58 protein-coding genes and 3 riboswitches (2 of these 61 cut by a window edge) are annotated in these 57671 nt (G+C 41.1%); of the genes, 46 read left to right on the top strand and 12 right to left on the bottom strand.

Annotation, left to right across the window (positions count from 1 at the left end; all coding sequences use genetic code 11):
• Nucleotides 1-1613: the 3' portion of an ABC transporter ATP-binding protein gene (locus tag ACZYRN_RS10295; protein ID WP_488911471.1), read on the top strand. It extends 115 nt beyond the left edge of the window; only the last 1613 of its 1728 coding nucleotides appear in the window; the start codon falls outside the window, past its left edge; it ends in the stop codon at nucleotides 1611-1613.
• A 326-nt stretch (nucleotides 1614-1939) separates the two neighbouring features.
• A complete protein-coding gene (locus tag ACZYRN_RS10290) occupies nucleotides 1940-2797 on the top strand; it encodes a CAP domain-containing protein (protein ID WP_488911470.1) in 858 nt (285 codons plus the stop codon).
• Between the two features lie 56 nt (nucleotides 2798-2853).
• Here ACZYRN_RS10290 and ACZYRN_RS10285 read toward each other — a convergent pair whose 3' ends face one another.
• The gene (locus ACZYRN_RS10285; protein ID WP_488911468.1) at nucleotides 2854-3903 is read right to left on the bottom strand and encodes a tetraprenyl-beta-curcumene synthase family protein; all 1050 of its coding nucleotides are present in this window, start codon (nucleotides 3901-3903) and stop codon (nucleotides 2854-2856) included.
• Nucleotides 3904-4448: 545 nt separating this feature from the next.
• On the opposite strand from ACZYRN_RS10285, the gene ACZYRN_RS10280 reads away from it, so the two are divergent.
• The 16 genes from ACZYRN_RS10280 (at nucleotide 4449) to ACZYRN_RS10205 (ending at nucleotide 18597) form a co-directional block, all read left to right on the top strand.
• A complete protein-coding gene (locus tag ACZYRN_RS10280; RefSeq protein ID WP_488911466.1) occupies nucleotides 4449-4889 on the top strand; it encodes a YusW family protein in 441 nt (146 codons plus the stop codon).
• A gap of 120 nt (nucleotides 4890-5009) precedes the next feature.
• Nucleotides 5010-5636, top strand: coding sequence for a class I SAM-dependent methyltransferase (locus ACZYRN_RS10275; protein WP_488911465.1), 627 nt, complete (start codon nucleotides 5010-5012; stop codon nucleotides 5634-5636).
• 62 nt (nucleotides 5637-5698) lie between these two features.
• Nucleotides 5699-6157, top strand: a complete 459-nt coding sequence (locus tag ACZYRN_RS10270) for a DinB family protein (RefSeq protein ID WP_488911464.1) — start codon at nucleotides 5699-5701, stop codon at nucleotides 6155-6157.
• A gap of 122 nt (nucleotides 6158-6279) precedes the next feature.
• Entirely contained in the window at nucleotides 6280-6807 is a 528-nt protein-coding gene (locus ACZYRN_RS10265) for a nitroreductase family protein (protein ID WP_488911463.1), read from the top strand.
• Between the two features lie 200 nt (nucleotides 6808-7007).
• Nucleotides 7008-7844: a TetR/AcrR family transcriptional regulator gene (locus ACZYRN_RS10260; protein ID WP_488911462.1), complete on the top strand. Its 837-nt coding sequence runs from the start codon at nucleotides 7008-7010 to the stop codon at nucleotides 7842-7844.
• A 93-nt stretch (nucleotides 7845-7937) separates the two neighbouring features.
• Entirely contained in the window at nucleotides 7938-8606 is a 669-nt protein-coding gene (locus tag ACZYRN_RS10255) for a response regulator transcription factor (protein WP_488911460.1), read from the top strand.
• Entirely contained in the window at nucleotides 8606-9988 is a 1383-nt protein-coding gene (locus ACZYRN_RS10250) for a sensor histidine kinase (protein ID WP_488911459.1), read from the top strand. The genes ACZYRN_RS10255 and ACZYRN_RS10250 overlap by 1 nt, the downstream gene beginning before the upstream one ends.
• A complete protein-coding gene (locus ACZYRN_RS10245; RefSeq protein WP_488911457.1) occupies nucleotides 9985-10518 on the top strand; it encodes a PepSY domain-containing protein in 534 nt (177 codons plus the stop codon). Before ACZYRN_RS10250 ends, ACZYRN_RS10245 begins: the two co-directional genes overlap by 4 nt.
• Nucleotides 10519-10611: 93 nt before the next feature.
• On the top strand, nucleotides 10612-11118 hold the full coding sequence (locus ACZYRN_RS10240; RefSeq protein WP_488911456.1) for a PepSY domain-containing protein: 507 nt from the start codon (nucleotides 10612-10614) through the stop codon (nucleotides 11116-11118).
• Between the two features lie 100 nt (nucleotides 11119-11218).
• Nucleotides 11219-11411: riboswitch (cobalamin riboswitch) on the top strand.
• A gap of 281 nt (nucleotides 11412-11692) precedes the next feature.
• Nucleotides 11693-12415: an energy-coupling factor ABC transporter permease gene (locus ACZYRN_RS10235; RefSeq protein ID WP_488911455.1), complete on the top strand. Its 723-nt coding sequence runs from the start codon at nucleotides 11693-11695 to the stop codon at nucleotides 12413-12415.
• On the top strand, nucleotides 12412-12690 hold the full coding sequence (locus tag ACZYRN_RS10230; protein WP_488911454.1) for an energy-coupling factor ABC transporter substrate-binding protein: 279 nt from the start codon (nucleotides 12412-12414) through the stop codon (nucleotides 12688-12690). The genes ACZYRN_RS10235 and ACZYRN_RS10230 overlap by 4 nt, the downstream gene beginning before the upstream one ends.
• Nucleotides 12687-13349, top strand: a complete 663-nt coding sequence (locus ACZYRN_RS10225; RefSeq protein ID WP_488911453.1) for an energy-coupling factor transporter transmembrane component T family protein — start codon at nucleotides 12687-12689, stop codon at nucleotides 13347-13349. Before ACZYRN_RS10230 ends, ACZYRN_RS10225 begins: the two co-directional genes overlap by 4 nt.
• Nucleotides 13346-14146, top strand: coding sequence for an energy-coupling factor ABC transporter ATP-binding protein (locus tag ACZYRN_RS10220; protein ID WP_488911452.1), 801 nt, complete (start codon nucleotides 13346-13348; stop codon nucleotides 14144-14146). The genes ACZYRN_RS10225 and ACZYRN_RS10220 overlap by 4 nt, the downstream gene beginning before the upstream one ends.
• A gap of 101 nt (nucleotides 14147-14247) precedes the next feature.
• A complete protein-coding gene (locus tag ACZYRN_RS10215; protein WP_488911451.1) occupies nucleotides 14248-15585 on the top strand; it encodes a polysaccharide deacetylase family protein in 1338 nt (445 codons plus the stop codon).
• A 127-nt stretch (nucleotides 15586-15712) separates the two neighbouring features.
• Nucleotides 15713-17011 (top strand): hemolysin family protein, encoded by a 1299-nt coding sequence (locus ACZYRN_RS10210; RefSeq protein ID WP_488911450.1) that lies wholly within the window; start codon nucleotides 15713-15715, stop codon nucleotides 17009-17011.
• A gap of 113 nt (nucleotides 17012-17124) precedes the next feature.
• Complete coding sequence (locus tag ACZYRN_RS10205) at nucleotides 17125-18597, top strand: nicotinate phosphoribosyltransferase (RefSeq protein WP_488911753.1); 1473 nt, start codon at nucleotides 17125-17127, stop codon at nucleotides 18595-18597.
• Nucleotides 18598-18659: 62 nt separating this feature from the next.
• Here the strand turns inward: ACZYRN_RS10205 and ACZYRN_RS10200 are convergent, their stop codons facing one another.
• Nucleotides 18660-20015 (bottom strand): arsenic transporter, encoded by a 1356-nt coding sequence (locus ACZYRN_RS10200; protein WP_488911449.1) that lies wholly within the window; start codon nucleotides 20013-20015, stop codon nucleotides 18660-18662.
• A 258-nt stretch (nucleotides 20016-20273) separates the two neighbouring features.
• On the opposite strand from ACZYRN_RS10200, the gene ACZYRN_RS10195 reads away from it, so the two are divergent.
• The 3 genes from ACZYRN_RS10195 to ACZYRN_RS10185 are packed head-to-tail and all read left to right on the top strand — an operon-like array spanning nucleotide 20274 to nucleotide 22059.
• Complete coding sequence (locus ACZYRN_RS10195) at nucleotides 20274-20846, top strand: IMEF encapsulin system ferritin-like cargo protein (protein WP_488911448.1); 573 nt, start codon at nucleotides 20274-20276, stop codon at nucleotides 20844-20846.
• Between the two features lie 15 nt (nucleotides 20847-20861).
• Complete coding sequence (locus ACZYRN_RS10190; protein WP_488911447.1) at nucleotides 20862-21716, top strand: family 1 encapsulin nanocompartment shell protein; 855 nt, start codon at nucleotides 20862-20864, stop codon at nucleotides 21714-21716.
• Nucleotides 21709-22059, top strand: a complete 351-nt coding sequence (locus tag ACZYRN_RS10185) for a 2Fe-2S iron-sulfur cluster-binding protein (protein WP_488911446.1) — start codon at nucleotides 21709-21711, stop codon at nucleotides 22057-22059. The genes ACZYRN_RS10190 and ACZYRN_RS10185 overlap by 8 nt, the downstream gene beginning before the upstream one ends.
• 117 nt (nucleotides 22060-22176) lie before the next feature.
• On the opposite strand, the gene ACZYRN_RS10180 is transcribed toward ACZYRN_RS10185, so the two are convergent.
• Nucleotides 22177-22656 carry a hypothetical protein gene (locus ACZYRN_RS10180; RefSeq protein WP_018392159.1) on the bottom strand — a complete coding sequence of 160 codons (480 nt, stop codon included), beginning with the start codon at nucleotides 22654-22656 and terminating at the stop codon, nucleotides 22177-22179.
• A gap of 395 nt (nucleotides 22657-23051) precedes the next feature.
• Between ACZYRN_RS10180 and ACZYRN_RS10175 the strand changes: the two genes are divergently transcribed.
• The 3 genes from ACZYRN_RS10175 (at nucleotide 23052) to ACZYRN_RS10165 (ending at nucleotide 25312) form a co-directional block, all read left to right on the top strand.
• Nucleotides 23052-23867: a basic amino acid ABC transporter substrate-binding protein gene (locus ACZYRN_RS10175; protein WP_488911445.1), complete on the top strand. Its 816-nt coding sequence runs from the start codon at nucleotides 23052-23054 to the stop codon at nucleotides 23865-23867.
• 70 nt (nucleotides 23868-23937) lie between these two features.
• Entirely contained in the window at nucleotides 23938-24603 is a 666-nt protein-coding gene (locus ACZYRN_RS10170; protein ID WP_488911444.1) for an amino acid ABC transporter permease, read from the top strand.
• A complete protein-coding gene (locus ACZYRN_RS10165) occupies nucleotides 24590-25312 on the top strand; it encodes an amino acid ABC transporter ATP-binding protein (protein WP_488911443.1) in 723 nt (240 codons plus the stop codon). The genes ACZYRN_RS10170 and ACZYRN_RS10165 overlap by 14 nt, the downstream gene beginning before the upstream one ends.
• 40 nt (nucleotides 25313-25352) lie before the next feature.
• Here the strand turns inward: ACZYRN_RS10165 and ACZYRN_RS10160 are convergent, their stop codons facing one another.
• Nucleotides 25353-27050 (bottom strand): AAA family ATPase, encoded by a 1698-nt coding sequence (locus tag ACZYRN_RS10160; protein WP_488911442.1) that lies wholly within the window; start codon nucleotides 27048-27050, stop codon nucleotides 25353-25355.
• A 227-nt stretch (nucleotides 27051-27277) separates the two neighbouring features.
• Between ACZYRN_RS10160 and ACZYRN_RS10155 the strand changes: the two genes are divergently transcribed.
• The 9 genes from ACZYRN_RS10155 (at nucleotide 27278) to ACZYRN_RS10115 (ending at nucleotide 34167) form a co-directional block, all read left to right on the top strand.
• Entirely contained in the window at nucleotides 27278-27715 is a 438-nt protein-coding gene (locus ACZYRN_RS10155) for a peptidylprolyl isomerase (protein ID WP_488911441.1), read from the top strand.
• A 68-nt stretch (nucleotides 27716-27783) separates the two neighbouring features.
• The gene (locus ACZYRN_RS10150) at nucleotides 27784-28098 is read left to right on the top strand and encodes a metal-sensitive transcriptional regulator (RefSeq protein ID WP_488911440.1); all 315 of its coding nucleotides are present in this window, start codon (nucleotides 27784-27786) and stop codon (nucleotides 28096-28098) included.
• Nucleotide 28099: 1 nt separating this feature from the next.
• Nucleotides 28100-28205: riboswitch (TPP riboswitch) on the top strand.
• A 53-nt stretch (nucleotides 28206-28258) separates the two neighbouring features.
• Complete coding sequence (thiW, locus tag ACZYRN_RS10145) at nucleotides 28259-28753, top strand: energy coupling factor transporter S component ThiW (protein WP_488911439.1); 495 nt, start codon at nucleotides 28259-28261, stop codon at nucleotides 28751-28753.
• Between the two features lie 5 nt (nucleotides 28754-28758).
• A complete protein-coding gene (gene thiM / locus ACZYRN_RS10140) occupies nucleotides 28759-29565 on the top strand; it encodes a hydroxyethylthiazole kinase (protein WP_488911438.1) in 807 nt (268 codons plus the stop codon).
• A complete protein-coding gene (gene thiD, locus ACZYRN_RS10135) occupies nucleotides 29562-30365 on the top strand; it encodes a bifunctional hydroxymethylpyrimidine kinase/phosphomethylpyrimidine kinase (RefSeq protein WP_488911437.1) in 804 nt (267 codons plus the stop codon). The genes thiM and thiD overlap by 4 nt, the downstream gene beginning before the upstream one ends.
• Complete coding sequence (gene thiE / locus ACZYRN_RS10130) at nucleotides 30365-31003, top strand: thiamine phosphate synthase (protein WP_488911436.1); 639 nt, start codon at nucleotides 30365-30367, stop codon at nucleotides 31001-31003. The genes thiD and thiE overlap by 1 nt, the downstream gene beginning before the upstream one ends.
• A 355-nt stretch (nucleotides 31004-31358) precedes the next feature.
• The gene (locus tag ACZYRN_RS10125; RefSeq protein WP_488911435.1) at nucleotides 31359-32228 is read left to right on the top strand and encodes a cytochrome c oxidase assembly protein; all 870 of its coding nucleotides are present in this window, start codon (nucleotides 31359-31361) and stop codon (nucleotides 32226-32228) included.
• 104 nt (nucleotides 32229-32332) lie between these two features.
• The gene (locus ACZYRN_RS10120) at nucleotides 32333-33097 is read left to right on the top strand and encodes a FixH family protein (protein ID WP_488911434.1); all 765 of its coding nucleotides are present in this window, start codon (nucleotides 32333-32335) and stop codon (nucleotides 33095-33097) included.
• Nucleotides 33098-33264: 167 nt separating this feature from the next.
• Complete coding sequence (locus ACZYRN_RS10115) at nucleotides 33265-34167, top strand: diacylglycerol/lipid kinase family protein (protein WP_488911752.1); 903 nt, start codon at nucleotides 33265-33267, stop codon at nucleotides 34165-34167.
• Between the two features lie 82 nt (nucleotides 34168-34249).
• Here the strand turns inward: ACZYRN_RS10115 and ACZYRN_RS10110 are convergent, their stop codons facing one another.
• The gene (locus ACZYRN_RS10110; protein ID WP_488911433.1) at nucleotides 34250-34531 is read right to left on the bottom strand and encodes a hypothetical protein; all 282 of its coding nucleotides are present in this window, start codon (nucleotides 34529-34531) and stop codon (nucleotides 34250-34252) included.
• Nucleotides 34532-34829: 298 nt separating this feature from the next.
• Nucleotides 34830-34936: riboswitch (SAM riboswitch) on the top strand.
• 63 nt (nucleotides 34937-34999) lie between these two features.
• Here ACZYRN_RS10110 and ACZYRN_RS10105 point away from each other — a divergent pair.
• Nucleotides 35000-36100 (top strand): methionine biosynthesis PLP-dependent protein, encoded by a 1101-nt coding sequence (locus ACZYRN_RS10105; protein ID WP_488911431.1) that lies wholly within the window; start codon nucleotides 35000-35002, stop codon nucleotides 36098-36100.
• A gap of 4 nt (nucleotides 36101-36104) precedes the next feature.
• The gene (metC, locus tag ACZYRN_RS10100) at nucleotides 36105-37256 is read left to right on the top strand and encodes a cystathionine beta-lyase (RefSeq protein ID WP_488911430.1); all 1152 of its coding nucleotides are present in this window, start codon (nucleotides 36105-36107) and stop codon (nucleotides 37254-37256) included.
• A gap of 41 nt (nucleotides 37257-37297) precedes the next feature.
• On the opposite strand, the gene ACZYRN_RS10095 is transcribed toward metC, so the two are convergent.
• Together ACZYRN_RS10095 and ACZYRN_RS10090 are read right to left on the bottom strand one after the other, a co-directional pair.
• Nucleotides 37298-37549, bottom strand: coding sequence for a GlsB/YeaQ/YmgE family stress response membrane protein (locus ACZYRN_RS10095; RefSeq protein WP_488911429.1), 252 nt, complete (start codon nucleotides 37547-37549; stop codon nucleotides 37298-37300).
• A gap of 186 nt (nucleotides 37550-37735) precedes the next feature.
• The gene (locus tag ACZYRN_RS10090; protein ID WP_488911428.1) at nucleotides 37736-38953 is read right to left on the bottom strand and encodes a NupC/NupG family nucleoside CNT transporter; all 1218 of its coding nucleotides are present in this window, start codon (nucleotides 38951-38953) and stop codon (nucleotides 37736-37738) included.
• Nucleotides 38954-39125: 172 nt separating this feature from the next.
• Between ACZYRN_RS10090 and ACZYRN_RS10085 the strand changes: the two genes are divergently transcribed.
• The 3 genes from ACZYRN_RS10085 to ACZYRN_RS10075 all read left to right on the top strand — a co-directional run bounded on the left by ACZYRN_RS10085 (nucleotide 39126) and on the right by ACZYRN_RS10075 (nucleotide 45021).
• Entirely contained in the window at nucleotides 39126-40697 is a 1572-nt protein-coding gene (locus ACZYRN_RS10085; RefSeq protein ID WP_488911427.1) for a peptide chain release factor 3, read from the top strand.
• 200 nt (nucleotides 40698-40897) lie between these two features.
• On the top strand, nucleotides 40898-43972 hold the full coding sequence (locus ACZYRN_RS10080; protein ID WP_488911426.1) for an efflux RND transporter permease subunit: 3075 nt from the start codon (nucleotides 40898-40900) through the stop codon (nucleotides 43970-43972).
• 248 nt (nucleotides 43973-44220) lie between these two features.
• Nucleotides 44221-45021, top strand: coding sequence for a TerC family protein (locus tag ACZYRN_RS10075; RefSeq protein ID WP_488911425.1), 801 nt, complete (start codon nucleotides 44221-44223; stop codon nucleotides 45019-45021).
• A 53-nt stretch (nucleotides 45022-45074) separates the two neighbouring features.
• Here ACZYRN_RS10075 and ACZYRN_RS10070 read toward each other — a convergent pair whose 3' ends face one another.
• On the bottom strand, nucleotides 45075-46835 hold the full coding sequence (locus tag ACZYRN_RS10070; protein WP_488911424.1) for a B12-binding domain-containing radical SAM protein: 1761 nt from the start codon (nucleotides 46833-46835) through the stop codon (nucleotides 45075-45077).
• A 6-nt stretch (nucleotides 46836-46841) separates the two neighbouring features.
• Nucleotides 46842-47834, bottom strand: a complete 993-nt coding sequence (locus tag ACZYRN_RS10065; protein ID WP_488911423.1) for an acyltransferase family protein — start codon at nucleotides 47832-47834, stop codon at nucleotides 46842-46844.
• A gap of 680 nt (nucleotides 47835-48514) precedes the next feature.
• On the opposite strand from ACZYRN_RS10065, the gene ACZYRN_RS10060 reads away from it, so the two are divergent.
• The 3 genes from ACZYRN_RS10060 to ACZYRN_RS10050 all read left to right on the top strand — a co-directional run bounded on the left by ACZYRN_RS10060 (nucleotide 48515) and on the right by ACZYRN_RS10050 (nucleotide 51877).
• Nucleotides 48515-48952, top strand: coding sequence for a MarR family winged helix-turn-helix transcriptional regulator (locus tag ACZYRN_RS10060; protein ID WP_488911422.1), 438 nt, complete (start codon nucleotides 48515-48517; stop codon nucleotides 48950-48952).
• Between the two features lie 65 nt (nucleotides 48953-49017).
• Nucleotides 49018-49632, top strand: coding sequence for a CPBP family intramembrane glutamic endopeptidase (locus ACZYRN_RS10055; RefSeq protein ID WP_488911421.1), 615 nt, complete (start codon nucleotides 49018-49020; stop codon nucleotides 49630-49632).
• A gap of 112 nt (nucleotides 49633-49744) precedes the next feature.
• Nucleotides 49745-51877, top strand: a complete 2133-nt coding sequence (locus tag ACZYRN_RS10050; RefSeq protein WP_488911420.1) for an ATP-dependent Clp protease ATP-binding subunit — start codon at nucleotides 49745-49747, stop codon at nucleotides 51875-51877.
• A 64-nt stretch (nucleotides 51878-51941) separates the two neighbouring features.
• Here the strand turns inward: ACZYRN_RS10050 and ACZYRN_RS10045 are convergent, their stop codons facing one another.
• Nucleotides 51942-52121, bottom strand: coding sequence for a YkvS family protein (locus ACZYRN_RS10045; protein WP_488911419.1), 180 nt, complete (start codon nucleotides 52119-52121; stop codon nucleotides 51942-51944).
• Nucleotides 52122-52297: 176 nt separating this feature from the next.
• Here ACZYRN_RS10045 and ACZYRN_RS10040 point away from each other — a divergent pair, with 176 nt between their 5' ends.
• Nucleotides 52298-52492 (top strand): hypothetical protein, encoded by a 195-nt coding sequence (locus ACZYRN_RS10040; RefSeq protein ID WP_488911417.1) that lies wholly within the window; start codon nucleotides 52298-52300, stop codon nucleotides 52490-52492.
• 46 nt (nucleotides 52493-52538) lie between these two features.
• Here ACZYRN_RS10040 and ACZYRN_RS10035 read toward each other — a convergent pair whose 3' ends face one another.
• A complete protein-coding gene (locus ACZYRN_RS10035; RefSeq protein ID WP_488911416.1) occupies nucleotides 52539-52925 on the bottom strand; it encodes a PilZ domain-containing protein in 387 nt (128 codons plus the stop codon).
• A 139-nt stretch (nucleotides 52926-53064) separates the two neighbouring features.
• Between ACZYRN_RS10035 and ACZYRN_RS10030 the strand changes: the two genes are divergently transcribed.
• The 3 genes from ACZYRN_RS10030 (at nucleotide 53065) to ACZYRN_RS10020 (ending at nucleotide 56089) form a co-directional block, all read left to right on the top strand.
• Nucleotides 53065-53331 (top strand): phosphocarrier protein HPr, encoded by a 267-nt coding sequence (locus tag ACZYRN_RS10030; protein WP_488911415.1) that lies wholly within the window; start codon nucleotides 53065-53067, stop codon nucleotides 53329-53331.
• Nucleotides 53331-55049 carry a phosphoenolpyruvate--protein phosphotransferase gene (gene ptsP, locus ACZYRN_RS10025; protein WP_488911414.1) on the top strand — a complete coding sequence of 573 codons (1719 nt, stop codon included), beginning with the start codon at nucleotides 53331-53333 and terminating at the stop codon, nucleotides 55047-55049. The genes ACZYRN_RS10030 and ptsP overlap by 1 nt, the downstream gene beginning before the upstream one ends.
• Nucleotides 55050-55213: 164 nt before the next feature.
• Nucleotides 55214-56089, top strand: a complete 876-nt coding sequence (locus tag ACZYRN_RS10020; RefSeq protein ID WP_488911751.1) for an NAD(P)-dependent oxidoreductase — start codon at nucleotides 55214-55216, stop codon at nucleotides 56087-56089.
• A 39-nt stretch (nucleotides 56090-56128) separates the two neighbouring features.
• On the opposite strand, the gene ACZYRN_RS10015 is transcribed toward ACZYRN_RS10020, so the two are convergent.
• The gene (locus ACZYRN_RS10015) at nucleotides 56129-57286 is read right to left on the bottom strand and encodes an aminotransferase A (RefSeq protein ID WP_488911413.1); all 1158 of its coding nucleotides are present in this window, start codon (nucleotides 57284-57286) and stop codon (nucleotides 56129-56131) included.
• 146 nt (nucleotides 57287-57432) lie between these two features.
• On the opposite strand from ACZYRN_RS10015, the gene ACZYRN_RS10010 reads away from it, so the two are divergent.
• Nucleotides 57433-57671, top strand: partial view of a chemotaxis protein gene (locus tag ACZYRN_RS10010; RefSeq protein WP_488911412.1) — the beginning only. The gene runs 664 nt beyond the window's last position; the window shows 239 of its 903 coding nt (coding positions 1-239); its start codon is at nucleotides 57433-57435; the stop codon falls past the right edge of the window.

The raw sequence follows: 57671 nt of genomic DNA, 5'->3' as shown, positions 1-57671 counted from the left end.
ACTTTATTGATGATCTACTGCCGGATGGCGACTGGAATGTGATTCTGGCCGTGAGCATTGGGCTTTTGCTCATTTACATTGTCAATGCGGGCCTTCAATACGTGGTGACATACTGGGGGCATATGCTCGGCATCAACATTGAAACAGACATGCGCCGGAAATTATTCGGCCACGTGCAAAAGCTATCGTTTCGATTTTTTGACAATACGAAAACAGGCCATCTTATTTCACGGATGACGAGTGACTTAATGGAAATCGGCGAAATGGCGCATCATGGTCCGGAAGATTTATTTATCGCTGTGATGACGCTGACCGGTGCGTTTGCGATGATGGCGTATATTAATTGGAAACTGGCTGTACTGACTTTTATCATTATTCCATTTATATTATGGCTTGCTATCTACTTTAATAAAAAAATGACTGGCGCCTTTCATCGGTTGTTTGGTGATATTGCGGACTTTAATGCCCGTATTGAAGACAGTATGGGGGGCATTCGTGTTGTGCAGGCGTTTGCCAATGAAAAACATGAAACAGCGCAGTTTGAAGAAAATAACAGCCGTTTCCGATTGACGAAGCTTCTATCATATAAAATTATGGCGCTCAACATGTCAATCAGCTACATGCTGATGCGGACTGTTACCCTGTTCGTCCTGATTTGCGGCACCTATTTCGTCATGCAGGGCGAGTTGACATATGGAGAGTTTGTAGGCTTTATTTTGCTGTCGAACATATTCTTCCGGCCAATTGAAAAAATCAATGCAATCATTGAAAGCTATCCGAAAGGCATCGCCGGCTTTAAACGGTATATCGAATTACTCAATACAGAACCAGATGTAGCCGATTCCTTGGATGCAATCGACATCGATAAAGTACGTGGTGATATTTGCTATCATAACGTCACGTTTGGCTATGAAGGCAAAACGCCTGTGTTGAATAATATTAGCCTGTGGATTAAAGCAGGAGAGACGGTCGCATTTGTCGGACCATCTGGTGCCGGCAAAACGACGATGTGCAGTTTGCTGCCGCGTTTTTACGACGTGGAGGAAGGGTATATCTCCATTGATGGACTGGATACGAAAAAAATGACGCTTTCCTCTCTCAGACGTCAAATCGGTATCGTGCAGCAAGATGTCTTTTTATTCTCTGGAACGATTCGTGAAAACATTTTGTATGGCGACCTTGGAGCCTCTGATGAAGCGATCATGGATGCATTGAAGCGGTCGCGTCTCGATGATTTCGTGCTTTCTTTACCAGAAGGGCTTGAAACAGTCATCGGTGAACGCGGAGTGAAACTATCTGGCGGGCAAAAACAGCGTCTGGCCATTGCACGGATCTTTTTGAAAAATCCGCCCATTTTAATTTTGGATGAAGCGACATCTGCTCTTGACACGGAAACAGAGCTTGCTATTCAGCAGGCGCTGGCAGAACTTGCTGTCGGGCGTACAACACTCGTTATCGCTCATCGGCTTGCCACCATTAAGCATGCGGACCGGATTATTGTGGTGACACCGTCCGGTATTGAAGAGCAGGGCAGTCATCACGAGCTGCTTGAGCACGGTGGTCATTACCGCCGTCTTCATGAAGCGCAGTTTGGATTTCATGAAAGCTTATAGATATTTCCTTATAAATAGATAATTTATCTAAAATAAGTAAAAAAGTGCCTTTTAGGCGCTTTTTTTTATGTAAAGAATATGACAGGACATTTACACTTTTATTACTAAGGAAAGCAGTAGAAAAATCCATTGTGTTCAATATACTACTGTATCAGGGTTTAAAAGGATGGCGATTATAGGAAACTACCATTTTCAAAAGGTGGCGAAATTTGCCACGCTAGAATCCATTGCGAGAGGGAAAGAGGTCGTGCAACAATAAGTAGGCAGCCGGGGGGCAAGCACTAATAGATTAAGAAAAACATATACTTTTAGGAGGAATTTACAATATGAAAAAGAATATCCGCATGGCGACAATCGCTGGTGCTGTAACATTAGGACTTTTCACAGCAGGTCAGGCAGAAGCCGCTTCACCAACATGCAATGTCGAGGTACCAACACAAACGGTTAAACAAGTCAACGTAGATGAATTAGTAAAGAAATATAATGTTGAACAGGTCAATTTAGAGGAATTTGCAAAGAAATATAACATTGATATTCAAAAACTAGTTGCAGAGACAACTAAATCATATGCAGCCCAACCGAAAGCACCAGTAACAGAAGAAAAAGCGCCTGAAGCTCAGCCGAAAGCGCCAGTAACAGAGGAAAAAGCACCGGCAGCTCAGCCAAAAGCGCCAGTAACAGAAGAAAAAGCGCCTGAAGCCCAGCCGAAAGCACCAGTAACAGAAGAAAAAGCACCGGCAGCCCAACCAAAAGCACCTGTAGAAGCGCCACAACAGCCGCAGCAAACTGAGCAAAAAGCAGAAGCGGGAAGCGTTAGCGCATTTGAAAAGCAAGTCTTTGAATTGGTTAATCAAGAACGTGCGAAACAAGGAGTGCAAGCTCTTCAACTAGATACGAAGTTAAGTGATGTTGCGCGTACAAAATCACAAGATATGAAAAATAAAGGCTATTTCTCTCATCAATCTCCGACATACGGATCACCATTTGATATGATGAAACAGTTTGGCATTACGTACAAATCAGCTGGTGAAAATATTGCAAAAGGACAACAAACACCAGAAGAAGTAATGGATGCTTGGATGAATAGTGATGGACACCGTAAAAATATTTTAAGTGCCGATTTCACGCACATCGGTGTTGGATATGTAGACGGCCACTGGACACAAATGTTTATTGGAAAATAAAAAGGGTCCCTTCCGAAATAATTATTCGGAAGGTTTTTTTTTTGTTTGAGACCATTTTAAGCTTGACGATATATCCAACTATTTAGATAAAAAAATAGAGTAGGCAACCCGCCGAAGCGGATAAATCGTTTAGCTGTTCGTTTTAGTTCCTTATCTTCTTGAACTTTCTTATCTGCTAGATAAATAGCGATCAGACCTTTATTAACAAGTTGATGAAATTTCCAGTCCGGCAAACTTAAGATGCTTTCCTCCGCCTTTTCTTTAAAATATTTAATTCGTTGGACCATTTTTTCTTCACTTTCATAATAGAAGACAAAATTCAAATCATTCTCTTTTCGGTCTTCTTCCTGATCAATAAAATAATCAAGCATAATATGCAAGCCTTGAATCCAAGGGAAATATCCGTTTTTTAATACGTTTACCTTTTCTTCATTCAAATGGGAGGACGCATAGGCAGCAAAACAAAAAATCCCCAATGTAGAACCTGCACAAGCAGAAAACTCATACCAAGTCATAGCAGGTACCTCATGCTTATGCTTAGCAAACCAATTTTCTAATAATTCAACACGTTTACTTTTCTCAACATGTTTGAATACTTGTAAATCACAATAGTAATCCGCTAATTGATACATGGCATTTTGGGTATTTTGAAATCCAGGCAGTTTTTTCAAAATATTTTGACAAGTTAGCACAAGAGAAGCCAAATATCCGCCATCGTCTTGCTCGTTCCGATATTGATAATAATTTTCTGGTTCTTTTCCAGGAGTTAAAGCATCGTGCATAGACCGATGAAGCATCCGAAAATCTCTTTCTTCTAAAGATGTGCTTCTGTCACAAAGATTATCTAAGTAGTCGCTGATCGTTTGATAGGCCACAATAAACCGAATGATGTTGCTGCGTTCTTTTCCAGCAAGCAATCCATACACTGCCCCGCCTTCACAGTGGAAAGCCTTCTCTTTAATGCTGGAAAGCGCTTGTTTTCGTAATTCCTCATTCGGGATCTTGTTAGCCTTCTCCCGCCATTCATTTAAATAATGATGAGCGTCGGGAATAACTTTTTGCTGTATTTTGTACAACAATGTCCATGGCTTTGTTGGCACTTTCAAGGCGCACCCTCCTAAATGAATATAAAGTGAAATGGTACATATAGCCATGTGAATGGCCTTTTATCAATGAGACACTTTCCTTGATCCAGCAATTCCTTGCACTATTTTTGAATAAATAACTTCAAATGTTCAAGCTTCTTTGTCAGTGCTAAAAGTTAGAAATGCTTGCTATTATCGCAAGTTTTGTAGACACTTATACGTATTCGACTTCTTAGAAGATACTCCTTTAAGAAGATTCTTTTCTAGTAGACAGAGAAGAGATGAGAAGTTCGTAATTTCACCTGCTTCAGTTCATCATGAATTCGCCATTTGCACGATTGAAATGGCAGGATTCGTTTGATGAGGTGAACACCTGCGCTAGAACCTTGATGGAGCGCAAGAAATCATTTTATCCGGATCGAACTTTTTATATAATGTGCGGAAAGTTGCTTGAAGACCATACGTGGCATTGATGATATCAGAAAGAGTATGAAGAGGATGTTTAATGATGACTGTTCCTGGACATCAATAAAGAGAAATCTTTAGTGATGCAAAGGAGAGATAGGATGTATAAATGCATAGCGCTTGTTTCGATGACTGTTTTATTGCTTGCAGCTTGTGGTGACAATGAAGAAGTAAACAATCCGCCGGAAAACGCACCGACAGAAGGGACAGAGCAGACAGCAGATGCAGCGTACTCTTTTACATCATTTGAACTAGATGCAGACTATGCAAACACAAATGATACGCTCGATGTTAGTTATGATAACGAAAAAAATGACATAGAAGCTTCTTATGAAGATAAGGAAAATAAAAAGAACTTGACCGGTAATGATGCAATGAAAGAGCTTGAAAGCAAGTTTTCATCATTTAGCTTTGATGAAAACACGCCAGATGAGGAAGTGCTGACAGCTGTCGCGGAAGCATTTAATATTCCCGAAGATGCCAAAAGAGTTGAAGTTGAAATCCAGTATGCAGATGGTACGGAAAAAGAATACAAAAAGTAATGATTGTAAGCCATTAATAGCGTCCTTCTAATGAAGAAGGGCGCTTTTTATGTGGAAAAACTGATAAAATAAACAGAGAGAGATGATACAGGAGTTGTTCGAGAAAAGGGGCCATTAATTATGAAGAAGACAGAGGAACGGATTTGGCCGGATGAGATGGACGTAATGAATGGAATGCTGCTTGAGCATATTGCACGTTATCAGTTTGCGATTCATTATGCAAAAGGGCGGGTGCTGGATATTGCGTGTGGAAGCGGATTTGGTACGCAGATTATTGCGAAAGCAGCAAAAAGAAGGCTGACGGAAGTGATTGGTGTTGATCTGGACGAGGAAACAATTGATTATGCAAAAGGACGCTATTACCATCCGCTTGTTACATTTAAAGCATATAATGCGGTAGATCCGAAGCTTCCTGAGAAATTAGGGGTGTTTGACTCTATCTTTAGTTTTGAAACGATCGAACATTTGCAAGAAGAAAGCCTCTATCTTGATCATTTGTATACGATGTTAAAGCCAGGGGGAACGCTAATTCTCTCAACGCCGTTTGGCCACGGACGCGGGCAGCCCACGTTGGAAAAATTTCATGTACATCAGTTGACAGAACAGGAGTTTTTCAGCACATTTAATCGTTATGAAACGGTAGAATGTTACTATCAGAGAGGTGTGTTAGTTGAACCAATACCCGGGAGGAAAGGACGGCATTACCCAATTGGAATTGTCGTTTGCAAGAAAAAGGAAGCAGAATAGTTTGCATGATAGGAAGTATGTATTATGATGGGATTGTATATTTACATAAAGGAGTGATTTTGATGGAAGCAATCAAACAATTTGGATTTTCACGTGCGGCTGCAATAGGTACGCTAGAGCAGGCATCAAAGGAAAAATGGGATGAGCAGCCGTCCGGCTACTCGAATACAATTCGCTGGAATGCAGGCCATATTTACTTTACAGCAGAAGCGCTGCTACATATGGCGGATGACAGCTATGAAATCGAACGTCCCGAATGGGGTGCTCTATTTGCGACGGGAACGCGTCCATCTGAGTGGACAGGCGATATACCGGAAGCAGAGGAGATTATAAAGGCACTTGAGCAGCAAGCAGGCCGTGTTAAAGCGCATTTTGCAGAAAAAAGAAGTGCTGAAGCATCAAAACCATTGAACATTCGCGGTTTTGAGATGACGACAGTTGAAGCGATTCTTCAGTTTGTCACATGGCATGAAGGCGTACACAGCGGAATCATTAAATCATTAACAAACACATTGAAGTAAGTAAAAACGCCCTCGCCGATTTTAGACGAAGGGCGTTTTTAGCAATAAAATCATTCAGTAAGATCTATCTAATTAAGTCGGTCAGAAAAGTTCGATAAATCAGCGTAAGAAGGGGAATAGAAATGAATGTCCATGAAGCGATTGAAGGACGCCGGGAAATAACGGCCTTTGCACCACTAGAAATTGAGAAAGACGCATTGAAGCGAATTGTTCGCGCTGGATATTTGGCGCCAGCTGGAAATAACTTGCCGTCGCGTGAACTGATTGTCGTGACCGATCGGGACAAGTTAGTTCATTTATCAAATGCCACTCCCTTTATGAAATGGCTTGCGGATGCTGGTGCCGGAATCGTTATTACCGGGCGTCCAGATGTAAGTAAATATTGGCTGCAGGATGCTTCCATTGCTTCCGGGTTTATTTGGCTGGCGGCTGAACAAGAGAATCTTGGTGCCGCCTTTGGAGCGATTTATCACTCGGAAGATGCAGAGGAGTCTGGAAAACGAGAAAGTCACGTTCAAGAGGCACTCGGTATATTAGAAGATCGACGTATTTTAGCTATTATCGGCATCGGGCACATCGGTGCAAAACCGAAACCGAAGAAGCATGTGCCATTTGAAGAGATTGTTCATTACGAAACATTTAAAAGATAGAGGGCGCAAGAAAAGAAGAAAGCTGGTCAGAAACAGAAACAAGGTCAAACTGTCCATTCGGAGCCCTTTATTTCTTCACTCACTAGACGCTTATTCCAGCAAGTATACGTGCAGTACAATAATTTTTAAAGTGTTGAAATGAGGGAGGTTCGCTAATGTATACTTAAACTATGAGTTTAAATCGAAGGAAGTGTAACGTATTGAATGAACGAAAGAAAAAAGTAATGGCGGCCGCACATGCTCTTTTTGTTGAAAAAGGATATGCTGCTACATCCGTGCAAGATATTCTAGAGAAAAGCGGTATATCAAAAGGGACGTTTTATAATTATTTCTTATCGAAGAATGAACTGTTAATAAGCATATTTGAAAAAATTAATAATGAAACAGAGGAACAGCGGACAAATATGCTGGTGGGGCGGTCGGTTCATGACAAAGAAGTATTTATTGAGCAGATTAAAGTAAAAATGGAAGTGAATAAAGAGAATAACTTGTTCGTGCTTTTTCAAGGCGTATTTATGTCCGAGGATACCGATCTGAAAAAGTTTGTAAAGCAGCATCATTTAAATGAACTGCGCTGGGTGCAAAGAAGGCTGATTGAAGTATTCGGTGAAAAGGTGCGGCCTTATTCAGTAGATTTAGCGGTTATATTGTTTGGTATTGTGCAAAATACAGCTCATTTTGTTGTGACAGTAGAAGAAAACAGGGATCTTAATGCGATGATCAGCTATGCGATGCGACGCATCGAATCAGTCGTGAAAGATGTGATAAAAGCAGATGATCAGCTTTTTGATTCACGTATTTTAGAACGGTGGATGCCGGAAAAAGCGTTGCATCATGAAAAGAGGAAAAGTGAACTGATGCAAAAAATTAATGTGATGCGGGAGAAGGGAGGCTCTGCTCAAGAAGAACTTCTGTCTTTTTTACAAGATGAATTGCAGGCGGCAGAGCCACGCCATCGTGTCATTGAATCAGTACTGGAGAATGTAAAAGAAAAGGAAGAACTAAAGACACTGATTTATGATTTTTTAAATGAATGAACGAAAGGACGGTTCCATGCGGACGGTCCTTTCTTATAGACAAAATACATAGATGCAATGATCATAAATAGTAACGAAAGGGGAGACCTGGATGTGAGTGCACAGCGTATATTAATTGTAGAAGACGAGGAACGGATCGCCCGCGTGCTTGAACTTGAACTGGAGCATGAAGGGTATGAAACGAAAAAAGCATTTGACGGGCTTGAGGGAATAATGGCTTTTCGTGAAGGGACATTTGATCTCGTACTTCTTGATGTCATGCTGCCGGGAATGGATGGCATGGGTGTTTTACGCCGCATACGTCAAGGAAGCGACGTGCCTGTTATTATGTTGACCGCGAAAGATGCAGTGGAGGATAAAGTAGAAGGTCTTGATATCGGGGCGAGTGATTATGTAACAAAGCCGTTTGATATGGACGAATTGCTTGCAAGAATTCGGGCAGCCCTTCGCAAATCGATTCAGACGACTCACCTCATAGCGGCTGATCTATCCGTGAATGAAGAGTCACGTGATGTCATACGTGCCGGTAGATCGATTGATTTGACACCGCGTGAATACGATTTGCTTCTTTATTTACTGAAAAATAAACGTCATGTTCTATCGCGTGAACAGCTTCTCGATGGTGTGTGGGGGTATGATTACTATGGGGACACGAATGTGGTCGATGTGTATATTCGCTATTTGCGGAATAAAATGGATAAGCCGTTTGATATACCGCTCATTCATACAGTGCGCGGTGTCGGCTACGTATTAAAAGATTGATGAAGTTAAAAAATAAAATTCATCTCGGCACGAGTGTACTGCTCATTGTGATCGTTATCGTCATGAATACAGCGGTTTATTTTGCCGCGGGGAGTATGCTAAAAGAAGCAGATATTGACCGGACAGCGGCAGAAGCGCGACGAATGATGACCGGCATTTCGAATCCTGCGGCTTCCGTGTCAAGTGCTGATTTGCTTCGAGCCTATGCACCAGCAGACGGGATGGTACGCATCATTTTACCGAGCGGGGCAGTAGACGGTGTATCCGTCTCATCCGGAGCTATCAAGCTGCGCGATATTAAAGCTGTATACGAAGCGGGTGAACAGCGAAGGGTGATCACGCTTGGAAGCGCGCGCTATGCACATGTGGCAACGCCCATCATTTGGCGAAGCGGCGATGTAGCATCATTAGAAATAATGGAGAATTTGCAGGCGACTGATCGCATTCTTGATATTTTGCGTATCGTGTTAATCGCCGCTTCTATTTTAGCCGTTATTCCAGCTGTCATATCAGCGCGTGTACTCGGCGCGGTCATTTCGAATCCGATTGCGAATATGACACAAACGATGCGCCGCATTCGAGAAAGCGGCCAGTATGAACAGATTGAAATAAACAGGCAACAAAATGATGAATTGAATGAAATGGCCAAAACGTTTAATGATATGATGGATCAATTGAAAAAAAACTATGTGAAACAGGAAGCATTTGTACAAAATGCGTCGCATGAATTAAAGACGCCGCTGACGGTTGTAGAATCGTATGCGAATTTGTTAAAGCGGCGCGGAAAAGACCGGCCGGATTTATTTGATGAATCTGTTGAGGCGATTTATGAAGAAGCCATTCGGATGAAAGAGTTGACACAGCAGTTATTAACACTTGCGCGGCGTGATGAATCATGGAACATTCAAAAAGAGCCTGTACACGTGGCATCATTTGTGAAAGAAGCAGCGGAGTCGTTTGAAAAGGCATATGGCCGCCGTGTTGATGTGGAAGTACATACGTCTTTTACCGTAGTAACTGATCGTGTGAAGGCACGCCAAATTTTGTATATTTTTCTCGACAATGCTCGCAAATATTCAGATGACGATATTCGCCTTCTTGCTGACAAATATGAGATTCGTGTCATCGACAAAGGGATCGGTATTCCATCTGGTGACATCGATAAAATTTTCGATCGTTTTTACCGAGTCGATAAAGCACGTTCGCGCAAAACGGGCGGGTTCGGTCTAGGTCTGTCACTTGCTAAAGAGATGGCGGCGGCAATTGGAGCGGATGTGAAAATAGAAAGTGAAGAAGGAAAAGGGACGACTGTGATCATCACTCTCAGCGATATCTCAGAAAAATTGGCTACAATGAAAGAAAAACGGAGTGAAGAAACATGAAAAAAGGTTGGATCACAATTGTTATCATAACAGCAGCGGCTGCCCTTTTCTTTCTGTATCGCACTGTGCAGACACCTGACGTGACGATGGCGGAAGCAGGTGAGCAGTTGGCCGAGCGATATAGCGGAACGTTGATAAAATCAGCCGAGGCAGGCGGGCAGTATATGTATACAATTGAAGTAGCAGAAGGCAAATACGAAATGATTGTTGACAGGGAAACGGGAGAGCTGCAGGAGATGACTCGGGTATCAGAGCCAGTGGTGGAAAATGCAGCAAAGCCGCCGATTGATGAAGAGTATGCACATAAAGAAGAAATAGCCCCGGCGAAGGAATCAAGACTGTTGACAGAAGCAGAAGCAGGAGAGATTGCGCTCGGTGAAGTACCTGGTACGATCGATGAAATTGAAGTAGGTGATGAGGAAGAAGCCGGTTCGTTTATTGTCGATATTAATCTTGCAAACGGTGACGAGGCAACCGTGCAGGTGAATGCCATTTCAGGTGAGATCATGTCTATTTCATGGGATGATTAAATCCTCTCATCAAATTCTCATTTTTCTATCCTTATTTTCTCATCTTGCGTAGCTATGATAGAAGCAAGATCGAAAAACAAGGAGGAAAACAACATGAAAAAACGTACAATGGCAGGCGGATTATTGGCATTAGGACTTATTGGTGGAGGAGCGATATGGGGCATTCAAACAGATAAAATTCAAGCGGAAGTGCCAGGCATGGATGCGAAATTGACGATGGAAGAAGCGAAAGCGATCGCAGAAAAAGAAACGAAATCGTTTGTTGAAAGCATTGAACTTGAGAGTGAATGGAACGGACCTGTGTATGAAGTAGATACCAAAGGCGATGATCTCGATATTGATGGAAATACAGGGGAAATAGTAAAATCGAAACATGATGATGATGATTTTGACGACAACAAAGAGGCAGTGAACGTAACGGTTACACAAGAAGAAGCGATTGCGGCTGCGAAGAAAAAAGTAAAAGGTGACGTAACCGAAGTGGAGCTTGACGACGGTCGTTATGAAATTGAAATTCGTGACGGTAAAAAAGAAACGGATGTGTATGTACACGGCGCAACGGGTGACGTGATGGTGGGTGAAATGGATACAGATGATTAAATTAAAAAAGCGCCCGATGAGGTGCTTTTTTACTCACTTACTCAATTTTCCCTTGTCAAAATAGCTGGTTTCCTGCTATTCTGAGGTACAATAACAAAACTAAATATGAAACACTAAAAGTGCCCGGAGTTCGAACGTCCGGGATAATAGGGAAATCGGTGTGAATCCGATGCAGCCCCCGCTACTGTAAGCGCAATGAAATTGTCCATATCCACTGGTGAAATATTACTGGGAAGGAGGACAAAAGTAAAAGGACCGCAAGCCAGGAGACCTGCTTTTAATGCCTAAACATCATTCTTCGGTGGGAAGAACGGGATGAATACGCATAAAGTATGTCTTTTTTTGCGATTTTCTGCCCCCGCTCCCACTGAAGAAGCAGGGGCTTTTTGCGTTTTTCATAAAAGGAGTGATTGGTATAGGTCAAGATAGAATTTAACCGAAATGAATCGGCACGTTCTTATTTGCAAAGGCTCGATGCCAGACCATCATGAATATGCATAAATGTATTCAACAAAGAATTTGCTGCTGCTTTTATCGCTGCAGCCCATTCATTTAATCGAAAAGAGGTTACTGTATGAATAAATTAATTATTTTATTGCTTGCTGTCTTTTTCTGGCTGAACTCATACACAGAACCGGCAGCGATGCACATTATGGAAGGGTTTCTGCCTATAGGATGGGCTGTTTTCTGGTGGATCGTGACCATACCATTTTTTATATGGGGATTAAAAACGTTAAAAACAGCTGTTGATGAAAACCCGGAAGTGAAGCTTATGATCGGTTTCGCAGGCGCCTTTGCGTTTGTTTTATCCGCATTAAAAATTCCTTCTGTGACCGGAAGTAGTTCGCATCCGGTCGGTACAGCACTTGGTACAATGATGTTTGGACCGGCAGCAATGACGGTACTTGGTATGATTGTTCTGCTGTTTCAGGCTCTTTTGCTTGCGCATGGCGGTATTACAACGCTCGGTGCGAATGCTTTTTCAATGGCGGTTGCCGGTCCATTTGCCGCGTATGCCGTGTACCGTGTGTTAAAAAAAGCTGGAGTGAAAGCGGGAACGAATGCTTTTTTCACGGCCTTTGCGGCAAATATCGTTACCTATACAGTTACGTCTTTCCAATTGGCCCTTGCCTTTCCATCTGAAGCGGGCGGGGTATATACATCATTTCTTGAATTTGCGGGTATTTTCGCTGTAACACAAGTATCGCTTGCTGTGTGTGAAGGATTGCTGACAGCCGCTGCCGTTAATTGGTTAGAGAAGCACCGTACATCGCTGAAAGGGGTTCATTTTTCATGAAAAAAAACATCATCTTACTTCTGTTAGCCGCAGCAATTGCCATCATTCCGCTATTTATGTGGCAGGACAGTGAATTTGGCGGGGCAGACGGTCTTGCAGAAGAAAAAATCACAGCTATTCAAACCGATTATAAACCGTGGGTCGCTCCCATTTTTGAACCGCCAGGCGGTGAAACGGAGAGTCTTCTTTTTTCATTGCAGGCTGCCATTGGCGCTGGTGTAATCGGATACGTAATTGGGACGATCCGTACGCGTTCGAAAAGAGAGAAATCATGAATGTACTCAACCGTGCGGCATACAACAGTCGTTTCGCCCGCATTCATCCTGCTGAAAAGGCGGCTGTCTGTTTACCAATGCTGCTCCTCTCTTTAATATGGCGAGAACCTGCCGCAACATTTTTTGTTGTGATCATGGCTTCCATGTTTGTTTTTTTGGGCGGTGTATCACTCATTTTATATATTCGACTTTTACTGGCGCCGGCTGCGTTTATTTTAGCCGGCGTTTTGCCAATTGCTTTTTCTTTTGATGGCTGGTTATCTATATACGCAAATAAAGAGTCCATACAAGAAGCTATGACGACAGCTTGCGCGGCGTTTGCTTCTGCGGCCTCTCTCTACGCATTTATTTTGACAACGCCTTTTACACAAATCGTCTGGTTGATGAATGTGTGTAAACTGCCGTCATTATTTATTGAAATTGTGGCACTCGTCTATCGCTTTATTTTTCAATTATGGGAAAAAAAGAGTGAGGTCATCATGGCACAGACGCTGCGATCTGGACGCCCAGGGATTCAAATGGCTGCGAGAGCCGCCGTTCATATTTTTACATCAACATTAATGGAAATGAATGAGAGGCAGCACGCTGTCGATTTACGTGGCGGCTTGGACTATATTCCATCGTCTGAATGGCAATCATTTTGGAGGAAAAAGAAATGATCGAATTAAAAAGTATTTGTTCCGTTTATCCAGATGGAACAGAGGCATTAAAACAAATCAATACAACGATCAAAAGCGGTGTGAAAATAGCGGTCCTCGGTGAAAGCGGGTCAGGAAAATCGACTCTTTTTCATCATTTAACCGGATTAATGAAACCAACTGCCGGTACCATTTCATGGGATGGGAAAGAGCTTACCTACAAAAGGCAGCATTTGCAAAAATGGAGAAGAAGAATCGGCTTTGTGATGCAAAATCCGGATATGCAGTTGTTTGAGCCGACAATAGAGGAAGATGTGATGTATGGACCGCTTCAGCTCGGCTGGACGAAAGAAGCAGCGAAAATAGCTGCAACGGAAGCGATGAAGGCGTGTGGAATAGATCACCTTCGTCATAAGCCGCCTCATGCACTTAGCGCAGGAGAAAAAAAACGTGCCGCTATTGCCGGGATAGCAGCGATGAATCCGGATGTATTCATTCTGGACGAACCAGAAGCGGGACTGGACCCTGCGAATGTGCGAAAACTTGTCGCTTTAATTAATGCATTCCATCGGCGTGGAAAAACCGTCATCGTATCGACGCATCATGTTGATTTTGCCTATGAATGGGCGGATGAATATATGATTTTAAACAAAGGCAATCTAGTGAAGCATGATCGGCCATCCGTTGTTTTCAGTGAGCCTCTCCCCTCTGCTTTAGACATTCCATGGGCATTCGAAATTGGACGCATATGTGGAGAAACTCCGTTGACAAAAAAAGATGCACTTCGCACACTTCGAAAAAAGATGACAAAAATGTAACAATTATTTCAAAGAAAGACTTGTGTTCCGTTCATAGATTAATTAAAATTAGGAAATGGAAGTGATAACCAAAATATGCGCGGAATAGTAGGAGATGCAAGATGAAGAAAAAAAAATTAATTCTTGTAGTGCTGGGCAGTATAACACTGTTTGTTCTGATGATCGCAGCTAACCTTCTGATGACAGGAACAGACAGCGAGAATGATGCGATCGTATGGGCAACAGAAATAAAAAAATCAAACTATGACGGTGTCGATATTAAAACGAAAGTGGCAGAAGAAAAACTGTATAATATGGCTGTCCATTATCCAGTTTTTTCCGAAACAGCTTTGAATCCAAAGGTAGAACAATATGTCCAGTCAAAAGAAACACAATTTCTTGAGGAGTTGGATATGACTGGTAATGTTAGATTACCTAAAAAGAAGGCATCTTTTACGCTTACATTCCGTCTTAATCAAACAAGTGAAGGGTTTTATTCTATTCTATTCACGATAGATACATATAATGGAACAGGCAAAAACATTGTTTTAAGCGATACAATGATAGCGGATGTGGCAGCTGAAAAGTGGATTACATCACGAGAGTTATTTATTAATCCGGAGAAAGCTGCTCGTGCATTGCGCACGCCTGTGCAAGAAGCTCTTCCGGAAAAAGAAAGACAAAGTGATGAGGTTGTTCAACAATTCGTAGGTGAGCAGGCACTGTCAAATGTGTATCTAGAAGAGCAGGAGGTAGTCTTCACTTTTAATAAAGATGAATTAATAGAAGCGAGATTGCCATTTAAAAAGATTTATCCGTTTTTGAAAAAAGAATGGCGCGAATGCTTTGCCAAAAATATAGAAGCAGAACAGAAAGCCCGAGAAACAATAGCTGCATCCAGCGATGGTCATAAGAAAAAAGTAGCCCTTACATTTGATGATGGTCCAAATCCAGACAGCACAACCGCTATTTTAAATGTGTTAAAAAAGTATGATGTGAAAGCAACTTTTTTTGTTCTTGGCAGCCGGGTTGATTTTTATCCGGAACTTGTAGACCGGATGGTTCAGGAAGGCCATGAAATTGGCAATCATACATGGAGCCATAAAGATTTAACAAAAATTACAGCAGAGGCAGTAAAGAAAGAGCTGGGTATGACGGCTGAAGCTGTTGAACAAGCGGCTGGTTTCTCGCCGATTGTGGTCCGTCCGCCTTATGGAGCGACGAATGAACGTGTGAATCAGATTATTGGCGCACCGCCTGTTCTTTGGTCGGTTGATACGCTTGACTGGAAATCACACGATCCGAAAGCTATTTACGATATTGTCAAACGGGATACGAGAGATGGCACGATTATATTAATGCATGATATTCACAAAACGACAGCTGATGCCCTTGAAGAAGTGATCGTTTATCTTCAAAAGCAGGGGTATGAACTCGTCACTGTAGAGGAACTTTACTAATAGCCCGGTCAGCAATACTGACCGGGTTTTGTTTTAAATAGAAATGCAACGTGGTATACTATGATAAAATAATCGTTTATTTTTTACCTTATAGGAGGTGTACGCCTCGTTTATTCGGGGCTTGTCATTGGAGATAATCAATTTAATCGGAGTCGCTTTATTAATCGCACTGACGGCGTTTTTCGTTGCAGCAGAATTCGCGGTTGTTAAAATGCGCTCATCGCGTGTCGAACAACTCGTCGCAGAAGGAAAACCAGGTGCGGCGGCAGTAGCGCGCATCACGACGCATCTGGACGAATATTTATCTGCATGTCAGCTCGGCATTACCGTCACAGCGCTCGGGCTCGGCTGGATAGGTGAACCGACTGTTGAGGCACTGTTGCATCCGTTGTTTGATCAATTCGAACTAGTGCCCTCTGTAGCGACGGTTTTGTCATTTATAATCGCGTTTTCGATTATCACATTTTTGCATGTCGTCGTCGGGGAATTGGCACCAAAAACAGTCGCAATCCAAAAAGCAGAAGCCGTTATGTTAGCGTTAGCTGTTCCATTAACCTGGTTTTATCGCATCATGTACCCGTTTATTTGGGTATTAAACGGATCTGCTCGTCTCATTGTCGGTTTTTTTGGATTGAAACCGGCATCAGAACATGAGTCTGTTCATACGGAAGAAGAATGGCGGCTGCTGCTATCTGAAAGTTATGAAAGCGGCGAAATCAATCAAAATGAACTAAAGTATGTGAATAACATTTTTGAATTTGATGAGCGCATGGCAAAAGAAATAATGGTGCCGCGGACGGAAATGGTCAGTTTAGCGATTGAAGACACGATGAATGATGTGATTGAGGTTGTCAAAGAAGAAAAATATACACGTTATCCAGTCATTGTCGGGGATAAAGACAATGTGATCGGTATAGTGAATTTTAAAGAAATTTTAACGGTTGCTGTGAAAGAAGAACCACTTCCAAAAGCTGAACAGCTGCGTCCTTTTATCAAACCGGTTATTCGCGTATTTGAAAATATACTTATTCATGATTTGCTTGTGAAGATGCAAAAAGAACGGACGCATATGGCCATTTTAATTGATGAATACGGCGGTACAGCCGGTCTTGTGACCGTTGAAGATATTTTAGAAGAAATTGTCGGGGAAATCCGTGATGAATTTGATACCGATGAAATTGCCGAAGTACGCAAAGTAAAAGAGGATCATTATTTATTTAACTCTAAGGTGTTGATTAGAGAAGTAAACGATCTTCTTGGCACGGAATTGGATGATGAAGCTGTAGATACACTCGGCGGCTGGTTTTTAACAGGTAAAATAGACACTAAACTACACGATAGTATTGAAGAGGATCAATGGATATTTGAAGTGACGGAAATGGATGGGCATCACATTATGTATATTGAAGCAAAAAAACTCGCCTAAGGCGGGTTTTTCTTTATTGGAGACGATAAATGACCCATGAATGGTTGCCCCCACGTGCAAAAAGGTGTAAGATGACAAGAATGAAACACGATGGAAAAGCAAAGGGAGTAGTAATGATGTCACGATATGAAGACGACAGTCTTGCCTTGCATACGGACCTTTATCAAATTAATATGGCTGAAACGTACTGGTACGACGGCATACATACAAAAAAAGCAGTATTTGAATTATATTTTCGGGAAATCCCATTTGGAAATGGCTACGGTGTTTTTGCTGGACTTGAAAAAATTATTGATTATTTAGAGAATTTTCGTTTTACAGACAGCGATATTGCCTATTTGCGCGTTCTCGGATATGAGGATGATTTTTTGTCGTTTTTAAAAGAAATGCACTTTACAGGAACATTAAAAAGTATGAAAGAAGGCGAGCTTGTTTTTGCAAACGAGCCGATTTTGCGCATCGAAGCCCCACTGGCAGAAGCACAAATTATTGAAACAGCACTGCTTAACATTGTGAATTATCAAACATTAATTGCGACAAAAGCATCGCGTATCAAGCAAGTGTTGGGGGACGAATCGGCGATAGAGTTTGGTTCACGCCGTGCACATGAAATGGATGCAGCGGTATGGGGGACGCGAGCTGCCTACATTGGCGGATTTGATGCGACGAGCAACGTCCGTGCCGGAAAGTTATTTGGCATACCTGTATCTGGCACGCATGCACATGCCCTCGTACAAACGTACAAAGATGAATATACAGCCTTTCATAAATATGCACAGCGCCACCGTGACTGCGTCTTTTTAGTCGACACGTACGATACACTGAAATCCGGAGTGCCAGCAGCTATTCAAGTAGCAAAAGAACTTGGCGATCAAATTCATTTTATCGGAATTCGTCTCGATAGTGGCGATATGGCGTATTTATCAAAAGAAGCGCGTGAAATGTTAGATGAAGCTGGTTTTCCTGACGCCCAAATTATCGCCTCTAATAACCTTGACGAGTATACTATTATGAATTTAAAAGCAGAAGGTGCGAAAATCGACATATGGGGAATCGGTACAAAAGTAATCACTGCATATGATCAGGCGGCACTTGGAGCAGTATATAAACTCGTATCTATTGAGGATAAGGCAGGAAAAATGAGTGACACAATTAAACTGTCCGCTAATCCTGAAAAAGTAACGACACCCGGCTTGAAAAGGGTATACCGAATCGTGAATACATTGAATGGTAAAGCAGAAGGCGACTATATAGCACTCGAAGGAGAAATGCCGCAAAATGAAGAAAAGCTGAAAATGTTTCACCCCGTCCATACGTTTGTAAGCAAGTTTGTTACAAATTTTGAAGCGCGTGAACTGCATGATCTTATTTTCTTTAATGGTGTACGCGTATATGATCTGCCCGCTATTGAATCGATTCGCCAGCTGACGAATGATAATCTTACGCTGCTCTGGGGTGAATACAAACGGGCACTCAATCCGGAAGAATATCCGGTTGATCTGAGCCAAAACTGCTGGGATAATAAAATGAAAAATATTCAAGCAGTAAAAGATAAAGCAATGGCTTATTCTATTCAAAAAGGATAAGGAGTTTAAAAAACGTCCAAAAGAGGCATTCTCTTTTGGACGTTTTTTATGATCCGAACCGATCAGGCAAAAACCATCTGAACCCAATAAAATAGTAAGAACAAGGTTATCACCGTTGTAATTGGGATGACAATTAACGATACACTTAAATAATCTTTCCATGTTACATTAATGTTATTACGTCTTAAAATGTCCATCCAAATAAGAGAGGCAAGCGTTCCAATCGGTAATAATAAAGAGCCCATATCACTGCCGATAATATTTGCGAGATAAATGGTTTTTAATGTGATCGGATCCAGTCCCATCTCTGTTAACGTAATCGTTCCGATCATTAAAGCCGGATGATTATTAAAAAAGTTAGATAATAGAGACACTAGTCCTCCCATAATGAAGCTCGCTTGAAGTAATCCTTGCTTTACAATGGGCTCACATACATTTACAAGAATCTCTGTCAAACCCGCATTGTGAAGTCCATAAATAATTACATACATGGAAAAGGCGAAAATAAGAATGTGCCACGGTGTCTTTTTCAAAATATCAATGGGATTTGTCCGCAAATGATACCATCTCCATGCCAGAAGGGCAAATGAGCCAAGAACAGCTACCACTTCAATGGGAATAGAAATGTAGGAGGCTACAAATAGCAAACACCGCATGATAAAGACAAATAATAAAATTCTTAGCATAAAGGTTGTGCGTTTACGTTTCGTATCAACGGAAAGGGTGCCTTTTAATGGGTGAAAGTGCTGCATGAAAAACATGTCTTCTATATCATACGTTATACCTGGCAAGGTTTTAGGTAATTTTTTCTTGATGACGATAAACATGAACCAAGACATAAACAACAATCCTAAAGTAGCAGGTACGAACATCATGGCTGTATGCATATAAAGAGTCATATGGACAATTTTTAAGGCAATTAAGTTGACGATATTACTAACGCCAATAGGTGCGCTCGAAGCTGTTGCAATCAAAGCCCCACTTAAAAGATAGGGAAGCTGTTCGTGCGGTTTTAGCCGTAGGTTTTTTAGGAGTAAAATTAAAATTGGAGTTGTAATGAGAATGCTGCCATCATTGTTAAATAGAAGAGTCATTAAAAAACATAATAACTGAATGTACCAATAGAGGCGGTAACCAGAACCTCTTGCTAAGACTGCAAGTCTTGCAGCCGCCCAATGGAAAAAACCGAAACTTTCCAAAATGACAGCCATGACAATCGTGGCCATAATGGTAATCGATGCGCCGCCGATTTTATTGATAATATCTGTAATATCCTCATAAGAGACTATTCCCGTCAGCAAAATAATCATTGCTCCAATAGATGCGGGCCATGCTTCATTTATTCCCCCTGGCCGTAAAAAGATAACAACCATCGTCATAATAAACACCAAAATCGTCATTCCAATATCGAAACTCATGTCACTTTCTCCTTTTTGTAAAGGGTACTAAGCCAAATGCCCCCTTCTTGTCCGAATTATTATTATATGTATATTCAGCTCTATTAAAATGAACTGGATAACGGACCTATTCTTTTAAATTAATGTGTGTATTTAATATAAATGAAGAGTGAAAAGCCTAGTGGGCTAACTCCTTTTGTCCTTTTCTGCTGTAATTTTTGCCACCTGGGTACTTCACAGATTATAATAGGGATAGCAATTAATTAGGAGGTGTACGTGTTGAAGGATGAATTAACTGAATTTTACAACATTTTCACTGACACGAAAAAAGACATTGAGAGCTTTATGGCAATGCTTGATCCGGTTATTAATCATGCGAATGACGACCATGAACGGCTTTATTACCATCATATTTATGAAGAAGAAGAGCAACGGCTTTCGCGTCTTGCTGAAATGATCCCGCTTATTGAAACATTTCAGGCAGGGAAAGGCGGAGATTTCGTCCCATCAAACAATACGTTTAACCGTTTGCTGCAGGAACTGAATTTAGAAAAATTTGGTTTACACAACTTTGTTGAACATCTTGATCTAGCCTTGTTTCAGTTCAAAGATGCAGAAAGACAGGCAAAGTTATCTGAAATGCGTAGTGCGAACCACAAGAGCTATCAATTCGTAAAAGAAAAGCTTGCTGGCATTAATGCCCGTTTTGATACCGGTTATACAGACCCTCATGCACATCACGATGAACATGGTGACCATTTAGATCATCATGCTCATGCCGAACCGGCCGCTAAAGCTCCTATTCAAAAAACGAAACGTTCATTTACCGTTGGATCATTGATCTCAAAATAAGGAGGAGAGACTTTTATGAATAAAGCTCATTTGTATCCGGACGCACCACTTTCAGCAAGCGATTTCGATGAACTGGACCGCATCATTATTGAAGCGGCGAAAAAACAATTAACAGGACGCCGGTTCATTGAATTGTATGGCCCGCTTGGACGTGGTGTACAAAGCATTCACACGGACGTTTTCGCTGAAAAAAGCGCAGCTCATATGGATTTTCAAGGTTCATTTGATACAGAGATTGAATCAGCACGCCGTGTAAATTACACGATTCCACTATTATACAAAGATTTTGTTTTATACTGGCGTGATATTGAGCAGGCGAAAACGCTTGATATACCAATAGATTTTTCATCCGCATCTAATGCCGCCCGCGATGTGGCATTGCTGGAAGATGGAATGATTTTCCATGGGGCGAAGCAATTTGGTATACCAGGATTAATGAATGTTAAAGGACGCCAGACGCATTTAATTAGCAATTGGTACGAATCGGGAACTGCCTTTCAGGATGTTGTAGATGCACGTGGGAAATTAATGGAGATGAACCATAACGGTCCTTATGCCCTCGTTTTGTCACCGGAATTATATGCACTCTTGCACCGTGTTCACCGCGACACAAATGTGCTTGAAATTGAGCATGTGCGTGAGCTTGTGACAGACGGCGTATTCCAGTCGTCTGTACTAAAAGGGAAGACAGGTGTGCTTGTGAATACAGGGCGTAACATTCTGGATCTTGCTATTTCAGAAGACTTTGAAACAGCATATCTCGGCGAAGAAGGGATGAATCATCCGTTCCGTGTATTTGAGACGGCTGTACTTCGCATTAAACGTCCGTCTGCCATATGTACATTCGCTGATCCAAAAGACGATGAATAAGAAGAAGTGGACAGTCGGTTCGCTCATTCCAGGAATGGAAACCGTACGGGAAGTGCCTGTCCAGGTTGTAGAAGAAAAAAAAGTGGACAAGACAGCACCGGTCGTTGAGATTCGGCAGGACAGTGTTTCTTGCTCGGTCCCGGTTAAATCAGGCGTCATTTTACTTGACGGTGCACTCGAGCAAGGTTGTGGCATTAAATATAAATGCCGGAAAGGGACATGCGGCGTCTGTACAGTTGATATATTGTCGGACAGCGATCATCTGTCATCGCGAAATGAAGCCGAACAAAAAAAGCTTGGACAGTCAGCGAAACGGCTTGCTTGCCAGGCCGTGATGAAATAACAAAAATCCGCCCTAGATATAATGGGTGGATTTTTGTTAAGTTAAGTCTAAATATTGGAAAGGAAGCTGTGGAGTATTACAGGATGCAATGATCAAAAGCCCCCGAATCGTTAGCTGTCAAGCGTAGCGGCGTTTGTCTATCAGGACAAGATTATTCTCGACCGTAAACGGCAATACGACATCCCGTTTTTCGATTTCATCAACACTCACATCACGAACGATTTTAAGCGCTTCTTTTTTAAACGAATTCGTTACAAATCCTTCATTCACTTCACAAAGTTTACGTAAGTAGCGGAGTGTTTCTTCTGTCATCATTTCACGGACTGACACATTTTTAAGCTGGCAAATGAGCTTGTGACGAAGTCCTCTCATCACACCAATTTGATCAACATGTGCTGTGACATTTTCACCGTTCTCTGCAATGAAGCTAAATGAAATATATTTTCCCTGTGACAAATCGACATTTGTAAAGACCGGATTCATGTATGTTTCACCGGATGCAAGTGTAATAGACTCAGCTTCCGCAGCACCGCCAAGTTTACGGCTGTTCGCAATGACCATATGGATATCTTTGAGTCCATGCAGCATTCCATTCATCGAGCGTCCCTCATTCCATCGTCGTTGTTGTTACCTCATTTTAAAGGGAATGATAATCATTGTCAATAAAAAACAGGCTTGAGTTATCTTATTCTTCAATAGTATCATTTAGAACCTTTAATGCTTCTTGTATACGTAGAAAACCGTTATATCGAGTGGATCCCTCATTTGTCAAAATGATTCACAATGCATCCCCGCATGCTTACGACTGTTTATAAATCTGAAAATTCTTTATTTATGCAAAATTTATTCATCCAATCAAGGAAATTAACGGGAATATATCGATTTTAATGAATATCAATGCATAAAAATAAGTTTTTCGGCGAAAAATGATTGAAATACAATCGATAACGCGTTATTATTTTAGTATACAAAAAAAGAGAGGGGTTATCATCATGACATTCACATTTAAAAAAGCAACAATCGCGATAGCTGCTAGTTGTTCACTGCTCTTGTCTGCATGTGGAAGCGGCGGCGAACAACAAAGCGGTTCAGAAGATAAAAAAGTATTAAATGTTGGAACGGAAGCAACTTTTGCCCCGTTTGAATTTATGGATAAAGGCGAAGTATCCGGTTTTGACGTGGATCTTCTTAATGCAGCGGCAGAAGAAGCGGGATATGAAGTCGATATTAAAAATACAGGCTGGGATGCGATGCTTGCAGGGTTGCAAAGTGATCAGCTTGATATCGGAATGTCTGGTGTCACCATCACAGACGAGCGAAAAGAAACGTATGATTTCTCAACCCCTTATTTTGAATCTGTCAGCATGATTGTCTTTAAAGAGGGTACGAATATTACGAAGGCAGAAGATTTAAAAGGAAAGAAGATTGGTGTTCAAAACGGGACAACAGGTCAAATTGCAGCAGAAGCGATTGTCGGTAAGAATGACAGCTCTATTTCAAAATATGAAGCAGCAGCTCTGACATTTCAGGCGCTTCAAAGCGGTGACGTAGAAGCGGTCGTGACGGATATTGCAGTTGCACTTGAATATGTGAAAAACAATCCAGATGCAGGCGTTAAAACAGTCAGTGACGAGCAATTTACGCCAGAATACTATGGAATTGTTTTCCCGAAAGGCAGCGAATTGAAAGCAGAGTTTGACGAAGCGTTAAACACACTTTATGAAAATGGAACGTATACGGAAATTTATAAAAAATGGTTTGACGAAGAGCCAAACCTCGATGTATTAAAAGAAGCAGCAGTGCAATAAATAAAAATCAAAAACGGCTGTCCCTTTTTTATGGACAGCCGTTTTTGGCGGAAGAAAGGAGAAAAATAGTATGGATTTTCGTTTTGAAATCGTTCAGGATTACATGCCGTTTTTCTTGAAAGGAATGGCCGTAACAATTGGCGTATCGCTTGCTGGCGTATTAATAGGTCTTATTCTAGGCTTGTTTATTGCTCTTGGTAACATGTCTTCGAATAAACTTATTCGGCTGCCATTTAATATTTATATTAATATTTTTCGGGGGACGCCGCTGCTTGTTCAATTGTTAATTATTCATTTTGGGATTGTACCGATGTTTATGTCCCCTTCGAATCCACTCGTCTCACTCATTATAGGACTCTCATTAAATTCTGCAGCATACATTGCTGAAATTTTTCGAGCAGGTATTCAATCGATTGATAAAGGCCAGATGGAAGCAGCCCGTTCTCTTGGTATGACGCGTGTGCAAGCAATGAAACTTGTTATTTTGCCTCAGGCAGTGAAACGCGTTATTCCACCGCTTGGCAATGAATTTATCGTTCTGTTGAAAGAATCTTCTCTCGGATCCGTTCTTGCGGCACCGGAGCTCATGTATTGGGGGCGTGCAGCAGCGGGGCAGTATATTCGTATTTGGGAGCCGTATTTAACTGTTGCTCTTATTTACTTAGTGTTGACACTATCTCTTACGTACTTGATGAACTACGTTGAAAGGAGAATGAAAACTGATGATCTCCGTTAAAAACTTAAAAAAATCGTTTGGGAATAATGAAGTTTTAAAAGATATTTCACTGGATGTTGATTCGCAGGAAGTCGTTGTTGTGATTGGGCCATCCGGTTCCGGGAAATCAACGTTTATTCGTTGTTTAAATATGCTTGAGACGATTAACGGGGGTCAAGTCCTCATTGATGGGAAAGATTTAACCGATAAAAACACAAACATTAATGCTATTCGCACGGAAGTCGGTATGGTATTTCAACACTTTAATTTATTTCCCCATAAAACGATTCTTGACAATATTACGCTTGCACCGATAAATGTACGGAGAATGAAGAAAAAAGAAGCCGAGGAAAAAGCAATAGAGCTGCTGACGAAAGTTGGTCTTCAAGAAAAAGCATCGGCTTATCCTGAGTCCCTTTCCGGGGGACAAAAGCAGCGCGTGGCGATTGCCCGAGCGCTTGCAATGGAGCCGAAAATTATGTTGTTTGATGAACCAACTTCGGCACTCGATCCAGAAATGGTGGGTGAAGTGCTTGAAGTCATGAAACAGCTGGCGAAAGATGGAATGACAATGATCGTTGTCACACATGAAATGGGTTTTGCTCGTGAAGTGGGGGATCGTGTTGTTTTCATGGATAACGGCTACATTATCGAGCAAAATGAACCGACAGCGCTGTTTGATAAGCCGCAGCATGAACGAACGAAAGCATTTTTAAGCAAAGTGCTTTAACGAAAAAAAGGAGGTCTCCGGCACCCGGAGACCTCCTTTTTTAAAATTGGTGAATAAGCGCTTCGATTTCAATTCCTTCAAGTGTTTCCTGCGTCATCAGTGCTTCAACGAGCCGGTCAAACGCCGTTCGGTGTTCTTCAATAAGGGTTTCGGAACGTGCTAATGCCAGTTCAAACAATTCAATCATTTTTGTTTCTTTGTCGGATTGTCGGAATGTAATGGTAAACCGATCTTGAAAAATACCGGTATCCACCATCCGTGCTAAAATTTGTTTCGCTTGCTGCACGTCACCGCTGACACCGATGGAGTGTTCACCGAGATAAAGCCGTTCTGCTACACCACCGGATAAAATCATTGCCACTTGGTCAATAAGTTCACTTGCCGTTGATAAGTGAAGCTCTTTCGGAACAGGTGCTACATAGCCAAGGGCATGTCCACGCGGAATGATCGTCGCTTTTCGGACGGACCCTGGCTTTGTGAGTGCGGCAACAAGAGCATGTCCCGCTTCATGAATCGCCACGCGCCGTTTTGTAGCTGGATCGGCGAGCGGACGTGTTGACGTGCCGAGAATGGTCCGGTCAAGCGCATAGTCAAAATCTTTCTTTTCAATTGTGTCACGGCCGCTCCGGATCGCGCTTCTGCTAGCTGTTTCAAATAAAGCAGACAGTTCAGCGCCGGAAAAGCCGACGGTTGCTTCAGCTAAATCATGCAGCATGGCGGCGGCGTTGTCCGTCATATTTTTGCCGCGCGCATGAATGTCGATAATTTCTTTCCGGCCTTTTGCATCGGGAAGTGTCACATGAAACGAGAAATCGATGCGGCCGGGACGAAGAAACGCTTCATCCAGCATATCTTTCCGGTTCGTTGCAGCAATGAAGAGCAGTCCGTCGTTATCGTGGCCGCCGTCAAGCTGCACGAGCAGTTCGGTCAATGTTTTTTCGCCTTCTTCACCGCCATTTGTTTTCCGGCGGCCGGCCAGCGCATCCACTTCATCGATAAAAATGACAGCTGGTTTTTGTTTCCGTGCTTCTTTAAACAGGTTGCGTACACGTGATGCGCCGACGCCGACAAATAATTCGGTAAAAGCTGATCCACTCGATGAGAAAAAGGCAGCGCCCATTTCACGGGCAATGGCTTGAGCAAGCAATGTTTTCCCCGTACCGGGCGGCCCATACAATAAAATGCCACGCGGCGGTTCGATGCCAAGTCGTGTGGACAAGTCTTTTTCTTTCAAAATGGAAAGAGTTTGCATGATGTCTTCCTTCATTTCATCTGACAAACCGCCAACGTCCTGTAATGTAATATTCGGCAGTGGACGGGCATGAGAGACACTATTTTTCATTGAATGGGCAACGCCAACGCCGCCTTTCTTGCGATAAATATAAAACCCGATTCCTGCAAGGACTAAAATGAACCCAATAGCAATCCAAGTTTCATACGCTTCTGCTTTTACATATTCATAGCGGATATTGTATGTTTCGTTCAATCGATCCACAGCTATACTTCCGGGCGAAATATAAGACGTATATTCTCCACTTTGCGTGGAAATATGAAGAGTACCATCCGGATGTTCTTCTAGTCCGACCTCTTGTCCTTTTTCTTTTTGGATAATGTTTTCCAGTGACGAAAATGGAATAACGGTCGTTTCATTTGTTTTCTGTACATACCAGAATACGCCGGCTGCAAGCAATAAAAACAATATAACTGCTTTCCACAGCAATCCGGGACGTGTCTTCATCACTATCACACTCCCATTTCTAGAATACTTCTATTATATGAAAAAAAGAGCCATCTTGAAAGCGGAAAACATTTCACAAAAAGGTAGAAGTAAAATGAATAGAGGAAAAAACAAAATGATGCGTCATAGAAGGCAAAGGCATGGTGAAAAGCTCTCTGCTTTTTTTATGACGGTAATAATGTTATCATGAAGACTGATTAATTTTATCTGAAATGGAGATGTTTGTTATGGCTAAAAAAGGTACGATTGAAATGGAAAATGGCGAAAAAATTGAGATTGAATTTTTCCCAGAGGATGCTCCTAACACAGTAGCGAATTTTGAAAAATTAGCGAATGAAGGTTTTTATGATGGGGTTATCTTCCACAGAGTCATTCCGGGATTTGTTAGCCAAGGCGGCGACCCTACTGGTACGGGGATGGGTGGAAGCGGCACAACAATCAAATGTGAGACTGCGAATAATCCTAATAAACATGAGGCAGGCAGCTTATCAATGGCTCATGCAGGTAAGGATACAGGTTCAAGTCAGTTCTTCTTAGTACATGAGCCGCAACCTCATTTAGATGGAGTTCATACTGTCTTTGGAAAGATTACATCAGGCTTAGAAACAGCTAAAAACATGAAACAAGGCGATAAAATGAAAAAAGTAACTGTATTTGAAGCCTAATCCGTGTAGACCGGCCCCGTGCCGGTCTTTTTTATGCTATTATAGTTAGCATAAGAGGAGTGACGGCCATGATGGAAGAACATGTGGCATGTGCTGCCGATGAGCAGAAAAGCCACCATCCTGAAAGTGTCAAAAAAAATCTAGTAAGTCGTTTGAATCAAATTGAAAGACAGATACCCGAAATAAAAAGCATGATTGAAGAAAATATGTACTGTGATGATATTGTTACGCAAATTGCAGCGACACAGACTGCGTTAAACAATGTAGCATCGGTTCTTTTAGAAGGGCATGTAAAAACATGTGTAACTGAACGCATCCAAGAAGGCGATCTCGAAGTCATCGAAGAACTTATTGTTACTGTACAAAAATTAATGAAAAAATAAACAGGACTACTGGGGGTGCCGAAATAATGGCTGAGAGGGAATGCTCTTCCTAACCCCAACTACCTGATCCGGTTAATACCGGCGTAGGGAAGTAGCAATCACTGACGAAAAACCAGATCAGGCGCATTGCTGATCTGGTTTTTTGTATGGGAGGAATTTTATGTTTTCAACGAAAAACATGGCAATCATGGCACTGTTGACAGCCATCGCAGTACTTGGCGCCACATTTATTTGGTTCCCGGCAGGTGTGGCCAAAGCGTATCCTGTGCAGCATGCGATTAATGTATTGTCTGCAATTTTGCTTGGACCGGGTCCAGCTCTTGTCATTGCTTTCATGACAGCTGTTATTCGAAATTTGTTAGGAATCGGATCACTTCTTGCGTTTCCTGGAAGTATGATTGGCGCACTGCTCGCCGGTTATGCTTATAAGAAGTGGAAGAAGCCTTCCTTTGCGGCGGCAGGTGAAATTATCGGAACGGGCGTATTAGCGTCTCTTGTATCGGTGCCGATAGCAAATCTATTTTTAGGGACGGAGGCCGCTGCTCTCTTTTTCATGCCAGCTTTTCTCATCAGCAGTATAACAGGAGCTATTCTCGGCGTTATCTTATGTATTCGGTTACAGAAAACAAAGCTTTTTAAAAAAGAGGAAGGATGAAATAGATGAACAATGAATTTGCAGCGACATTGCTTGAGCGTGTTAGAAAAAATAAACCGCTCGTACATAATTTAACGAACACAGTCGTTTCAAACTTTACAGCTAATGGTCTGCTCGCACTTGGTGCCTCACCGGTAATGGCTGATGCTGTGGAAGAAGCAGCCGATATGGCGAAAATCGCAAGTGCAGTTGTGTTAAATATTGGTACGTTAACAGCATCCAAAGTCGATGCTATGATTTTAGCAGGAAAAGCAGCGAATGAAGCGGGTGTTCCTGTATTATTTGATCCAGTTGGAGCAGGTGCAACGCCATACCGGACTAAAAGTGCAAAACAAATTTTAGCGGAAGTCCAGGTGAACATTTTGCGCGGAAATGCCGGTGAAATCGCCGTGTTATGTGGACAATCAATTCAAGTAAAAGGCGTGGATGGCGGCGGAAATGCGAATGTGCGTCTTCTTGCAAAAGAAGCAGCTGACCTGCTTGGCGTCACGTGCGTCATCACTGGAGCGGAAGACGTCGTGGCAGGAAATGAATCGTTCATCATTCAAAATGGCGATCCTATTTTAACGAGCGTGACAGGAACCGGTTGTTTGCTTGGCGCTGTAATTGCGGCGTTTTGTGCGGTTGAAAAAAACTACGCAAAAGCGGCAGCGGCAGCGCTTGCTTTTTACGGAGTAGCAGCTGAGCGCGCAGTGGAAACATCGGGGCCAAATCGTCCGGGCACATTTTCGGCCGCATTTTTAAATGAATTGTCGTTAACAGGAAAAGAGGAAATCATTCAACAAGCGAAATGGGAGGAATGGAAGCAATGACGATATATAAAGCATTAACCATTGCTGGTTCAGACAGCGGGGGCGGAGCAGGAATTCAAGCTGATTTAAAGACATTTCAAGAGCTCGGTGTGTTTGGCACATCTGCTTTGACAGCTGTCACTGCACAAAATACACTCGGTGTTCATGGTGTGTATCCAATGAGTGTAGAAGCGATTGAAAAGCAGATTGATGCGGTTGCGTCCGATATTGGTGTTGATTCATTGAAAACGGGCATGCTGTTTTCAGCCGATATTATTGAAGCCGTCGCATTGAAAATAAAAGCACATCAGTTTACAAACGTCATTGTGGATCCTGTCATGATTGCCAAAGGAGGGGCACCGCTTTTACAGGAAGAAGCGATGGAAGCCTTAAAAACAAAATTGTTGCCGCTTGCCCTTGTCGTGACACCGAATATTCCGGAAGCAGAAGCGATCTCAAAGCGAACGATTAAATCGGAGCAAGACAAAAAAGAGGCAGCAAAAGTAATTGCGGCACTCGGTGTGAAGAATGTGCTTATTAAAGGCGGACATGACGAAGGGGCATTGACATATGATTTGCTGTACGATGGTAAAGAATTTCACACATTTACAGGAAAACGAATTGACACGAAAGATACGCATGGAACGGGTTGTACATTTTCGGCTGCGATGACAGCGGCGATCGCAAAAGGGGCCTCTGTGCGGACGGCGGCTGAAACAGCCAAACATTTTATTCAAGCGGCGATTGAAGATGGAATTAATATTGGCAGCGGTCATGGTCCCACCAATCACTGGGCGTATCAGCAGCGAGGTAAACGTTAATGGAAAGAGAACAGCTGGCTGTGTACTTTATCGCAGGTACACCTAACTGCAGATGGTCGATTGAAGAGACACTGAAAGCGGCGATTGACGGAGGCATTACGATATTTCAATTTCGTGAAAAAGGAAAAGACGCATTGACAGGAAGCGCAAAAAAAAAGCAGGCTATTCGTCTGCAAGCTATTTGCCATGAAGCGAATATCCCATTTATTATCAATGACGATATTGAACTTGCGATGGATATTGGCGCAGATGGTGTTCATATTGGACAGGAAGATGAATCAGCTTCGAGCGTTCGTGATAAAATAAAAGGAGGTATTATCGGCGTATCCGTTCATACGATGGAAGAGGCAAAAAAAGCAATCGCAGATGGCGCTGATTATGTTGGAACTGGTCCCATTTATCAGACGAGTACGAAAACAGATACAGGACCGGTGGCAGGAACGGAACTTATTAAATCGATAAGAGATCAACATCTTGCTATCCCAATCGTAGGCATTGGTGGTATTACCATTGATAATGCAGCTCCCGTTATCTTGGCAGGGGCAGATGGTGTCTCTGTTATTTCAACAATCAGCCTTGCACCCAATGTAAAACAGGCAGCCATAGAACTGAAAGCGGCTGTTGAAAGCAGTAAATAAAAAAGAACGATGTCAAAGCTATTTTTATCAATGGAAAAGATAGGTGCTTAATAGCCCTTCATCATCGAATAATGTAATTAAGGAAAGGTGTTATAAATGTTGTTTTTAACAACATTTATAACACCTTTCCGTTTTTTACAATACTTAAAATATACAGTTTAATATGATTAATCTTAATTAATGATTTTATACGAATCCCTTTATATACAAGTAATTTTTTAATATATGCAATGAATGCTATCAAATTTCAGATGATGATTAATCGATAAATAACGATGATATAGAACAAAGAAACCATGCCGATCGAATAAGAGAGTAACAAATGTTAACACTATAAGAAAAAAGGAGTGATCACATGTTTATGGATATGTTGTTTAGCGGTCAATCATTATGGAATCCACCCTATTTGATAGGGGTGACTTGCTTGGCTATACTGTATATCATTTTATTGAAAGCCTTTACAAAAGTAAAAGGGTATCAAAAACAACCCCTTCTCTTTTTCTTGAGTCTCTTTCTCTTTTACGTTATTATAGCCAGTCCTTTATCAGCAATGGGCCATCTCTCATTCAGTATGCATATGATACAGATGAGTATTTTATATTTTATAATTCCTCCTGTTTTTTTATTGGGAATTCCTGAGCCGTTATTTCAGAAAATACGAAAAATTTCACTGATTAGAAAGATAAGCAAGTTCTTTTTACCGCCGATGATGTCTTTAATTGTTTTTGCAGTATTGTTTTTTATCTACCATTTGCCAGTTGTTTTAGATGTGATTTTACAAAATTCCTTTCTTCATAATGGCTATATGGTACTGCTAATCACATTATCATTTAGTATGTGGTGGCCTCTTGCATCACCAGACCCAAACCAGCGTTATTGTACAGGTCAAAGCAAACGGTATGCCTTTTTGAACGGGATGATTCTAATGCCTGCTTGCTTACTATTCATTTTCAGTGCTTTTATAGATGGAGTGAGTAACCCTAATCTTATGCAGCTTACATTAGAACTTTGTCTGCCATCTTCATCCTCTGTTCAAGAGATGTTTCCTTCTCCGTTTAATATTAAGTATGATCAACAATTAGCAGGAATTTTTATGTTGGGCATGCACAAATTCGGATTGAAGATGACTTCTCATTTCGGGAATAAAGTGTTAGACCCTTGGAATGAAAAAGAATGCTCATGTGTACTTCCTTCTTTTTATCATCATCGATTTATGAAACATTGAAGCAAGATGAAGAGGTGATGGAGATTTTAATTGGCAAATGAGATAATAGGTAAGGTGTGATGTAAACTGTAAAATAGAGATAAGTAAAAGCAGGGGGGATACATATGCAAAAAAAATATTGGTTAGGTATGTTGGTCCTAGTCATAGCTATGCTTGCTGCGTGCAGTGAAGGAGAAAAAGAGAACGTGCAGGAATCCGAAGTCCCACAGGTGCTTAAGGTTCAATTGGACGTACCAGAAGCTGTTGACGTAAATGGAAAAGTAGCAATGAAAGCCATTGTCACACAAGGGAGCGAAAAAGTAGCCGATGCAGATGAAGTAGAGTTTGAAGTATGGGAAGAAGGAGTAAAAGAAAAAAACAGGATGATTAAAGCGGAAAATAAGAATGATGGTACGTATGAAGCGGAAACAGCATTTGATCATGATGGTGTCTTTACAGTACAGGTGCACGTAACAGCAAGAGGACTGCATACAATGCCGAAAACGTCTGTTACGGTCGGAACGGGTGCTGCTCATGATGAAGCTATTCAGAAAGAAGAAGAGCAACATGAATATGGACACGGAGAAAGTGAGACAGGCTTTTCTATGCATTTTGTGGAGCCTGACGGTGTGGAGGCTGAAAAAGAAACAAGTTTAACCGTCCATTTGCAAAATGAAGAAGCTCCATTGGAAAAAGCCCAAGTCCGCTATGAGATTTGGAACAACAGCAATGCTGAAAAACATACATGGGCTGATGCGAAAGAAACGAGTCCAGGCGAATATACAGCGGGCTATACATTTACGGAAGCCGGGGCGTTCACTGTGAATGTTCATGTGGAAAATGACGAAGGACTACATGAACATGAAGAGCATCATGTGGAAGTAAAATGATAAATAACTTAAGTAATGCTTGTCATAAAGTAGAACTTTTATCAGTGAATAGGCTCACAAGACATGCGTTATGAAGCAATACTTGAGTAACCAGGGGGTCAAGCTTGGCCCGAATCAATCAAGCCTTTAAGGGCAGTTAATCTGCGGTATAGAAGTGAGTGATATAAATTTATCTTATTATTGTCAATCCATCATCCGGAAATGGAAATGCCCGGTCGCTCTGGATAAAAGTAGAGCGGATCCTAAAAAAGAAGCGCGTTCAGTATGATGTACTGATTGGCGGTTCAGAAGCATCAGCACGCGAATTTGTCTGGAAAAAAATGCAGGAAGTAAAAGTGAAAGCTATAGCGGTCATTGGCGGTGACGGAACAGTCAATGCCATTTTGCAAGATGTTGTTTATACGGATACGGCGATCGCTGTTTTACCAGCAGGTTCAGGTAACGATATTGCCCGTATTTTCGGGTTAACGGATCACCCAGGTCAATTTGTAGATCAGCTGCTCACCGCCCGCAAACGAAAACAAATTGATGTAATGAGAGTGAATACAAGCTATGGCTTAACGGTCGCAGGAGCAGGACTTGACGCAGATATTGCGCAGCGTGTGAATAGAGCAAAGTATAAAAAATGGTTGAGTAAGTTGGGGGCCGGTACATTTAACTATATGATTGGTGCAATTTTATCGTCTCTTTCATTTAAACCATTTAAAAGTACAATTATGATTGACAATGACGAGTATGTATCAGAGGAAACGTGGCTGCTTGCATGCGGGAATATATCTTCCTATGGTGGGGGACTCGTTATTTGTCCGTATGCACACCCGATCGATGGCGTATTAGATGTGACGATGCTTCATACAGTGAAACGGACAAATATTCTTTTTCGGCTGTTCCCGGCACTATTGCGAGGCAACCCCATTTTAACGCAAGGTGTTACGTATAAAAAAGGGAAAGTCGTAACCATCCATACAGACAGACCGATTTCCGTTATGGTTGATGGAGAACAGGTCGGGACAACCCCCGTTCAAATCACGGTTCATGCAAAAGCACTTGAGTTCATTGTAACAACATAAAAGAGACGCTTCGCAGTTTGCGGAGCGTCTCTTTTTTATCTCTTTATGCGGGATAAGAATTTTCGTTGGATGAAGAATCACTTTATTTTACAACTTGGAATATGACATGGCGGTTCATGACCGGTTTCAGCTTGAAAAGAACATGGGTTTTTATTTCTTTTTTCATTACCGCTGAGACGGCCACATTGAGGGGTAATGACTGAATGAATAATGTTGCGCGGTGATCGATATAGCGGATAATTTGATCTTCGTAAAAAAATTCGCGCTTTGCGATTTTCTCCTCAACTTCTTTAGTAAGCTGCACAGCAAATTGTGTAACTGAATATTCGACCCCACCATAAAATTTAGCTACTGTCATTGTCATAACTCATCTCGCTCCTTTCCTCCAATCTATTTGTCAATACTTATGTTTATATCTTAACATAAAATTTACAAAAGATTAATATTTAATTAAAAATAATTATGCTTCTCCTATTTATATGCTGTAATCTTTTGTTTATACATGAAAATAACGAAGAATTTGCTGATTCAACATATGATCTTAAGTTTTTGAAGGGAAAACCAGACTTTGCCGCATTGATTGACAAACAATTTTTGCAATAAAAAGGTTGTCATCAAGCCCATTTTCCTGTACATTTAAGAAATAAGACTAATTAAAACAAACCTTATCAAGAGAAGTGGAGGGACTGGCCCGACGATGCTTCAGCAACCGGCCTCACAAGGCAAAGGTGCTAAATCCAGCGGACCGAGACCGTCCGGAAGATGAGAAGAAGTGTAAAAACAAGCCTTCTTCCATGAAGGCTTGTTTTTTTTACGAAAAGGAGCGGTAATAATGACAAATATCGAAACGAAATTAGCACAAATTGGAAACCGTACAAATAATCCAACAGGGACAATCAATCCTCCTGTTTATTTTTCGACAGCGTACCGTCACGAAGGAATTGGTATGTCAACAGGATATGATTATGTGCGTACAGGCAATCCGACACGTGAAGTCGTTGAAAAAGCCATTGCTGATCTAGAAGGAGCGGATGCGGGTTTTGCTTTTTCCTCTGGGATGGCAGCTATTCATACACTTTTATCGTTATTTGAGCCGGGCGATGAATTTATCGTTTCGGCGGATCTATATGGTGGCACTTACCGTCTATTTGAAAAAGGGTGGAAAAAATTTGGCCTGAAATTTACATACGACAGCTTTGAGAATTTTACTGAAACGAAAAAGCACGTATCAAACAAAACGAAAGCCATTTTCTTAGAAACACCAACAAACCCATTAATGAAAGAAACGGATATTTCCTCTGTTGCTTCTTTTGCAAAAGAACATAACTTAATTTTAATTGTTGATAATACATTTTACACACCATTGTTGCAGCGTCCAATCGAGCAAGGAGCGGACATTGTTCTTCATAGCGCGACGAAATATCTTGGCGGTCACAATGATGTACTTGCTGGACTTATCGCAGTAAAAGGAGAAGAGCTCGCGGCAAAAGTATTTGAATTTCAAAATGCGATTGGTGCTGTTCTGTCACCATTTGATTCTTGGCTGCTCGCTCGCGGGATGAAAACGCTCAGCTTGCGGATGAAACAGCATACAGAAAATGGGCAGAAGATCGCTGCATTTTTAGAATCACATGATGATATTTTAGATGTGTTATATCCAGGACAGGGTGGGATGCTTTCATTCCGTTTAAAATCGGAAAACTGGGTCAATCCATTTTTGCGAAATATGAAGTTGATCTCATTTGCGGAAAGCCTTGGCGGCGTAGAAAGTTTCATTACGTACCCTGCGACGCAGACACATATGGACATTCCTGAAGACGTGCGAATCGCAAATGGTATCTGTAACAAGCTTCTGCGTTTCTCAATCGGTATTGAGCACGTGGAAGATATAATAGAGGATTTAACGCAAGCATTTGAAAAAATGAAGGGATGATTAGATGAGTGACTATACATTTCAAACAAAATTGCTTCATAACCAGCATAAATTCGATCCACATACAGGGGCCGTCAGTGTACCGATTCAGCACGCATCAACGTTTCATCAATCTGATTTTGATTCATTTGGTCAGTATGATTACAGCCGTTCCGGAAATCCGACGCGTGAAACACTTGAAGCGGCAATTGCAGAACTAGAAGGAGGTGTGCGTGGATTTGCGTTTGCCTCTGGTATGGCGGCCATTTCAACCGCGTTTCTTCTATTATCTAAAGGAGACCATGTCGTCGTAACAGAAGACGTATATGGCGGTACATTCCGTATGGTAACAGCGGTATTGACCCGATTTGGTATTGAACATACCTTCGTTGATATGACAGATCTCGATTCAGTTGCGAAAGCGATTCAGCCAAACACGAAAGTTATTTATATGGAAACACCGTCCAATCCTCTTTTGAAAGTGACTGATATTGAAGGGATTGTCAAACTTGCGAAAGCGAATAACTGTCTGACATTTCTCGATAATACATTTTTAACCCCGGTCTTGCAGCGTCCAATTGAATTTGGCGTTGACCTTGTTTTACATAGTGCAACGAAGTTCTTATCGGGCCATAGCGACGTGTTAGCGGGTCTTGCTGTCGCAAAGGATAAAGACATCGCAGAAAAGGTTTACGCGCTCCAAAACTCTTTTGGAGCCGTATTAGGGGTACAGGACTGCTGGCTCGTGCTGCGTGGGTTAAAAACGTTGTCCGTTCGCCTTGAACAGTCACAAAAAGGAGCAGCTGAAATAGCAAATTATTTAGCGTCACATCCATCCGTGAAAAATGTGTATTATCCAGGGCTTGCAGCTCATCCGGGTCATTCTACACATTTCCGCCAAGCATCAGGTGGAGGTGCCGTTTTATCATTTGAGCTTGAAAATGAAAATGCGGTTCGTCAGTTTAGTGCCAATGTAAAGATTCCAGTTTTTGCTGTAAGTCTTGGTGCGGTTGAATCGATTTTATCTTATCCGCCGAAAATGTCTCACGCAGCGATGCCGGTGGAGGAACGGAATAAACGAGGCATAACGGATGGTCTTCTTCGTCTGTCAGTCGGCCTTGAATCGCCGGATGATTTAATCCGTGATTTTGATCAAGCATTTCAAGCATTAATATAAAAAAAGTGCCCCTTTGCTTGAGCAAAGGGGCACTTTTTTTATTAGGCATGACGCATTCTTTTAAGAATGAAGCTTACAATGGCAACGAGAATAACTGCACCGATTAAAGCAGGAATAATGGCCATACCGCCAATGTCTGGACCCATATCTCCGAAGAGTGCGCCGCCAATCCATGCACCAATAATACCTGCAATGATATTGCCGATGATCCCGCCTGGAATGTCTTTACCTAATATAAGTCCTGCAATCCAGCCGATGATTCCACCGACAATTAAAAACATTATAAAGCCCATAGTTTGTTTCCTCCTAAAAATTTAATGTAATACTGTGTTGGTTTATGTATTCCCGATAACATAAATATAAAACCAAAAAAAACATTAAAAGTATATTTAGAATATTCAAACTATTATTTCGGATAAAAAAAGAGGCACTGCTAAATGCTTCTTTTCTGATTACAGAAAGGGAATTTCATCTTCTGGTTAAATTAACATTCCGGCAATAGCAGCGCTGAGAAGAGAGGCAAGAGCACCCGCAATGACTGACTTTACACCGAGCCGAGCAATATCATCCCTGCGTTCTGGCGCCAGATTGCCAAGACCGCCAAGTAAAATCGCCAGCGATGAAATGTTGGCAAATCCGCATAAAGCAAAGCTGAGCACAGCCACGGTTTTATCGGATAAATTGTCGATCTCTGGTGCAAAATTAGAATAGGCGACAAATTCATTAATAACGAGCTTTTGACCGATAAAGTTACCCGCAATAATGGCTTCATCCCATGGGACACCGATCGCAAAGGCAAGAGGAGCAAATAAGTAGCCGAAAATTAATTCAAGCGATAATCTGTCAAATTGAAATAACCCCCCAACGAAACCAAGCAATCCATTTAAAAGGGCAACAATGGCAATAAATGCAAGAAGCATGGCCCCGATGTTAAGGGCAAGCTGTAATCCGATAGAAGCCCCTTTTGCGGCTGCATCAATGACATTTGCTGCGTCCGCATCTGACTCCATTTTAAACTCTGGTGGTTCGGGTTCATCTGATGTTTCCGGTACGAATAGCTTGGCCATAACAAGACCGGCCGGTGCTGCCATAAAGCTCGCCGCAAGTAAATATTCGAGTGGAATACCAAGGAGGGAATAACCGACGAGGACAGAACCGGCAACCGATGCAAGTCCACCGGTCATAACCGCGAATAATTCTGATTCAGTCATTTTATTAATGTACGGTTTAATAACGAGCGGGGCTTCAGTCTGTCCAACAAAAATATTAGCAGCAGCAGACATGGATTCTGCTTTGCGCGTGCCGAGCAGCTTTGACAGCAGGCCACCGATGATTTTAATAAAAAACTGCATAATTTTTAAATAGTATAAAACGGAAATAAGTGCCGAGAAGAAAATCACGACCGGCAGCACATTTAACGCAAATACATACGTAATACCAGATTGTTCTGAATACAAACCGCCGAACAAAAAATTAATCCCTTCATTTGCATAGCCGATTATAGCATTGACAATTTTCGTTAACTTCATCATCATTGCCTGTCCTAAATCCCATTTTAGAACAATAAAGGCGAATAGAAGCTGGAAGGTAAGTCCGCCAAGCACCGTTCGCCAGTTAATACGTTTTCTATTTGTTGAAAAAAGAAAGCCGATTCCAAGAACGACACCTATGCCGAATAATCCCCATATATACGTCATCAAGACCACTCCTTAATTTTTAAATACACATAAACATCTGTCTAGTTTATAATTAAGTCCGTCGGCTATTCATCTGTTTGAAAAAAAGACATGAAAAATTTAAAACACTTACTATATATGTTATCTAAATTGACAGACTATAAACGTGTAAGAATGGAAAGGAAGGAAAAGTATGACATCATTTAAAGAAGACGTATTATCAAGACGGACATTTGCGATTATTTCCCATCCGGATGCCGGAAAAACAACAATGACTGAAAAGCTTCTTTTATTTGGAGGCGCGATTCGAGATGCGGGAACAGTAAAAGGGAAAAAGTCTGGGAAATTTGCCACATCTGATTGGATGGAAATTGAAAAGCAACGTGGCATATCGGTTACATCATCTGTTATGCAGTTTGCGTACAAAGACTTTAATGTCAATATTTTGGACACACCGGGGCATCAAGATTTTAGTGAAGATACATATCGAACGCTTATGGCTGTAGACAGTGCGGTAATGATTGTCGATGCAGCTAAAGGAATTGAAGCACAAACATTAAAACTATTTAAAGTATGCCGCATGCGGGGCATTCCAATCTTTACATTTATTAACAAGCTTGACCGTCAAGGGAAAATGCCGCTTGAACTGTTAGAAGAATTAGAAGAAGTCCTTGGCATTCAGTCATATCCAATGAATTGGCCGATCGGAATGGGAAAAGAGTTTTTCGGTATTTACGACCGTTATAACAAACGGGTCGAACAGTTCCGGACAGAAGAAGCAGATCGTTTTTTATCGCTTGATGAAGAAGGGCACATCGCCGCCGATCATCCGATTAAACAATCTTCTCTTTATAGAGAGGCGATGGATGACATTATGTTGCTTGAAGAAGCAGGAAATGAATTCTCACATGAGAAAATTAATTCCGGAGAATTGTCACCTGTCTTTTTCGGCAGTGCGTTGACAAACTTCGGTGTGCAGACGTTTTTAGAAACATATTTGCAGTTTGCACCGGCGCCGCAGTCGCGAATAGCAGATATTGGTGAAATTGATCCATTAAATGAACAATTTTCAGGCTTTATTTTTAAAATACAGGCAAATATGAATCCAGCTCATCGTGATCGGATCGCTTTTTTACGCATTTGTTCAGGGAGGTTTGAGCGTGGGATGGCTGTGACACTTGCACGAACGGGCAAAACAACGAAAGTATCGCAGTCCACACAATTTCTTGCGGATGACCGGAGCACGGTTAATGAAGCGGTAAGCGGCGACATCATTGGTTTGTATGACACTGGTAATTATCAGATCGGTGATACAGTCACTGGCGGTAAACCGATCTTTCAATATGAAAAATTGCCGCAGTTCACGCCGGAATTGTTTATGAAAGTAGCAGCGAAAAATGTAATGAAACAAAAAAGTTTTCATAAAGGAATCGATCAGCTCGTTCAGGAAGGTGCCATACAATTATACAAAACGGTACGTACGGAAGAATACATTCTTGGTGCAGTCGGCCAGCTTCAATTTGAAGTATTCCAACACCGTATGCTAGGCGAATACAACTCGGAAGTGAGAATGGAATCAATTGGATCGAAAATTGCACGCTGGATAGAGAATGAAGAAGACATCAAAGATTCTATGTCCTCATCAAGAAGCACGCTTGTTCGAGACCGTGCAGGCAAACTCGTCTTTTTATTTGAAAATGATTTTGCGCTGCGCTGGTTCCAGGATAAACACGAAAACATCCGACTTTACAATTTAATGGGCTAAAGTGAAAGGTCATTTGTTTAGCCGGTCAAATATGAATGATTTTGTGTAGATACAAGGGCTGGGCGATATCGACATCAAACCGATCTGTTTATGAACAGGTCGGTTTTGTTGTGGAATTAGACACGTTTGAAATTGTTAACCTAAGGAAATATTAGGAATAGTTAAAAGACAGCAACGTGAACCGCAGAGGGGGGAAAAGATTGAACATCAGTAAATTCTCCATTGATCGGCCGGTTTTTACGACGGTCTTAATGTTTTTAGTAATTATTCTAGGCATCGTGTCGTTGATGCGTATTCCATTGAAACTCATTCCGGATTTAAATCCGCCGATTGCGGTTGTCGTGACGACATATGACGGGGCAGGACCAGAAGAAGTGTCTGAAAAAATTACAAAGCCGCTTGAGGCAAATTTATCGACCCTCCCAGGAATTGAGACGATTACATCGACATCACAGGAAGGCTCCAATTTTATTTTGCTTGAGTTTTCATGGAGCACAAATATTGATGATGTTCAAAATGATGTGTTGCAGCGAATCGGACAGACACCAATGCCAACGGGGGCTGGTGAACCACAGTTTTTGAAATTTGATCCGTCTCAATTTCCAATTATTCAGCTATCCTTGCAATCAGATGGAGAGATTGATCTTGAGCCGTTATCCAAAACATTGCAGACGGATTTATCGTCAATAGAAGGAGTAGCGAATGTATCGGTAACGGGTGTTACAACTAATGAAGTGATTGTTGAACTCGATGAAGAGAAGCTTGAGAAATATGGGATCGGTCAGTCGGATGTCGTCCAATTGATTCAAGCTAACAACATTTCATTGCCAGGTAATACCGTTGAATCAGAAGGACAAACATTAACAACACGTATTATGAGTCAGTTAACGAAGGCGGCTGATATTGAAAATTTAACGATATCCGTTAACCCTTTAAGTGGAGAAGAAGTCAGGATTTCTGATATAGCAACAGTGGAATTGAAGCCGCTAAATGAAGATACAGTGACACGCGCGAATGAAAGACCAGCCCTATTGCTAAATGTTCTGCAGGAATCAGACGCGAATACAGCGGATGTATCAAAAGGATTTCAAAAAAAGTTAGATGAATTGTTATCAAGAGATCAATATGAAGGGGTGCAGGCCGACATTTTATTTGACCAAGGTGACTATATTCGTCTTGCGATCGGTAACATTGCCAACTCGCTTATTGTCGGAGGCGCGCTTGCAATGATCGTCTTGTTTTTCTTTTTGCGTAACATTAAAAGTCCGCTTATTATTGGTGTAGCCATTCCATATTCGGTCATTATGACTTTTGTTCTCATGTTTTTTGCTGGATTTAATTTAAATATTATGACACTCGGTGCACTTGCACTTGGCATCGGGATGCTTGTCGATAATGCCATTGTCGTTATTGAAAACATATATCGACATCTTTCAATGGGGAAAGACCCGAAGAAAGCAGCCTATGATGGGACGAAAGAAGTAGGTATGGCGATTACGGCGTCCACACTTACGACAGTTGCTGTCTTTTTGCCGGTTGTCTTTATTTCAGGTATTCTTGGACAAATATTTAAAGAATTTGCATTGACGATTTCATTTAGTTTACTGGCATCACTTATTGTCGCCTTAACGGTCATTCCGATGATGGCGAGCCGTTATTTAACGGCAATACCTGAAAATATAGAAATAAAACGACAAAAATCACGCCAACTTATCCTGCTTGAAAAAGCAGTTAGATGGTCGCTTGCTCATCGTTTCATCGTACTTAGTATTGCCTTTGTGCTTATGCTCGGCGGTATTTTTGGTTTAATGAAAACGGGTACACAGTTTCTGCCGCCGACGGATGAAGGCTTTGTTACAATTCGTGTGGAAACTGAACATGGGACATCGCTTGAAGATACGGAAAAAGTGGTAAAAGCAGTGGAAAAGGTAGTAGCTAACGAAAAAGACACGCAAGTGTATGTCAGTTTAATCGGTTCTACACAGGAAGATTCCTTTCGTGGCACTGGCAAAGAGAATGAAGCAGAATTGTATGTGAAAATGAGGGAAGAGCGCGACCGATCGATTTTTGACCTTGTGGATGATGTGAAACCAGCAGCTGAAAAAGCAGCCCGTTCGGTTAATGAAACAGCAGAGGTCATATTCAGTTTGCAATCGGCATCAGGTACTGCGCCACAAACATTGACATTCAATGTTAGGGATGCAAATAAAGCCCGTCTTGATGAAGCAGTAGTTGATATCGAAGCAGCAGTGAAGGGTATTAATGGTGTGACTGAAGTGCAAACCAACCGTGATGATACGGTGAAAGAGATTCAAATAACCGTAAATCGTCGAGAAGCACAGGCAGCCGGATTCGTACCCGCGCAAGTCGCACAAATCGTTAATGATGCAACACGAGGTGTCCTTGCGACACAAATTATTGAAGAAGCATCATCAAATGTAAAAACCGTCTATGTTCGATATGATCAAGATATAACAGAAAACCTGAATGGGCTGCGCGGTATGCTTGTCAAAACGCCATCAGGAAATTTCGTTGCACTTGAAGAGATAGCAGATATTAAAATAAAAGATGGTCCTGTGAGTATGCGCCGAATTGATGGACAAGATGCTGTGCAATTTACATTGCAATATGCAGCATCAGCAAATCTTGGCGATGTGTCATCGAAAGTGGATGAAGCAGTAGCAGAATTGAACTTGTCTGATGAAACAGAGCTCTCCTATAGTGGAGATCAAGAGCTTTTGAATAATTCAAAAGATGATATGATTATGGCGATGATTCTCGCAGTCGTGCTTATTTATATCGTGATGGCTGCACAATATGAATCATTTAAATATCCGTTTGTTATTATGTTTACCGTACCGCTCATGATTATTGGCGTCGCGCTTTCACTTATCGTCACACAATTGCCGATCAGCATTCCCGCTGTGATTGGCGTATTAATTCTTATCGGAATTGTCGTTAATAATGCGATTGTCATTGTTGATTACATTTTACAGCGAAAGCAGGAAGGCTACTCTGGAACAGACGCAATCGTTCAGTCAGTAAAAGATCGCGTTCGCCCCATTTTAATGACCGCACTCACGACCATTTTAGGTCTCATCCCGCTTGCATCCGGCATCGGTGATGGAACGGAAATCAATCAGCCGATCGGCGTTGTCGTTATTGGCGGTTTGCTATCCAGTACTTTTTTGACATTATTTGTTATTCCGGTTGTATTCAGTTTGTTTGATCGACCATTACAGAGAAAAAAGGTTTACATGGGGAAAATAAAATGATAAAATAAAAAAGTATTATAATTGAATTTTCTTTTGACGAAAGTCGAAGGGGAGTAGCGTTAGGTGTAAACCTAAAACAAAGTCGTCAATTCGTGAATATTTTTTCACCGGCTTTGTTGGCATGAAGACGAGACATGCTCAGCGAGACCTTTGCCTAATAAAAGGCAAAGGTCTCGCTTTTTGTGTTCTTTGACGCCCGTTTTTTTATCAATTTAAGTGGGTACGTTATTATTGGAAGGAGAGAGAAAATGGATACAGCATTATTACTTGAATACGCCTGGGTACTTGGCGTCCTCGTTGTACTTGAGGGGATTTTAGCTGCTGATAATGCGGTCGTTATGGCCGTGATGGTAAAGCATTTACCGAAAGTACAGCAGAAAAAAGCGTTGTTTTACGGATTATTGGGAGCATTCGTGTTCCGTCTTGGAGCCTTGTTCCTCATTTCATTTCTCGTTAAAGTGTGGCAAGTACAGGCCATTGGTGCACTTTACTTGTTCTTCATCTGTTTTAGTCACTTGTATAAAAAGTGGAAAGAAAAAGACGAAGCTGAAGATGAAGGTATTGAAGGTCATGGAATCGAAAAAGAAACGAAAGGCTCTTCTTTCTGGGTGACGGTCTTGAAAGTTGAAATTGCGGACATCGCTTTTGCGATTGACTCAATGCTTGCAGCGGTCGCACTCGCTGTTACGCTTCCTGAAACAGGATGGGGGCAAATTGGCGGCATTGATACAGGTCAATTCCTTGTGATGTTTGCCGGTGGTTTCGTAGGTGTTGTGATCATGCGTTTTGCGGCAACATGGTTTGTCCGCTTGCTGCAAAAATATCCGACACTCGAAACAACAGCGTTTCTTATTGTTGGATGGGTGGGGGTAAAGCTTGCTGTCTTTACACTTTCACATCCTTCACTTGCCGTACTCGATGAGCATTTCCCGGAATCAACACCGTGGAAAACAGTTTTCTGGGGTGTTTTAATTGCTCTAGCGGTGGGCGGTTACTTAGTTGCTCGCAGTAAAGGCCCACAAGAGGACATTGAAGAAACAAATATTTAACAAAAAAGCAGTGAACCTGATCAGGTTCACTGCTTTTTTATTTTCTTTATTCCTCATGCTTTTTTTAGGGAAAGATTCAGCTCATCTTTCTTTAGAAAAAACAGTCTGGATCCGCTGCCTGAGGGATCAAACCACGCTACCATGTAGCCAGTTATTTCAAGCCATTGCTTATCCTGCTTCATCATCATTACGGGCTCAATCATTGTATGTTTATATAAATCTTTTTCAGGAAGGCGAAGTACTTCAAATTCAAATCCAGCGATGGAAGGCTGTTCAATAAGTGACCGATAAATAGTCGAGCGAGCTGCTTTATCGAGGCGGTCATCCCACCATGGCTTCCGTGGCTTATAGCGCTGGTTTTTTAAATAATCATATTTCATAATACTTTCAACTTGTGCTGCCTTTTCTGGATAGGCTGCCTGCAAGAAAGAAGACAGCCGATTAAATAAATCTTCCAGCTGGTGCCCAATACGTCCCCAACCTTGCATTTCCCAGTACGCACCAAAATCTTGGAAAAAGTCAAAGGGTGTCTTAACTAAATGATCTACAATAAATTCAATCGTTTCATCAGTCCGATGGTCATTCCAATATTTCTCCAACACATCTTCTGTCTGTTTAATACGAATAACATCGTTAAATGGCAATACTCGGTTCGACAGCATTTCATAAGGTGACTGATCCATGTATTCATAGCCATATTGATCTGCACTTAAACGTAGACCTGTCCCGCGCAGCAGTTTCAAAAAGCCAAGCTGCATTTCTTCTGGACGAAGTGCAAATACATCGTTAAATGTGTTGCGGAATGAATCATAATTTTCTTCAGGCAGTCCAGCAATTAAATCGAGATGCTGGTCAATTTTCCCGCCATCTTTGACCATTGTGACTGTACGGACAAGTTTTTCCCAGTTTTGTTTCCGCATAACCAGTTCATTGACAGAATCATTCGTTGACTGGACGCCAATTTCAAAGCGAAACAGCCCTGCAGGTGCATGCTCATTTAAAAAATGGATGACTTCTGGTCGCATAATATCGCCCGTAATTTCAAATTGAAAAACAGTACCTGGCACATGTTCATCAATTAAAAATTGAAACATCTCCATGGCATAGCTGCGACTAATATTAAAGGTACGGTCTACAAATTTAATTGTTTTCGCACCATTTTTCATTAAAAAGCGAATATCTTCTTTCACTTTTTCCCGGTCAAAATATCGGACACCTGTCTCAATGGAGGAGAGACAAAATTGACAGCGGAACGGACAGCCGCGGCTCGTTTCGATGTATGTAATTCGTTTGGAAAGAGATGGAAGATCTTCTTCAAAATGAAATGGAGACGGAAGCTTGCGCAAATCAATTTTATTCGTTTGCGGATGAATATGATGCTTTTCGCCCTTTTTATAACCAATTCCAGCAACTTTTGAAAAATCTCTGCTGCCTGAAAGTTCGTCTAAAAGGGTACGGAATGTTTCCTCACCTTCACCGATTACAATAAAATCAACATCAGTTAAACGGTCAAGCCAGTACGGTACATCATAGGTTACTTCCGGACCGCCGAATATAATGGTACACTCGGGCAAGACTTTTTTCATCATGCTTGCCACACGAATTGTCTCTTCAATGTTCCAAATGTAGCAGCTGAAACCAATCACATCTGGTTTTTTGCTGTATAAATCCGTTACAATATTCATCGCGGGATCTTTAATTGTATATTCTGCGATATGAATGTTATACGCATCTTCACAATATGATTTTAAATAGCGTATAGCGAGGTTCGTATGAATGTATTTTGCATTTAATGTACATACAGTAATGTTCAAGTTTTTTCAATCTCCTTTTTTAGTTAAAAAGCCAGGTCGCTTTTGTTCAAGAAAGGGACGGAACAAAGCGGCAGCGAGCGGCGATGACAATAAAAGTGTGAGTACCGCGGCCGTTAAAAATAAAACAAACAGGGAGGGCTGTGGTTCAAATGTATTCATGTGCCTTGATATTTGGATGAAAAAGCCATGCAATAAGTATACATAAAGGGTATTTCGTCCCCAAGCTGTAAAGAAAAAGGACTTATGCGTCACAAAAGAGAAAATAAACATAATCATAATTCCATTAAGGATATAAATAAGCGAACGCCATGCAACACCGGACAGCGGATTTGCTCCTAGGTCGTTATAGGAGACCGAGCCAAACAGCCATTCAATTTGAATATTTGTGTTTTGATAAAAAAATAAAAATAAAATAACGGCTGTTAAAAGAAGAACAATCCGTGCCGATGTCGTAAAAAGCGGCGTAAACCATTCTCTTTTTGTATAATACCCAATTAAAAAGAATGGAAAAAAGACAAATGTGCGGCTAATGCTGAGTACGTGAAGGGACTCGGGAATTATGCCAATTAAAAGCCCCAGTCCTGCAGCAAGTGCGATGGCGACCGCAGGTTTCACCCATTTTACCGTTATCCGCAACAAAACATTCCAAAAAAATAAGCTTAGTAAAAACCAAAGTGACCATTCTGGAATAAGCAGACTGATGGACAATTTTTCATCTTGCTCAATCCAGAAATAAAACAAGGAATAAATAACCTGAAAAATAAGGAATGGGATGAGTAGTTTGCGGCTGACTTTTTTTATATAGCCTGGGCGCATAATTCCTTTAGCGAAAAATCCGGACACAAAAATAAAAGCGGGCATATGAAACAAATAAATACTCATATACAACGCGTAAATAATCGGACTTTCATAAATATACGGTCGAAGCAAATGACCGAAAACAACAAACAAAATGAGTGCAAACCGGACATTATCAAAATAATAATCACGTTTTTTCATCGAGTTTTAGCGCAGGATACCCCCACTTCACAAGGTATGTGAAGGGTGCAGCCCAATGAGTAAGTGGGGGAGGAATGCGCTTTTGCGTTAGCAAACGCCTCCTGCGCTTTCCCCCCTTTCTACTTTGGAAGTATCTCCACTAGATGTTATAATTATAGTACATTAGTGAAGCAGGTGAAACGAAAAATGGAACAGCTTTATCGCTAAAGTTAAAATTAATCCTACAATTGAACAAATTCTATGGTTACAAGAACTAGTTCATGCTTATCGCAAAGGCTGTAATTTTGCTTCTGATATTATATTTGAAGAGAAAGAACTCGTTCAAGATAAAGCTTAAAATGCACAAAAAGACATATCATCTTTGACACCAATTTGAAAGTCGTTTGTACTATTAGGCAGCCATATGCCCCCATTTTAAACAGCCCGTAAGGACGTTATGTAAGGATAGTTGAAAGTAATAATCATGTGTATGATAAAATAAACACATGAGGTTATTATACACGACAGTATAGCAGAAATTTGATCAATTCTTTTAAAAACATGAAATTAAGCTTTAACCTCTTTTAAAATAGGCGGAAAATGTGTAACGTATAGGAAAGTGAATCTTCAACTAATACGCTTAAGGTTTACTGCTTATGAATAAAGGATCAAAAAGATGAATAGACAGGCAGGGATTATAAATGGAAGACAGTAAAAAATCATTAAAGTTATTTATCGTGCTCTCACGCGCCTATAAGGTAGTAAATGAACAGGTGAATCGTTATATACAGCAAACTGGACTTAATCCGACAGAGTTTGCCGTATTGGAACTGCTATATCATAAAGGACCGCAGCCGCTTCAGCAAATTGGTGGAAAAATATTGCTTGCAAGCGGAAGCATTACGTATGTCGTAGACAAATTAGAAAAAAAACAGCTGCTTAGACGAGTTGCCTGTCCGGAAGATCGTCGCATTACCCATGCAGCAATTACACAGGATGGGATCGAATTGATTGAGCGCATCTTTCCGGAGCATGAACAAAATATTCATGATTTGATTAATATCCTATCGGAAGAAGAAGTAGATTCTGCGACAAAAATTTTACGAAAGCTTGGTCTGTCAGTAAAAGATTTGTCGTAATCTATTTTGATCATCCCAATTTGGTATGATAAAATGACGGCGGCAGGAACGAAAGGAGGTTCTAGATGCGACTAGGCTTTGTGACAGACTGGAAACTCATTGTTAGTATCGCGGCTGCACATATACTATTATTTGTCACGTTTTCAGATCAAGACATATTTTGGTATATTTACACAGCCGCTAACTTATTTTTTATGAGCATATCGATTATTAGTGAACCGATTGACGACCAACAAAAAACAAATAGCTTTATGATGTATGGGCTGTTATCAGGTGCTGTTCTTTATGCCTTATTTGTGGCAGGGCTCTGGATAATGAGTCTGCTGCCATTTTCCGTATCACCGCAAGTATCAGCAATTTATGCAAAATTCACTCCACAGTTTGTTTGGCATTATATCGTGCTTGTCCTTATTTTTATTCCGGGTGAAGAGTTATTTTGGCGCGGTTTTGTTCAAAAGCGATTAAGTAATTATATGAATGAATGGGCAGCCGCTCTTATTTCAGCCGCTTTATTTGCGTCTGTCTTTCTTTATTCAAACCACTGGCTCTGGATGCTGGCAGCCTTTTGTGCAGGTCTCTTCTGGGGAGGGCTATATATATGGAAAAAAAGCATTCCAATGCTCATTATTTCTCATCTTATTTTTGATTTATTGCTTATTGTTTTGTTTCCGCTTGGTTAAAGTGTCCGAATTAGGGCACTTTTTTTTGAGCAAAAAGCTTGAAAGTCAAAGAAGGTCAAAGTATACTAATATTAATCAAAGATAGTCAAAGTCAAAAAAGGAGATGACAGGGATGAAATGTCAAAAGTGCCAGCGAAACGAAGCAAATGTACAAATGAGTGTCCGTGTCAATGGACAATCAAACAAATATTATTTATGCAATAGCTGCTATAAAGCAGAGAAAAAAGCTATTGGAGGAATGAATATGCATTTTCAATCATTCGGTTTTCCATTTGATGAATTCATGAAAAATGAACATGTGCCAAAAGAGCAGATGAAGCAGTCGCAAATGCTGTCAGCAGATCAAGGCAGCGGAAGTGGACTACTTGATGAATTCGGCCGCAATCTTTCGGGAATGGCAAGAGCTGGCCTGATTGATCCACTTATTGGACGGGATAAAGAAGTGGCGCGTGTTATTGAAATTTTAAATAGACGAAATAAAAATAACCCTGTATTGATTGGGGAACCAGGTGTAGGGAAAACAGCCATTGCAGAGGGGTTAGCACTGCTTATTGCAGAAGGACGTGTACCAGTAAAGCTGCAATCGAAAGAAGTGTATGTGCTTGATGTCGCTTCACTCGTTGCTGGAACAGGTGTACGCGGACAGTTTGAAGAGCGAATGAAACAATTGATTTCAGAATTGCAGCAGCGTAAAAATGTGCTGCTGTTCATTGATGAAATTCATCAAATTGTCGGTGCTGGATCAGCGGAAGGCTCTATGGATGCCGGGAATATTTTAAAACCAGCTTTAGCAAGGGGCGAGTTGCAGTTAATTGGTGCAACAACATTGAAAGAATACCGTCGAATTGAAAAAGATGCGGCGCTTGAACGGCGTTTTCAGCCAGTACAGGTAACAGAACCGAATGTGGAAGAAACTGTTCGCATTTTAAAAGGACTTCAAAAGTTCTATGAAGGTTTCCATCAAGTTACGTATACGGATGAAGCCATTCAGGCATGTGCCGCTCTTTCACATCGCTACATTCAGGACCGTTTTTTACCGGATAAAGCAATTGATCTGCTTGATGAAGCAGGTTCAAAGCTGAATTTGACAATTGATGAAACGGATGCCCAAACGATTCAAGAACAGCTCATGGCGATTGCGAAACGAAAAGACGCGGCCCTTCAAAAAGAGGCATATGAAGAAGCTGCGGCACTTCGTGATGAGGAAGCTGCTCTTGAAGCAAAGCTCGAAAAAGGAGAATCAGTGCAGGCAGTACCGAACGTAACGGCGGCACATATTCAGTCGTTAATTGAGGATAAAACCGGTATTCCAGTCGGGAAATTACAGCAGGATGAACAACAAAAGATGAAGCATATTGAAGAAAATCTTGCCGGAAAGGTGATTGGGCAGGACGAAGCTGTAAAAAAAGTGGCGAAAGCTGTTCGGCGAAGCCGGGCAGGGCTAAAAGCAAAAAGCCGGCCGATCGGTTCCTTTTTATTTGTCGGGCCAACGGGCGTCGGGAAAACAGAGTTGACGAAAAGATTGGCTGAAGAACTTTTTGGTTCAAAGGAATCGCTCATTCGTCTTGATATGAGTGAATTCATGGAGAAGCATAGTGTATCAAAATTAATCGGCTCACCACCAGGATATGTTGGTTTTGAAGAAGCAGGACAGCTGACAGAAAAAGTGCGACGTAATCCATACAGCATTATTTTATTGGATGAAATTGAAAAAGCGCATCCTGATGTACAGCATGTATTTCTGCAAATTATGGAAGATGGACGTTTAACAGATAGCCAGGGACGCACGGTAAGTTTTAAAGAGTCTGTAATCATTATGACGAGTAATGCAGGAGCAGGTAAGAAGAATGTAGCAGTCGGATTCGAAAAAGCGCATACCGAGAATATCACTTCTTTTCTAGAGTCTCTTTCAGACTACTTTAAGCCGGAATTTTTAAATCGATTTGATTCGATTATTGAGTTTCAGGCGCTTCAAAAAGAGGATTTGAAGAAAATCGTAGAATTAATGATTGATGATGTAAATGACATGCTTCAGGAACAAAATATGATAATCGATGTAACAGATGAAGTAAAAGAGAAAGTGGCAGAGCTTGGGTATAGTCCACAATTCGGCGCGAGACCACTTCGACGCGTCATTCAAGAACAAATTGAAGATGGCATTGCGGATTTTATCTATGATCATCCTGAAACATCAAAATTAAAAGCTGTATTGCAGGAAGATCGTATTATCATTGTATCAGCATAAAGTGAAGGGACTAGTTTCATATGCAGCAAATAAAAAAGAGCGGGTTTTTATTCCGCTCTTTTTTTCATGCATGGAGAATGATATAATTTTTATGGTTGACGACCGTTTTCTCTTCCACATCAAGATCATCGAAATTTTCCATGATTGTTAAATCAACGATAACTGAGTTTTCATTTACTTTTTCGACGATTCCACGAAGACCGTCTTTAAATTCAATAATGTTGCCGACTTCTGCTTTAGTCATCTATAACGCTCCTTTTCGACAATTGACGATACTATAATCTCACATAAATTTCTATGATTAGTAGATAAGGTGAGAAGGTATTAAAGTAAAGTTTGCCTTATTTTTTGAAAATAGTAAAGAGTTTTACACTGTATTATTACAATTATTTGACTATTTTGGTGAGGGGGAATAGGTGCTTGACGATTGATGAAATTGAAAAAAATATAACGATCCTTAGAAATGGAGAAGCAAGGCGTATCCATATTCAAAAGGAGGACTTTTTAGCATTCCGTTCTGAATTAATAAAACAGCCGGATTTCAAGCATTTTAGGGGGATTGCCCAACATGGCGGACATATAGCCTATGAATATACCGAGATACCTAGAAGTTAAAGACCGGTCTGTCTATACTAAAAACAGTCATGGATAAATAAATGGTTTATTTTTTTAACGTTCTCTGTTTATTCAAATGCTCTTTCGAGTACGTTTTTAAAGAAGCAATAATTTGCTTTTTTAATTCGTCCAGGTCATCGCCTTGAATGCCATATTCCAATAGAGAACCTATATATCGCTTTCTAATCATTTTTCCAGTAAAATGAATAAGAGAATCAGAAATTTGTAAATAAATGGAAATGGTGTAATCGTCACGTAATTCAATATCTGTTTTTGAAGCAAATTTCATGCCATTAGGGCTTAAATTAAGAATGCAACATTGAAATGACTGTTTTTTTTCTTTTACAGCGCCCTCATGCTTATATACTTCGCAAATAGCAGGAATGGTTTCTGAAAAAGAATAACGAAAGGCTTCTTTTCTTTTATAATACATGGATAAATATACCTCCTTTATAACTGTCTATTTTAGAAGAAGCTAACAGGAAGAGCAATAGGAGAAAACACAATAATTGAGTGAGGGAAAGATTAATGCTATTCTCAATAAAGATTAAAGAAAAAGGAGAGACTTACATATGTCTAAAAAATCATACACAGTAATATCGGATACCGGTATTCATGCACGTCCTGCTACACTTCTTGTACAAACAGCAAGCCAATTTTCAAGCGATATCAATCTTGAATATAAGGGGAAAACAGTAAACTTGAAATCGATTATGGGCGTTATGTCTCTCGGAATTGGCAAAGGCGCCGAAATTGTTATTTCTGTAAATGGCAGTGATGAAACAGCAGCGATTGAATCGATTGAAACACTCTTAAAAAGCGAAGGTCTTGCAAACTGATGGCAAGTATATTAAAAGGGATTGCAGCTTCTGATGGCATTGCTTTTGCGAAAGCATATCGGCTACTGGAGCCGGATCTTACAGTTGAAAAGCAGACGGTATCTGATACAGAATCTGAAGTAAAACGATTCCATGATGCGTTAAAAAAATCAGAAACAGAACTTGAAATCATAAAAGAGAAAGCGCGCCGCGATCTCGGAGATGACAAGGCTGCTATTTTTGAAGCACATTTACTCGTATTAAACGATCCTGAATTGACTGGACCTATTGAAGAAAAAATTAAAAGTGAATCTGTTAACGCGGAAATTGCCCTTGAAGAAACGGCAAATATGTTTATTAGCATGTTTGAAGCGATGGAAAATGAGTATATGAAGGAGCGCGCTGCGGATATTAAAGATGTAACAAAACGTGTTTTAGCAGCACTTCTCGGTGTTGAACTTCCGGCACCGGCATTGATTGCAGAAGAAGTGGTTGTCATCGCAGAAGATTTAACTCCTTCGATGACGGCCCAATTAAACCGTAAATTTGTAAAAGGCTTTACAACAGATATTGGCGGACGGACGTCTCATTCGGCTATTATGGCGCGCTCCCTTGAAATACCAGCAGTAGTTGGAACGAAAAACGCGACTTCTACGATTCAAAATGGAGATGAAATCATTATTGATGGGCTTCAAGGTGAAGTGCATATTAATCCGACAGAAGAAGTTGCTGCTGAATATAAAAAGCGAAGTGAGGCGTATCAACAGCAACGTGAGGAATGGGCAAAGCTTGTGAATGAACAAACGGTGACAGCAGATGGGCACCATGTAGAATTAGCTGCGAACATTGGTACACCTGAAGACTTAAAAGGTGTCAAAGCAAATGGCGGTGAAGGAATCGGTCTTTATCGGACAGAATTTTTGTATATGGGCCGTGATACCTTGCCAACGGAAGAGGAACAGTTTACAGCATACAAATCAGTTCTTGAAGGAATGGAAGGCAAGCCAGTTGTTGTTCGTACACTTGATATCGGCGGCGATAAAGAACTTCCTTATTTAAACTTGCCGCATGAAATGAATCCGTTTCTTGGCTTCCGGGCAATTCGTCTTTGTCTTGAAGAACAGGACATTTTTCGCACGCAGTTACGTGCATTGCTTCGAGCAAGTGTACACGGTAATTTGAAAATTATGTTCCCGATGATTGCCACAGTGAACGAATTCCGCGAAGCGAAAGCTGTACTTTTAGAAGAACGTACAAAGCTGGAATCAGAAGGCACCGCCGTTTCTGAACACATCGAGCTTGGAATTATGGTTGAAATTCCATCGACAGCTGTTATTGCGGATCTGTTTGCGAAAGAAGTCGATTTCTTCAGTATTGGCACAAATGATTTAATTCAATATACGATGGCTGCGGATCGGATGAATGAGCGTGTCTCGTATTTGTACCAGCCATATAATCCGTCCATTTTGCGTCTCGTAAAAATGGTCATTGAAGCGGCTCATAAAGAAGGAAAATGGGCGGGCATGTGCGGTGAGATGGCTGGAGATGAATTAGCGATACCGCTTCTTTTAGGTCTAGGTCTTGATGAATTCTCGATGAGTGCAACGTCTATTTTGAAAGCACGTGCCCAATTGAAGCATTTGTCAAAATCGGATATGGAAGCTTTGGCAGCTGAAGCTATTACATTGCCGACATCCGAGGAAGTTATTGAGCGTGTTCAAGCAATTACACAAAAATAATCTATAAAAAATAGGTGTAAAAAAAGAGAATAAGGGAATACTAAGAGGGTAACCAATTTCTATTCTCCATTTCTCTCACTTTTGTTCAGACGATTCGTCGTCTGACCTTTTTTTATGCAAAAAATTCTGAAATATGCGACAATGGAAAAGTATATAAAGGAGGCATCAAAATGAGCAAACAAAAAGTTGGGTTTATTGGAATAGGGGTAATGGGAAAACATATGGCTTCTCATTTACAACAAGCAGGCTATCCATTGTTCGTCTATACACGAACAAAGTCAAAAGCGTCCGAGCTGCTCGAGGCAGGGGCAAGCTGGTGTGACACGCCTTCTGAATTAGCAGCTGAAACAGATGTTGTCTTTACGATTATTGGAGAACCGAAAGATGTAGAGCAAGTATACATAGGAGAAAACGGTCTTTTTGAAGGGGGCCATGCCGGGCAAGTCTTTATTGATATGACAACATCGAAACCAAGCCTTGCTGAAGAACTATATAAGAGAGGCAGAGAAAAAGGCATTTTTGTACTCGATGCGCCTGTTTCCGGTGGAGATATTTTTGCAAAGTCTGGAAAACTGTCGATTATGGTCGGTGGCGATGAACCTATTTTTAATGACATGGAACCACTATTTAACACATTTGGCGAAAATATTGTGTATCAAGGAAGAGCAGGAGCTGGACAGCATACAAAAATGTCAAACCAGATTGCGATTGCATCGAACATGATTGGTGTATGTGAGGCAATTACTTATGCGAAAACAGCTGGACTAGATCCGGAAACAGTTTTAAAAAGTATAGCGCTCGGTGCGGCAGGCAGTTATTCGCTGTCAAATCTTGCGCCTCGTATGATAAGAGAGGACTTTGCACCAGGCTTTTTTATTAAACACTTTATTAAAGATATGAAAATTGCACTTGAAGAAGCAGAACGGATGAACTTAACATTGCCTGGATTGTCAATGGCGAAAGACATGTATGAAAAACTGGCAGCACAAGGTGAAGCAGAAAATGGTACACAGGCACTTATTAAAGCCTATAACAAATAAAAGAAAGCAGGTTCTCTTCGATACAGAACCTGCTTTCTTTTATTTTTTTAAATCGATAAGGTATTTTTCGATACGTGCTAATCCTTCTTGAATGTCTTCAATACTGCAAGCGTATGAAAGACGGAACCATCCTTCACCAGCGGAGGAAAAAGCGCTGCCGGGTACAACGGCTACTTTGTACTTTTTCGCGAGTGTAAGGCAAAAGTCAAAGGATGAACCGCCAAAATCATCGGGCAATTTGACAAAGAAATAAAAGGCACCATCCGGTTTTACCGTTTTCAATCCAAGTGATTGGATTTTATTATAAGCTTTGTCACGGCGAAGTTTGTATTCATCTCTCATCGGCAATGCATCATCTATTCCAGCTGTTAACGCCGCAATTGCCGCTTTTTGTGAAACAGAGGAGGCGCATGAAACGTTGTATTGATGAACTTTTAATAGATGACGAGTGATGTTTTCCTGCGCAAATAAAAGACCAATACGCCATCCAGTCATAGCATGTGATTTTGACAAACCATTAATGACAATCGTCTGCTCGGGAAGGTAAGAGGCGATTGATACGTGCGGCTGTTCATAAACAATTTCACTATAAATTTCATCCGCTAAAATGAATAATTCATGTTTTTTCGCGAGTTTTGCAATGTCTTGAAGTTCACGATCTGTTAAACTAACGCCAGTCGGATTAGATGGGTAAGGCAAAATGATTGCTTTTGTTCGGTTCGTCAATGCTGGTTCAATAAGATCTGCTGTCATGCGAAAGTCATGATCAGATGTGTTTACCATGAGCGTTTTCGCTTGGCATAAATGAATGATGGGCTCATATCCCGGATAAACAGGCCCCGGTACGATCACTTCATCGCCAGGCTGTAAAATAGTCCGAAGAGCGATATCAATCGCTTGGCTCGCCCCGACCGTAATGATGACCTCTGATTCTGCATTGTACGAAACATTGTATTTTTTTTTGTAAAATTCAGATGCTGCTTTTTTTAAATCAGGCAGTCCGGCATTTGGAGTATAGACCGTTGCATTTTGTTCAATTGCTTCTAAACCTGCTGCTTTTACATGATCAGGAGTATAAAAATCAGGCTGTCCAATCGTCAATGAAATCATGTTTTCAGTTGTGCCGACAAGATTGAAAAACTTTCGTATGCCGGATATTTCAATTTCTTTCACACGTTCGTTTAATCGATGTTCCATTTGTAAGCCACCTTTATTAAGTACTAATGTTATTATAATGTAAATTTAATGTTTACATTGTTAAGAAAGTCTAAATTTTTCACCCGTACGCATTTTTTTATTTCGTGATATAGTAAAATAAAAATGTATAAGGGGTCTAATGGCTTATGACAAATGATTATGGTATTTTACTTGAATCAGGTACAAATGAATTGGAAATTGTTGAATTTGAAGTGCAAAATAATAAATATGGTATTAATGTCATGAAAGTAAAGGAAATTATTCAACCGATGCCGATCACATTTATTCCGCATGCGCATGATCACATTAAAGGAATTATTCAACTGCGGGGTGAAGTGCTTCCGGTCATCGATATGGCAAAAGTACTCGGTATGGATTCATTGGA

It is taken from the genome of Domibacillus sp. F004 (assembly GCF_057814295.1).
Note: the sequence above shows the minus strand (reverse complement) of the source record. Positions and strands in the feature narration are given on the sequence as shown.

Bases quoted from the DNA above. Each gene is read 5' to 3' on its own strand.
- ACZYRN_RS10170 (WP_488911444.1), top strand. From the start codon at position 23,938: ATGGATTTTCGTTTTGAAATCGTTCAGGATTACATGCCGTTTTTCTTG.
- ACZYRN_RS10235 (WP_488911455.1), top strand. From the start codon at position 11,693: ATGAATAAATTAATTATTTTATTGCTTGCTGTCTTTTTCTGGCTGAAC.
- ACZYRN_RS10165 (WP_488911443.1), top strand. From the start codon at position 24,590: ATGATCTCCGTTAAAAACTTAAAAAAATCGTTTGGGAATAATGAAGTT.
- ACZYRN_RS10240 (WP_488911456.1), top strand. From the start codon at position 10,612: ATGAAAAAACGTACAATGGCAGGCGGATTATTGGCATTAGGACTTATT.
- ACZYRN_RS10150 (WP_488911440.1), top strand. From the start codon at position 27,784: ATGATGGAAGAACATGTGGCATGTGCTGCCGATGAGCAGAAAAGCCAC.
- ACZYRN_RS10090 (WP_488911428.1), bottom strand. From the start codon at position 38,953: ATGACGTATATATGGGGATTATTCGGCATAGGTGTCGTTCTTGGAATC.
- ACZYRN_RS10250 (WP_488911459.1), top strand. From the start codon at position 8,606: ATGAAGTTAAAAAATAAAATTCATCTCGGCACGAGTGTACTGCTCATT.
- ACZYRN_RS10230 (WP_488911454.1), top strand. From the start codon at position 12,412: ATGAAAAAAAACATCATCTTACTTCTGTTAGCCGCAGCAATTGCCATC.
- ACZYRN_RS10030 (WP_488911415.1), top strand. From the start codon at position 53,065: ATGTCTAAAAAATCATACACAGTAATATCGGATACCGGTATTCATGCA.
- ACZYRN_RS10155 (WP_488911441.1), top strand. From the start codon at position 27,278: ATGGCTAAAAAAGGTACGATTGAAATGGAAAATGGCGAAAAAATTGAG.
- ACZYRN_RS10125 (WP_488911435.1), top strand. From the start codon at position 31,359: ATGTTTATGGATATGTTGTTTAGCGGTCAATCATTATGGAATCCACCC.
- ACZYRN_RS10095 (WP_488911429.1), bottom strand. From the start codon at position 37,549: ATGGGCTTTATAATGTTTTTAATTGTCGGTGGAATCATCGGCTGGATT.
- ACZYRN_RS10035 (WP_488911416.1), bottom strand. From the start codon at position 52,925: ATGTATTATAAAAGAAAAGAAGCCTTTCGTTATTCTTTTTCAGAAACC.
- ACZYRN_RS10185 (WP_488911446.1), top strand. From the start codon at position 21,709: ATGAATAAGAAGAAGTGGACAGTCGGTTCGCTCATTCCAGGAATGGAA.
- ACZYRN_RS10015 (WP_488911413.1), bottom strand. From the start codon at position 57,286: ATGGAACATCGATTAAACGAACGTGTGAAAGAAATTGAAATATCCGGC.
- ptsP (WP_488911414.1), top strand. From the start codon at position 53,331: ATGGCAAGTATATTAAAAGGGATTGCAGCTTCTGATGGCATTGCTTTT.
- ACZYRN_RS10290 (WP_488911470.1), top strand. From the start codon at position 1,940: ATGAAAAAGAATATCCGCATGGCGACAATCGCTGGTGCTGTAACATTA.
- ACZYRN_RS10200 (WP_488911449.1), bottom strand. From the start codon at position 20,015: ATGAGTTTCGATATTGGAATGACGATTTTGGTGTTTATTATGACGATG.
- ACZYRN_RS10280 (WP_488911466.1), top strand. From the start codon at position 4,449: ATGTATAAATGCATAGCGCTTGTTTCGATGACTGTTTTATTGCTTGCA.
- ACZYRN_RS10270 (WP_488911464.1), top strand. From the start codon at position 5,699: ATGGAAGCAATCAAACAATTTGGATTTTCACGTGCGGCTGCAATAGGT.
- ACZYRN_RS10215 (WP_488911451.1), top strand. From the start codon at position 14,248: ATGAAGAAAAAAAAATTAATTCTTGTAGTGCTGGGCAGTATAACACTG.
- ACZYRN_RS10045 (WP_488911419.1), bottom strand. From the start codon at position 52,121: ATGACTAAAGCAGAAGTCGGCAACATTATTGAATTTAAAGACGGTCTT.
- ACZYRN_RS10075 (WP_488911425.1), top strand. From the start codon at position 44,221: ATGGATACAGCATTATTACTTGAATACGCCTGGGTACTTGGCGTCCTC.
- ACZYRN_RS10275 (WP_488911465.1), top strand. From the start codon at position 5,010: ATGAAGAAGACAGAGGAACGGATTTGGCCGGATGAGATGGACGTAATG.
- ACZYRN_RS10245 (WP_488911457.1), top strand. From the start codon at position 9,985: ATGAAAAAAGGTTGGATCACAATTGTTATCATAACAGCAGCGGCTGCC.
- ACZYRN_RS10050 (WP_488911420.1), top strand. From the start codon at position 49,745: ATGAAATGTCAAAAGTGCCAGCGAAACGAAGCAAATGTACAAATGAGT.
- ACZYRN_RS10175 (WP_488911445.1), top strand. From the start codon at position 23,052: ATGACATTCACATTTAAAAAAGCAACAATCGCGATAGCTGCTAGTTGT.
- ACZYRN_RS10105 (WP_488911431.1), top strand. From the start codon at position 35,000: ATGACAAATATCGAAACGAAATTAGCACAAATTGGAAACCGTACAAAT.
- ACZYRN_RS10205 (WP_488911753.1), top strand. From the start codon at position 17,125: ATGATGTCACGATATGAAGACGACAGTCTTGCCTTGCATACGGACCTT.
- thiW (WP_488911439.1), top strand. From the start codon at position 28,259: ATGTTTTCAACGAAAAACATGGCAATCATGGCACTGTTGACAGCCATC.
- ACZYRN_RS10220 (WP_488911452.1), top strand. From the start codon at position 13,346: ATGATCGAATTAAAAAGTATTTGTTCCGTTTATCCAGATGGAACAGAG.
- ACZYRN_RS10085 (WP_488911427.1), top strand. From the start codon at position 39,126: ATGACATCATTTAAAGAAGACGTATTATCAAGACGGACATTTGCGATT.
- ACZYRN_RS10225 (WP_488911453.1), top strand. From the start codon at position 12,687: ATGAATGTACTCAACCGTGCGGCATACAACAGTCGTTTCGCCCGCATT.
- thiD (WP_488911437.1), top strand. From the start codon at position 29,562: ATGACGATATATAAAGCATTAACCATTGCTGGTTCAGACAGCGGGGGC.
- ACZYRN_RS10180 (WP_018392159.1), bottom strand. From the start codon at position 22,656: ATGAATGGAATGCTGCATGGACTCAAAGATATCCATATGGTCATTGCG.
- metC (WP_488911430.1), top strand. From the start codon at position 36,105: ATGAGTGACTATACATTTCAAACAAAATTGCTTCATAACCAGCATAAA.
- ACZYRN_RS10055 (WP_488911421.1), top strand. From the start codon at position 49,018: ATGCGACTAGGCTTTGTGACAGACTGGAAACTCATTGTTAGTATCGCG.
- ACZYRN_RS10120 (WP_488911434.1), top strand. From the start codon at position 32,333: ATGCAAAAAAAATATTGGTTAGGTATGTTGGTCCTAGTCATAGCTATG.
- ACZYRN_RS10160 (WP_488911442.1), bottom strand. From the start codon at position 27,050: ATGAAGACACGTCCCGGATTGCTGTGGAAAGCAGTTATATTGTTTTTA.
- ACZYRN_RS10060 (WP_488911422.1), top strand. From the start codon at position 48,515: ATGGAAGACAGTAAAAAATCATTAAAGTTATTTATCGTGCTCTCACGC.
- ACZYRN_RS10265 (WP_488911463.1), top strand. From the start codon at position 6,280: ATGAATGTCCATGAAGCGATTGAAGGACGCCGGGAAATAACGGCCTTT.
- ACZYRN_RS10065 (WP_488911423.1), bottom strand. From the start codon at position 47,834: ATGAAAAAACGTGATTATTATTTTGATAATGTCCGGTTTGCACTCATT.
- ACZYRN_RS10190 (WP_488911447.1), top strand. From the start codon at position 20,862: ATGAATAAAGCTCATTTGTATCCGGACGCACCACTTTCAGCAAGCGAT.
- thiM (WP_488911438.1), top strand. From the start codon at position 28,759: ATGAACAATGAATTTGCAGCGACATTGCTTGAGCGTGTTAGAAAAAAT.
- ACZYRN_RS10110 (WP_488911433.1), bottom strand. From the start codon at position 34,531: ATGACAATGACAGTAGCTAAATTTTATGGTGGGGTCGAATATTCAGTT.
- thiE (WP_488911436.1), top strand. From the start codon at position 30,365: ATGGAAAGAGAACAGCTGGCTGTGTACTTTATCGCAGGTACACCTAAC.